We start from the raw sequence: 57,533 nt of genomic DNA, 5'->3' as shown, positions 1-57,533 counted from the left end.
CACCTCGTCGGCATCGAAGCCCGGCCAGAGGGTGCCGAACATGCGCCGGCTGACCTCGCCGTGCAGCTTCGACACGCCGTTCGCGTGCTGGGCCAGGCGCAGCCCCATGACGGCCATGTTGAACGCGCTCGTCGCGAGGTCGGCTCCGGGTTCGACGCCGAGCGCGAGCGCGTCGGCCGGGTCGACGCCGGGCAGCAGCATCGGGGTGAGGTAGCGCTCGACCAGGGCACGGTCGAACCGGTCGATTCCGGCCGGCACGGGCGTGTGGGTGGTGAACACGGTGCCGGCGCGCACGTACTGCAGCGCGACGTCGAACGGCGCGCCGTGCCCGATCAGCTCCGAGATCCGCTCGAGGCCGAGGAATCCGGCGTGGCCCTCGTTCATGTGGAAGACCTCGGGCGAGGGCTTGCCCGCGATCTCGGTCCAGGCCCGCACCGCGCGGACGCCGCCGATGCCGAGCAGCAGCTCCTGCAGCAATCGATGCTCGCCCCCGCCGCCGTAGAGCCGGTCGGTGACCGAGCGCAGATCGTCGTCGTTCGCCGGGACATCGGTGTCGAGCAGCAACAGCGGCACCCGCCCGACCTCGGCGCGCCAGACGCGTGCGGTGAGCGCCCGGTCGTCGGGCAATGCGAGCACGACGTCGACAGCCGTGCCGTCGGGTCGGCGCAGCACCGACAGCGGAAGTCCGTCGGGATCCTGCACGGGGTAGCGCTCCTGCTGCCACCCGTCGGCCGAGATCGACTGCGCGAAGTACCCGGCCTTGTAGAACAGCCCGACGCCGACGATCGGGACGCCGAGGTCGCTCGCGGCCTTGAGGTGGTCGCCCGCGAGGATGCCGAGGCCGCCCGAGTACTGCGGCAGCGCCTCGGTGATGCCGAACTCGGGCGAGAAGTATGCGATCGCCTTCGGGGCGTCCTCGCCGAGGCCCTGGTACCAGCGCGGTGCCGTGAGGTACTCGCGCAGGTCGCTGCGTTCGCGCTCGGCCCATGCGACGTACCCCTCGTCGGCCGCGAGTTCGTCGAGCCGGGTCGGGTCCACCTCGCCGAGGAACGCGACGGGGTCGCGCCCCGACCGCACCCAGGCCTCGGGGTCGATGTGCTCGAAGAGCCGACGGGTCGGCTCGTGCCATGACCAGCGCAGGTTGCCGGCGAGCTCCTCGAGTGCGGCGAGCGGGGCGGGGACGACCGCCCGGACGGTGAACTTGCGGATCGGCTTCACGGCTCCACCCTAGGAGTCGCTCGTGACGAGCGTGTGAACTGGCCGCCGCGTGCGCCGCACCATTCCGCGCTACGGTCGGAACTGTGACGACCCCGACCCCGCTCGCCGGGCGCATCCCGGTGACCCGGCTCACGCCGGCCCCCCTCGACGATCGCTGGCGCCCGAAGGCGTATGAGGGCGAGGTGGTGCCGTTCGGCGCGACCGTGTTCCGCGAGGGGCACGACCTCGTCGGAGCGATGCTCGTGCTCACGGCGCCGAGCGGCGAAGTGGTGCGCGAACGGATGCGGGCCGTGGCGCCGGGCACCGACCGGTGGGAAGCGCTTGCGCGGCTCGACGAGATCGGCGTGTGGCGCTGGCATGTCACGGGATTCGGCGACGAGATCGCGACCTGGCGGCACGACGCCGCCATCAAGATCGACGCCGGGGTCGACGTCGAGGTGATGTACGAGCTCGGCGCGAGCCTGCTCGACCGGGCCGCGGCCGAGAAGTCCCGGCCGATCGCGGCGCGACGGCGGCTCACCGCGCTCGCGAGCGCGCTGCGCGGCGACGCGGCATCCGCGAGATCGGATGCCTCCGAGGCATCCGCCCGACGCGCCCTGCTCGACGACCCGGTCTTCGGGGAGTTCCGCGACCGTCCGCTCGCGCGCCTCGTGACCGACTCCGCCGAACGCGAACTCGTCGTCGAGCGCCGCCGGGCCGGAGTCGGCAGCTGGTATGAGTTCTTCCCCCGATCCGAGGGCGCGAAGCGCCGAAAAGACGGGTCGTGGCAGTCGGGCACGTTCCGCACCGCGGCAAAGCGCCTCGACGGCGTCGCCGCGATGGGCTTCGATGTGGTGTACCTGCCGCCGATCCATCCGATCGGGGTGACGAATCGCAAAGGTCGCAACAACACGCTCGACCCGCAGCCCGGCGATCCGGGCTCGCCCTGGGCGATCGGCGGCCCGCTCGCCGACGGCACCGCGGGCGGCCATGACGCGATCCATCCCGACCTCGGTACGCTCGCCGACTTCCGCGCGTTCGTGCGCCGCGCGGCCGCGCTCGGCATCGATGTCGCGCTCGACCTCGCGCTGCAGGCCTCGCCCGACCATCCCTGGGTGACCGAGCACCCCGAGTGGTTCACCCGACTGCCCGACGGCACGATCGCCTACGCCGAGAACCCGCCGAAGAAGTACCAGGACATCTACCCGGTCAACTTCGACGACGACCCCGACGGCATCTTCGCCGAGGTGCTGCGCATCGTGCGGCACTGGATCGCCCAGGGTGTGCGCATCTTCCGCGTCGACAACCCGCACACGAAGCCGCTGTGGTTCTGGGAGCGGTTGATCGCGGAGGTCGAGGCCGAGACTCCCGGCGTGGTGTTCCTCGCCGAGGCGTTCACCCGGCCGGCGCCCATGCAGGCGCTCGCAGCGGTGGGGTTCCAGCAGTCGTACACCTACTTCACCTGGCGCAACACCAAGGAGGAGCTCGAAGAGTACCTCGTGTCGCTCAGCCGCGACACGGCCGACTTCCTGCGCCCGAACCTGTTCGTGAACACCCCCGACATCCTCACCGAGTACCTGCAGTTCGGCGGCCCGGCGGCATTCTCGGTACGCGCCACGATCGCCGCGACCGCGGCCCCGACCTGGGGCGTCTACGCGGGCTTCGAGCTGTTCGAATCCGTCGCCCGACCCGGCGCCGAAGAGGCCATCGACAACGAGAAGTACGAATACAAGCCGCGCGACTTCGCCGCCGCTGAGCGCGAGGGTCGGTCGCTCGCGCTCTACCTCGGCATCCTCAACCGCGTCCGAGCCGAGCATCCGGCGCTGCAGCAGCTGCGCAATCTGCACCTGCACGCCACCGACGACGCCGCGGTGCTCGCGTTCTCGAAGCACCTCGACGCTCGGTTCACCGGCACCGGGTCGGATGACACCATCATCGTCGTGGTGAACGTCGACCCGCACTCGGTGCGCGAGACGACCGTGCACCTCGAGCTCGAGGCGATCGGACTCGAGCCCGGCGCCTCGTTCGAGGTGGAGGACCTCGTCGACGGCGCCCGATGGAGCTGGGGGGCGTCGAACTACGTTCGACTCGACGCCTTCACCCGACCGGCCCACGTGCTGCGGGTCATCCGCGAACCGGCCGCGGCCCGCGGCCGCAACGCCCGCACCGAGGCATCCGCCCGCACCGCGCACCCCGACGCACCGCCCGCCCGCCGCACCCGCGCCGACGCAACGCCCGCCCGCCGCACCCGTTCCCGGAGGACCGCCAGTGACTGACCAGACCGCGCCCGCCGCTCCCCCGATCACCGGGGAGGTGCTCGCCGCGGTCGGCGAGGGCCGGCACTCCGACCCGCACTCCGTGCTCGGCCAGCACGGCTTCGAGGTGCCCGGCGACGGGCGCACGCACACCGTCATCCGCGTGCGCCGGCCGCTCGCCGCCTCGGTCGACGCACTGCTCGCCGACGGCACCGAGCTGCCGCTCGAGCACGTGGGGTGGGGTGTCTGGGTCGGCGCCGGGCGGTTCGGCCCGACCGACTACCGAGTGCGGTCGCGCTACGACGATGGACCCGAGTGGGTGAGCGATGACCCGTACCGGTTCATGCCGACGATCGGCGAACTCGACCTGCACCTCATCATCGAGGGCCGGCACGAACAGCTCTGGAAGGTACTCGGCGCGCACCACCGCGACCATTGGGGCGTCTCCGCGTCGGTCGCCGGCACTTCCTTCACCGTCTGGGCGCCGCGCGCGACCGCGGCGCGGGTGGTCGGCGACTTCAACGACTGGGACGGCACCGGCCACGCCATGCGCAGCATGGGCGCGAGCGGGGTGTGGGAGCTGTTCGTGCCTGCGCTCGCCCCCGGTGCGGTGTACAAGTTCCAGCTGCGCACCGCGTCAGGCGACTGGATCGAGAAGGCCGACCCCATGGCCCGCCGGGCCGAGGTCGCACCCGCGACCGCCTCCATCGTCGACGAGAGCGTCCACGACTGGAACGACGGCGAGTGGATGCGCCGGCGCTCCGAGACCAACCCGCACACGCGCCCGATGAGCATCTACGAACTCCACCTCGGATCGTGGCGGCCGGGCAGGGGCTACCGCGACGTCGCCGACGAACTCATCGAGTACCTGCACTGGCTCGGCTACACGCATGTCGAGTTCCTGCCGCTCGCCGAGCATCCGTTCGGCGGTTCGTGGGGCTACCAGGTCACCGGGTACTACGCGGCGACGAGCCGGTTCGGCTCCCCCGACGACCTGCGGTACCTCATCGACCGCCTGCACCAGGCGGGTATCGGCGTGATCATGGACTGGGTGCCCGGGCACTTCCCGAAGGACGCGTGGGCGCTCGCCCGGTTCGACGGCGAGGCCCTGTACGAGCACCCCGACCCCCGCCGAGGCGAGCAGAAAGACTGGGGCACCCACGTCTTCGACTTCGGCAACCCGCGGGTGCGCAACTTCCTCGTCGCGAACGCGCTGTTCTGGTTCGAGGAGTTCCACGTCGACGGGCTGCGGGTCGACGCCGTGGCATCCATGCTCTACCTCGACTACTCGCGCGAGCCGGGCGAATGGCTGCCCAACGTCTACGGCGGCCGCGAGCACCTCGAGGCGATCGGGTTCCTGCAGGAGGCGACCGCGACCGCGTACAAGCGCAACGCCGGCATCGTGATGATCGCCGAGGAGTCGACCTCGTGGCCGGGGGTCACGGCGCCGACCAGCTCGGGAGGCCTCGGCTTCGGCTACAAGTGGAACATGGGGTGGATGCACGACACCCTCGAGTACATCCAGAACGACCCGATGTACCGGTCGTACCACCACCACGACCTCACCTTCTCGTTCCTGTACGCGTTCAGTGAGCACTTCGTACTGCCGATCAGCCACGACGAGGTCGTGCACGGCAAGGGTTCGCTCGTGCACAAGATGCCCGGCGACCACTGGCAGCAGCTCGCGAACACCCGCGCCTACCTCGCGTACATGTGGGCGCACCCCGGCAAGCAGCTGCTGTTCATGGGGCAGGAGTTCGGCCAGCTCAGCGAGTGGAGCGAGGAGCGCGGGCTCGACTGGTGGATGCTCGACCAGCCCTCGCACCGCCAGCTCGCCGAGTTCGTGGGGGCACTCAACCGCACCTACCGCGACCTGCCCCAGCTCTGGGAGCTCGACGACGACTCCGACGGGTTCGAGTGGGTCGAGGGCGGCGCGGCGCAGGCGAACGTGATCGCGTTCCTGCGCTACGACCGGGCGCGCACGCCGCTGCTGTGCATCGTGAATTTCGCGGGCATGCCGCACGAGGGCTTCCGGCTGGGGGTTCCGGCGGCGGGTCGGTGGATCGAGATCCTGAACTCGGATGCCACGGAGTTCGGCGGCTCGGGCGTCGGCAACCTCGGCGCGGTCGAAGCGACGGATGCCCCGTGGGCCGGCCGGGCCGCATCGGCGACCTTCACGCTGCCGCCGCTGGGCGCGGTGTGGTTCCGCTTCGAAGGCTGAGCGGCCGCGTTCAGTACAGCAGGTTCGCGAGCCGGCGGCGCGCGGCGGCGACGCGCTCGTCGTCGGTGCCCACCACCTCGAACAGCTCGACGAGCCGCTCGCGCACCCGATCGCGACCGGGCTGGTCGAGGCTCGGGAACAGGTCGAGCAGGCGCGCGAACGCGTCGTCGACGTGCCCGCCCGACAGGTCGAGGTCGGCGACGTCGAGCTGCGCATCGAGGTCACCCGGGTTCGCCGCGGCGGTATTGCGGATCTCGTCGAGCGTCTTGCCCTGCAGGCGCCCGAGCAGGTTCGCCTGTGCGAGTCCGGCGACCGCGAGCGCATCGCGCGGGTCTTGCGCGATCGCGGTGCGGTACGCCTGCTGGGCTGCGGCGAAGTCGCCCCGCGAGATCGCATCGAACGCCTCTTGGTGCAGCGGCGGCAGCGGCGGCTCCTCGGGTTCGGGTACGGCGCCCGGCTCACCGTCGCCGTCGGCGACGCGCCCGGTCACGCCGTGCTGCGCGGCGAGCTGCAGCAGCTGATCGAACACCTGGTCGATGACGTCGTCGGGCTGCACGCCCTGGAACAGCGGCACCGGCTGACCGGCCACGAGCGCGACGACCGTGGGGATCGCCTGCACCTGCAGCGCCTGCACGAGTTGGGGGCTGCGGTCGGCGTCGGCGGCGGCCAGCACGAGCGCGCCGCCTCGGGCGCGCACGAGACCAGCGAGGGTGTCGACGAGCTGACCGGATGCCTCGCTCCACGACGCCCACAGGGCGACCACGACGGGCACGGTGCGAGACAGCTCGAGGATCGGCGCGAAGCCCGAGTCATCCGTCTCGCGCACGAGCGCGTCGGTGGCGACCTGCGGCGCAGCGGCCCCGTCAGCAGGAGCCGCCGCACGCGCGGCGAGCGAGGAGAGGTCGACGGCGCCACGCAGGGCCGCGGCGGGTTCGTTGGCGTTGGTCACGGGATCTCCGATGCTGCGATGACGCTCTCGGACCAGCCGAGCACTCGGATCTGGTCGCCCGATCCGACGCTGGGCACCGAGAACAGAATCTGTACGGCGCGGGTGGACTGCACGCCCTTCGCGCTCTGCGCGGTGAAGCCCGACAGCGCGCGAGCGGGTCCGCCCTCTTGGAAGCCGGTGGTGCCGCCGTCGTTCGGGCGACTCTGCTCCACGCGCAGGATGGTGGTCGACACCAGCGCACCCGCGTCGATGGTGCCGAGCGCGACGACCGGCTGATCGGCGATGCTCGTGGCGACGTCGAGCGTCACGGTCGGGTTCGCGCCCTGCACCTCGCTCTTGCGGGTCGCCGCATCGAGCAGATTGTCGAGCTCGGTGTCGTCGAGGTCGAACAGCTCGGCCTGCGCGCTCTCAGGGCCGTCTTGCACGACCGAAGCGAACGCGGCCCCGACCCCGCTCGGCGGCAGCACGAGGCCCTTGTAGTCGGGCGAGATGAGCGGGGCGCCCACCGATGCCGGCGCGACCTCGGGGAACCCGGGGTCGGGCGCGAGCGACATGGCGTAGACGACCTTGTAGTTCTCGCGCGGTGCGGCCTGGGTGAGCACCAGCACGTTCGGCGGCACGGTCTCGTCGTCGTCGTTCGTGGCGACCGTCATGACGGTGCGCGGCCACTGGTCGGCCTTCGCCTGCTGCGGCAGGATCAGCGTGAGCGGCTCGGCGAGGATCGCCGGCGGCGCCGCGTACTCGGGCAGCGCAGCGCGGATCGAGTAATTCGCACGGCGTGCCTCGAGGGCGGGGCCGGCGAAGCGTTCGGCGAGCAGGTCGCCGTCGCGGCTCAGATCGACATCGGCGGTGAATGTCGCGATCCGCGCCATGATGCGCTCCCATTGGGACACCGAGACGACGGGCTCGACCGGCTCCTCCTCGGGCGCCGAGGTCTCGGCCCCGGGGGTCGCCGCGGCGGTCTCGGTGGGTGCGGGCGCGTTCTCGAAGCTCGGCCAGTAGTCGGCCGAGCACGAGGTCAGGGCGAGGGCCGGCACGACGAGCAGGGTCGCGGCCATGGCACGGCGACCACCCGACTTGCGCCCGCCGCCGAGGGCGAGGCGGTTGGGCTTCGGGGCGCTGGGCAGCTTCTGCCGGCCCTTCGGCACGTTGCGTCGCGGCCCGCGCGAGCGGCGGTGCCCGATGATGCCCGACACGAGCAGCGCGGCGCCGACCAGGAAGAGCGCGGCGCCGCCGACGATGAGCGGCCCGGCCCACGGCGTCGAGTTGTCGAGCGGCCAGGCGATCGCCACCGTGTCGGGCAGGGGGTCTTCGCTTCCGGATGCAACGATGACCGACACCCCGGCGGGCAGGTCGACCGTCATCGAGGCACGCCGGTCGGCGCTCAGCTGGTCGAGCCAGAGGTCGCTGCCGGCGGGCGATACGACCGGCTCCGCCGCGGTCTCGCCCGGAGCGGGGGTTGCCGTCGGTGCGGCCGGATCGGCGGGCGCAGCGGGGTCGGCGGGCACTGCGGGCGTCGCGGTCGGAGCGGGGCGGGCGGTGCCGCCGGTGGTCGTGTCGTCGGACCCGGTCGCGTCGTCGGACTCCTCGTCAGGTTCACGCAGCTCGGTGACGAGCTCACCCGACTCGGGGTCGAACCCGACCGAGAGATAGGGGTCGTCGCCGATCCATGCGGTGACGTCGGCGCTGCGCCCGTACGCCGCGAAGACGGTGCCGCCCGTCGAGGACACCTGGATCGATTGGCCGCCGGTGTGCGCGGCGAGCGCGTCCGGCTGGATGACCGCGTACGACGCCGCACTGGGATCCAGCTCGGCGACCAGGGACACGCGGTCGGGCTCCAGGAACACGGTGCGCTGGGCGATGCCGAGCCCGATCATCACTGCCGCGGCGAAGAACGCCGCGATGGCGAGGACGAACCGCACGGATCAACTCCCTCCGGGGTCGCTGACGCGACCGGATGACATGAACACCCCACACTATCGGGCGGATCTGGGAGCGCGCTCACGGAACGCTGGACGTGGCGCGGAGCAGCCCGGCGCCCTCCGTTTCGAGACGCCGCCGGACTGGTGCGAATCCGGGCGCCTCAGCACGGCTTGCGCCCGTACAATCGGATGCGGATCCCGCACGCCCCCCACATCGCGGGACACGACCCGGAGGAAGCATGGCCGTCGAAGAGACCGAGTTCACCCAGGTGTTCCGCGGATACGACAAGGACGAGGTCGATCGCAGCATCAACGGGCTGCGTCGCGACGTCATCACCGCGAACAGCCAGATCGGCGATCTCACCAAGGAGAACAAGCGTCTCCTTGCACGCATCGAAGAACTCACCGCCGAGCTCGAAGAGGTCGGCAGCCCCACGTTCTCGGGCCTCGGCACGAAGCTCGAGAACACGCTCCGCGTCGCCGAGGAGCAATCGACCCGACTGATCGCCCAGGCCGACATCGACGCCGAGAAGCTGCGTCGTGCCGCCGAGGACGACGCGCACCTCATGAAGGCCGACGCGCAGGAGCTCGCCGACCGGACCCTGAGCGAAGCCCGCTCGCAGTCGGCGCGCATCCTCGAGAATGCGCGTTCCGAGGCCGACGACACGGTGTCGCGCGCGCAGGAGGCGAGCGAGCAGCTCCGCCAGGACGCCGCCCGCGACGCGGCCGCCATCCGCGGTGCCGCCGCCACCGAGGCCGCCGAGACCCGCTCGAGCGCCAAGCGCGAGGCGTCTGCGACGGTCGCCGAGGCCGAGCGCACGGCCAAGCAGCTGCTCGTCGAGGCGAACGCCGAGGCGACCGAGGCGCGCGCGACCGCGGCCGGGCTCCAGCAGGAGACCGAGCAGACCCGTGCCGAGGTGGCGATCGAGCTCGACCGCCAGCGCGCCGAGCTGGCCAAGGAGACCGAGCAGGCGCGCATCGACCTCGCCCGTGAGACCGAGCAGGCCCGCATCGATCTCGACCGGCAGACCGCCGAGGCGAAGGACGCCATCGAGGCCGAGATCGCCGAGCGTCGCGCGACCCTCGAGCACGAGCTCGAGCAGGCTCGCACCGACCTCGACCGCGAGCTCGCCGCAGCACGGGCGAAGCTCGACGAGGAACGCGAGCAGGTGAAGGTCGACCTCGGTCGCGAGACCGAGACCGCTCGGTTGAAGCTCACGCACGAGCTCGAGCGGATCCGCACCAAGCACGCCGCCGAGCTCGAGCAGATGCGCGCCGACCTCGCCCTCGAGCAAGAGCAGGCCCGCGCCGACTTCGAGGCCGAGGCGGAGCAGGCCCGCATCGACCTCGACAACCAGCTCACCGCGATGCGCAAGAAGACCACGCACGAGGTCAACCGCATGCGTCGCGAGGTCGAGCAGGCCCGTATGGACCTCGAGGCCGAGCTCGCCACCAAGCGCGACGAGGCCGAGCAGGAGCTGCTCGTCCGTCACCGCGAGGCCGTCGCCGAGACCCAGAAGTTCCTCGACGACGCGAACGCCGAGCTCGCCGAGGCGACCGCACGCACCGCCGAGGCGCGTGCCGAGGCCGAGCGACTCGAGGCCGAGATCCGCAGCGAGATCAACGGCCTCCGCGAGAAGGCCGAGGAGGAGGCGAGCAAGCGCGTCGCCGACGCTCACGCTCAGGCACGCAAGCTGATCGCCGACGCCGACGAGCGCACCCGCGCTCTGGTCGCCGACGCCGAGGACCGCCTCGCGCAGATCCGCATCGAGCGCGACGCGGTCGCCGGCTACTTCGAGAGCCTGCGCGGCGTGCTCACCCAGGCTGAGCAGGTCGCCGCCGGACAGCAGGCCTGAGTCGACGGGGGCCGGCCGTGCGCATCGATCACGCGTTCCGGGTCGGACTGATCGGCACGCTCGGTGTCGGGGTCGGCCTCCTCATCCTCTACTCGGTCGCGAGTCTCTCGACGATCCTCACCTACGTCGGAGCCGCGCTCTTCCTCGCCCTCGGCCTCGAGCCCGCGATCGCGTGGCTCGAGCGCCGGGGGCTTCCACGTTGGAGCGCGATCCTCGTGGTGCTCGCGGTGGTCGCCGCGGTCGCCACCGCGTTGCTGCTCGCGGTCATCCCGATCGTGGTCGACCAGGTCAGCCAGCTCGTCGAGCAGGCGCCGGCCGTCATCGCCCGCTTCAGCACCACCGAGTGGCTCGACCAGTTGCAGCAGCAGTTCCCGCAGCTGCGCGTGCGCGAGATCTACGAGAACCTCTCGAACGCGGTGCTCGACATCGTGAGCAACCCGATCCGCGTGAGCGAACTCGCGGGCGGCATCTGGCAGGTCGCCATCGCGATCGGCGGCGGCGTGTTCGGGGTCGTCGTGGTCACGATCCTCACGCTGTACTTCACCGCGTCGCTGAACCCGATGAAGCGGGGCCTCTTCCAGCTCGTGCCGGCCACTCAGCGCGCCCGGTTCGCCGACCTCACCGACCAGATCACCGACTCGGTCGGGCACTACGTCATCGGACAGGTCTCGCTGGCGGCGATCAACGGAGTGCTCAGCTTCGTGTTCCTATCGGTCATCGGGGCGCCGTTTCCCGCCGTGCTGGCGTTCATCGCGTTCATGTTCTCGCTCGTGCCGCTCGTCGGCACGCTGACCGGTTCGGTGCTGATCGTGCTGGTCTGCCTGCTGCCGGGGCTCGGCTCGCCGCTGACGGCGTTCGTCGCGGCGATCTACTACCTGTTGTACATGCAGGTCGAGGCATACGTGCTGTCGCCGCGCATCATGAACCGCGCCGTGAAGGTTCCCGCGGCGGTCGTCGTCATCGCCGCGCTGGCCGGCGGCACGCTGCTCGGTATCCTCGGCGCGCTCATCGCGATCCCTGTTGCCGCGGCCGCGCTGCTCATCATCAAGCAGGTCGTGATCCCCCGCCAGAACGAGCGCTGAGCTCAGCGAGCCGCGTCGGCGGGCCAAGTCGTCGGCAGCGGTGCCGAGCCGGGCAGCACGGTTTCGACGATCTCGTCGAGCACCCGACGGGTCTGGCTCTCGCCGACCCAGAGGTGCTTGCCGCCCTCGACCGGGACGACCCGCGCGTGAGGCACGGCGGCGAACTGCTCGGCCGCCTCGGCCGGCTGCAGGAAGTCGTCGTGCTCGGGAACGACCGCCACCACCGGCACGCTCGCGCCGTTCCACCGAGCGAGCTCGGCCGGCGTGGTACGCCGCAGCGGTGGCGAGAGCAGGATGACGCCCTCGATGTCGTGCTCGAGGCCGTACTTCAGCGCCAGCTCGGTGCCGAACGACCAGCCGACCAGCCACGGCTTGGGCAGCCCGCGCTCGCGCACGAACGCGACGGCGGCCGCGACATCGGCCCGTTCGGCGACACCGTCTCCGAACTCGCCCTGACTGCGTCCGCGCGGCGACGACGTGCCACGGGTGTTGAACCGCAGCACCGCGAACCCCACCATCGCGGGCAGCCGGGCGGCCGCCTTCCGCAGCACGTGCGAGTCCATGAACCCGCCGTGGGTCGGCAGCGGGTGCAGGGTGACCAGGGTGGCGACGGCCGGCCGCTCGACCGGCGTGGCGAGCTCGCCGACGAGGGTGAGGCCGTCGCTGGTGTGCAACTCGATGTCCTCGCGCACGGCGGGCAGTTCGACGGCGGAGCGGATCTCGATCGACTCGGTCACGGGTTGGTCGTCCTCCAGCAGTGGGTGTGCCAGTGGCGGCGGGCGGCGAGGTCGGCCTGGTCGCCCAGCACGCCGTCGGCACGCCAGACGACGAGATGCGCCGAGGCGGGCGGCACCTCACGCCCGCAACTCGGGCAGGTGTACGACTTGACGGCCTGACGCTCGGACACGGGCTGGACGTACCATTCGCGGCCGCCACGCACTTCGGTGCGCTTCCACCCGGATGTCAGGCGTTCGACGTCGAGTTCGGGATGCCCCTCCTTCGCTCGAGCCGCGCGACCGCGGTTCCGGCTGGTGGGGGGCATGCGTTCCAGTCTACGGCGGGTCGGCGCCGGTCGAGATCAGTACCAGCCGGAGTCTTGCGAGTGCGCCCAGGCGCCGCAGGGCGTGCCGTACCGGCCCTGCACGTAGCCGAGCCCCCATTCGACCTGGGTCGCCGCGTTCGTCTCCCAATCGGCACCGGCCGACGCCATCTTCGAGCCCGGCAGGGCCTGCGGGATGCCGTAGGCGCCGCTGCCCGCGTTGTACGCATTGACCCGCCAGCCCGACTCCTTGGCCCAGAGGGCGACCAGGCAGTCGAACTCGGTGCCGGGCCAACCGCGTGCCGCGACGGCCTCGGCCGCGTACGCCTGCGCCGAACCGGGATCGGGCGTGACGGCGGGCGGCGCCCACCCGCTCGAGGCGGCCGTGGACTCCTGCTGTTCGGGTTTGAGCTCGACGGAGTAGGACTCGTTCGAAACGGTGACCTGGTACTCGCCCGACGCGGTCATGCGCTGTGCGTCGGCGCCGAAGAGCGGGCCGCCGGTACGGAACCCGGCCGAGGCGCTCGCACCACCGTAGGGGTCGACCATATTGACGAACACGAGACCGAAGACGGCGAACGACGCGAACAGCACGACGGCCGTCTGCTTGGCCTGGGAACGGACCCCACCGCGGATCGGTTCGCGTGACGTCGGGGCGGTACCCACCGACTGCGATCCTGAATGCCTACCCACGATGGGTCGAGTGTAGCGAACCGAAGGGGCCGGGGTGCACCGCCGTCGTCATCGCACCGCGAGCATGACGTCGACGACCGCGTCGAGCACGAGATCGACCTGCGCCTCCCGGTATCCGCCACGCTGAGCGCGGAACGAGACCGACCGTACGTCGTCGACGCTGATCGGCCATCCGTCGCGGAAGTACCGAGCCAGGCGGTCGGCGAACTTGTCGACGTCGCGCACGTGGTAGCCGAGCACGAGCGGGCTCATCCGGTCGAATCGCTGACCCTCGGGGCGCGCGAGGCGGTTCGAGACCACCTGCGCGGTCGTCCGGGCCTCGACCAGCCATGACTCGTCGCCGTGCAGCCGTTCGGCGATGCGCTTCTCCTTCGCCGCGAACGCATCCTCGAGGCGCTCGAGCGCGGCGTCGACGTGCGCCGTCGAGTATCCGCCCTTCTGCACGGCGAAGGCGGTGAGCCGGATGCTCTCGGCGCTCAACTCGGGATCGTCGGGCAGCGGCTGGCCCTCGAACGCACGGCGTGCGACCGCGAGGAACTCCTCGACCTGGTCGACCCGATAGCCGAGCTGGGGCTTGCGGGCACGGGGGAACGTCGAATCCACCGCACCAGTATCGCGCACGCTCATCCGAAGAACCGGAACGCCACGAACGCGACCGCCGCGGAGGGCAGGATCGAGTCCAGCCGGTCGAGGAACCCGCCGTGGCCCGGAAGCCAGGAGCTCATGTCCTTGATGCCGAGATCGCGCTTGATGAGCGACTCCGCGAGGTCGCCGAGGGTCGCGGTCAACAGGATCGCGGCGCCGAACAGCAAGCCGAACCACCACGGCTCGCCGAGCATGAACACCGCGCACAGGGCGCCGGCGGCCAGGCTCACGCCGGCTGCGCCGGCGAAGCCCTCCCAGGTCTTCTTGGGGCTGATCACGGGCGCCATCGGGTGCTTGCCGAACGAGAGCCCGAACGCGTACGCGCCGGTGTCTGCGGCGACCGCGATGATGATGAACGCGAGCGTCCAGTACTGGCCCCCGTCGGCGGCGGTGAGCACGACCGCGAACGTCGCGAGGAACGTCACGTACCCCTGCACGAACGCCCCCGCGGCGAGATCGCCGACGAGACCGTTGCGGCTCGGGGCATCCGACCGCCGCTGGAACGCAGCCTCGACGAGCCGCCACAGCGTGACGACAGCGATGCCCGCGACCACCGCGACGAACTGACCGCCGGCCCCGAAATAGTACGCCACCGGCACCGTAAGCACCGCGACGGCGACCGTCGGCACCACGGGCACGCGGATCCTGGCGCGGCGGAACGCCTGCGTGAGCTCGAGGCTCGCGAAGCCGGCGACGACGACCGCGAACACCATGAAGAGCTCTTTGATGACGAGCAGGCTCAGCAGCAGCGCGCCGCCGAACGCCAGCCCGATCAGGATCGCCAGGATGAGGTTTCGGCCCGTCCGGGCCTTGATCTTCTCCTGCGCCTGATCGAACTGTGCGCGCCCCGCCTCGAACTGCCGCTCGAACTCGGCGCGTTTCGCATGCACCTGGGTGCGGAAGTCCTCACGCGAGACCGACGGGTCGTCCTCCTCGGCGCTCGGCCGCTCCCCCTCGGGGACGCCTGACATCTCGCCTCAGACCTCGAGGAGTTCGGATTCCTTGCGCTTGAGCGCATCGTCGATCTGGTCGACGTGGCCCTTCGTGACGTGCTCCAGCTCCTTCTCGGCGCGGGCCACCTCGTCGTCGCCGACCTCGCCCTTCAGTGCGTCGAGGTCGTCCTTCGCCTTGCGACGGATGTTGCGCACCGACACCCGCGCGTCCTCGGCCTTGGAGCGGACGATCTTCACGTACTCCTTGCGGCGCTCCTCGGTCAGCTCGGGCAGCGTGACGCGGATCAGGTTGCCGTCGTTGGTCGGGTTGGCACCGATGTTCGGCGTGTCACGGATCGCCTGCTCGATGTCGCGCAGTGCGCTCTTGTCGTACGGCGTCACGACCAACGTGCGCGCCTCGGTGTTGGTGAGCGAGGCCAGCTGCGCGAGCGGCGTGGGCGTGCCGTAGTAGCTCACCATGATCTTCTGGAAGAGCTGGGGGTTCGCCCGCCCGGTGCGCACCGTCGCGAAGTCGTCCTTCGCGACCTCGACGGCCTTCTGCATGCGTGCGGTGGCATCGGACAGTACATCCGCGATCACGGGAGCTCCTTCGTTCGCTACTCGGGACAGTCTATCGAGCGGCCGGTTCAGCGAACCGCCGCCGGGGCGCCGTTGCGCACGATCGTGCCGAGGCTGGCGCCGAGGATGGCGGCCGTCACGTTGCCCTCGGGCTCCATGCCGAACACCTGCATGGGCATGCCGTTGTCCATGCAGAGGCTGAACGCGGTCGAGTCGACCACCTTGAGGCCGCGCTGCAGCGCCTCTTGATACGAGATCTCGTCGATCTTCTCGGCCGCGGGGTTGATGCGCGGGTCATCGGAGTAGACGCCGTCGACGCCGTTCTTGGCGACCAGCACGACGTCGGCGCCGATCTCGAGCGCGCGCTGGGCGGCGACCGTGTCGGTCGAGAAGTACGGCAGCCCGGCGCCGGCGCCGAAGATCACCACGCGGCCCTTCTCGAGGTGCCGCTCGGCACGCCGCGGGATATACGGCTCGGCGACCTGCGTCATCTCGATCGCCGACTGCACGCGGGTCTCGGCGCCCGCCTGCTCGAGGAAGTCCTGCAGCGCGAGCGAGTTCATCACCGTGCCGAGCATGCCCATGTAGTCGGCGCGCCCGCGGTCCATGCCGCGCTGCGAGAGCTCGGCGCCGCGGAAGAAGTTGCCGCCGCCGACGACGATCGCCACCTCGACGTCCTGTGCGGCCTGCGCGATCTCACGTGCCAGCGCGCTCACCACGTCGGGGTTCACCCCGAGTGCACCGCCGCCGAACGCCTCCCCCGAGAGCTTCAGCATCACCCTGCGTCTGCGATCCGTCATCCCCTGCCGTCCCTTCAGGTCAGCCCTGTGTCAAAACTAGTGGTTCGTGTCTGCGCTCAGCAGATGCGATGCGACGGATGTCTCGGGCGAGGCATCCGGGCGCATGAAAAGGGGAGTCCGGATCGATGATCCGGACTCCCCTTGGCGAAACCTACGCGCCGACCTTGAAGCGGGCGAAGTCGCTGACCGTCAGGCCCGCGTCCTGGAGGACCTTGCTGATGGTGAGCTTGTTGTCCTTCGCGTAGTCCTGCTCGAGCAGCGCGACCTGCTTGAAGAAGGCACCGAGGCGACCCTCGATGATCTTCGGCAGCGCGGCCTCGGGCTTGCCCTCGTTGCGCGAGATCTCCTCGACGATGCGGCGCTCGTTGGCCACCGCCTCCTCGGGGACGTCCTCGCGGGTGAGGTACTCGGGGTTCGCGAACGAGATGTGCTGCGCGATCGAGCGAGCCGTGTCGGCGTCGGCGCCCGCGTAGCCGAGGACCACGCCGACCTGCGGGGGCAGGTCCTTCGAGGTCTTGTGCAGGTAGATCGAGAAGTGCTCGCCCTTGACGAGACGCACGCGGCGCAGCTCGACCTTCTCGCCGAGGATCGCGGCGTCCTGGTCGATGACCTCGGCGACGGTCTTGCCCTCGGCCGGCGCGGCCAGGGCGGCCTCGACGGTCTCGGCGCGCGACGCGGCGACGGCGGCGAGCACGCGGTCGGCGAGGCCGACGAACTTGTCGCCCTTGGCGACGAAGTCGGTCTCGCAGGCCAGCTCGATGAGGGTCGCGGTGCCGTCGCCGTTGTCGACGGCGGCCACGAGGCCCTCGGAGGTCGAGCGGTCGGCGCGCTTGGCGTTGCCCTTGGCACCCTTCAGGCGAAGGATCTCGGTCGCCTTCTCGATGTCGCCGTCGGCCTCGACGAGCGCGTTCTTGGTGTCGGTCATGCCGGTACCGAGCTGCTCGCGAAGCGCCTTGATGTCGGCGATGCTGACGTTGGCCATGTGGAATGGACTCCCTGTCGTTCGAAGTGTGGTGGGTGTCGACTACTCGGCGGCGGGCGCGTCGGCCTGCTCGGCCGCAGCCTCGCCGGCCTCGTCCGCGGCCGACTCGGTCGCGGCGATCTCGGTCGCGGCCTCGTCGACGACCTCGGCAGCCTCGGCCTTGGCCTCGGCCTCGGTCTCGGTCTCGGCGACCTTCTCGGTCTCGGCCGACGACTGCTCGGGGGTGGTCTCGGTCGACGCCTGGAGGAGCTCGGCCTCCCACTCGGCGAGCGGCTCGGCCTCTTCGCCCTCTTCGGGCTTCTGGTGGCGCTGGATAAGGCCCTCGGCGGCGGCGTCGGCGATGATGCGGGTGAGCAGGCTCACCGAGCGGATCGCGTCGTCGTTGCCCGGGATCGGGTACTGCACCTCGTCGGGGTCGCAGTTGGTGTCGAGGATGCCGATGACGGGGATGCCGAGCTTCTTCGCCTCGTCGATGGCGAGGTGCTCCTTCTTCGTGTCCACGACCCACAGCGCCGACGGCGTCTTGGTGAGGTTGCGGATGCCGCCGAGCGACTTGTGCAGCTTGTCGAGCTCGCGCTTCTTGAGGAGGAGCTCCTTCTTGGTGAAGCCGCTCGTGGTGCCCTCGAAGTCGAGCTCCTCGAGCTCCTTCATGCGGGCGAGACGCTTCGACACCGTCGAGAAGTTGGTGAGGAGGCCGCCGAGCCAGCGCTGGTTCACGAACGGCTGGCCGACGCGCTGCGCCTGCTCGGCGATCGACTCCTGCGCCTGCTTCTTCGTGCCGACGAAGAGGATGGTGCCGCCGTGGGCGACCGTCTCCTTGACGAAGTCGTACGCCTTGTCGATGTAGGCGAGCGACTGCTGCAGGTCGATGATGTAGATGCCCGAGCGCTCGGTGAAGATGAAGCGCTTCATCTTCGGGTTCCAGCGGCGGGTCTGGTGCCCGAAGTGCACGCCGCTGTCGAGCAGCTGGCGAATGGTGACGACGGCCATGAGCCGTTCTCCTTCTGTTCTCGGTTGTCTGCTGCCGGCCGGCGGCCGGAAGCCCTGGTGCCCGGCACGCTCCGCCGACTCCCCGCAGTGAGCGAGGAGGAGGACCGATGGAGTCGTCTGCCGAATGGGCACGCGTAGTCGCCCCGACACGCGGGGCGCTCCTGATATGCTACCACGGGAGCCCTCCTCCCCAGCCCGGTCGCGGGCAGTGCCGGCCCACAGGGCGGGCGGCATCGGGTCGCATGTCGCGCAGCGCCGAGGATGCTGACCGGATGACTCGTCGAATCCTCATCCTCTCGCTCGCGGCGATCGTCGGCATGGGCGCGGCCGCAGCGTCGGCCGCCGCGGTGACCCCGCCGGCCACGCCCCTGTCGACCGGATCCCTCGGCCCGAGCATCGACCCCGGTTGGGTCTGGCCGGTCGAGCCGCCGATCTTCGTCGCGCAGGCGTTCCGGGCTCCGGCGACGCCGTACTCCTCGGGCCATCGCGGCATCGATCTCACGGTGGCACCCGGCGCCGTGGTCGCCGCGCCCGCCGACGGCGTCGTCGTGTTCGCGGGCATGGTCGCCGGACGCGAGGTCGTCACGATCGACCACGGTCACGGGGTACTGAGCTCGTACGAACCGATCGAGGCGAGCGTCGAGGTCGGCCTGGCGGTGCACGCGGGCGACCCGATCGGATCGGTCGCGACCGGCGGACACTGCGACGACGAGTGCCTGCACCTCGGCGTCCGCATCGACGGCGAGTACGTGTCGCCGTTCCGGTTCCTCGGCGGCGTGCCGTCGGCGGTGCTGCTGCCGTGGCGCGACTGACCGCGCGCTACGCGCGCGGGTGCGCGAGCCGGTAGCTCTCCTTCAGCCGTTCGGTCGAGACGTGCGTGTAGATCTGGGTCGTGCCGAGGCTCGCGTGGCCGAGGAACTCCTGCACGGCACGCAGGTCGGCCCCGCCGTCGAGCAGATGGGTCGCGGCGGTGTGCCGCAGCGCGTGCGGACCCGACGGCCCGCTGCCCGGCAGGTCGGCGAGCAGCGACGCGACGAGCCGGTGCACGGCTCTGACCCCGAGCCGGCCGCCGCGTGCGCCAACGAAGACCGCGGGCGTGGCCGGCGCGGTCGGGCCGGCGGCGGTGAGCAGTGCCGCCCGGGCGCCGTCGAGGTACCGCTCGATCGCGCGCGCCGCCGGCGCCCCGTAGGGCACCACGCGCTCTCTGTCGCCCTTGCCGATGACACGTACGGTTCGGGCGCGCCGATCGAGGCGATCGAGGTCGAGGCCGACCAACTCGGAGACGCGCAGCGCCGAGGCGTAGAGCAGTTCGAGAATCGCCGAGTCGCGTGCAGCGATCGAGTCGCCGTCGGCGGCGCGGGCGTCGAGGCCCGCCAGCAGGTCGGTGATCGCCGGCTGCGTGAGCACGCGCGGCAGCGCGCGATGGGGCTTGGGCGCACGCAGCCGCGCGCCCGGATCGGCGGCGAGCGCACCGACTCTCGTCAGCCAGGCGCACCACCCGCGAGCCGACGCCGCACGACGCGCCACCGAGCTGCGCGCGAGTCCGCGTTCGGTCGCCAGCCACAGCCAATCGCGCAGCAGGGCGAGATCGATGCCGGTGACGACGTCGACACCGCGCTCGCGCGCGAACGCCGCCAGTTCGGCGAGGTCGCGCGAATAGGCGGTGACGGTGTTCGCCGCGACGCCGCGCTCGAGCCTGAGATGCTCGAGGTACTCGTCGACGAGCACGCTCAGCCCGTCGGTCACGGGCGCGGGTGCCTCGGCCGAGGCGCGGGCAGCACGGGTCATCCGCTCGCCTTGCGGCCGAAGCGCTCGAGCCGCCCAGCCTCGTCGAGCGCTTCGAGCTCGGAGAGGAACTCGGCGCCGAAGCTCGTCACGACCGGGAACTCGCCGACCGGCACCACCGAGGTGATCGCCCCGCCGTCGTACAGGTGAACGACCGAGCACGACTGGCCGCCGTCGAGGCCGACGAGTTCGCGCGGCGGCGCCGAGAGGTCCATGGTGTACGCGAGCGCGCCCGCCACTGACACCGGGATGCCCGCGAACACGCCGTTCGTCGGGTAATGCAGGTGCCCGCCCAGGATGAGGCGCACGTCGGTGCCGGCGAGCGCCTCGGCGAGCAGCTCCTGCCCGCGCAGCTCGAGCACGTCCATGATCGCGAGCGGTGTCGCGATCGGAGCATGGTGCAGAGCCAGCACCGTGCCGTGGGCGGCAGGTCGGGCCAACTCTGCCGAGAGCCATTCGACGACCGCCGCGTCGATGCGGCCGTGGTGGTACCCCGGCACGCTCACGTCGAGCGCGACGATGCGCAGCCCGTCGACCGTGACCGATCGGTGCACGGGCGTCTCGCTCGGCGCCTCGTCGAGCAGCCCGGCGCGGAATGCGGTGCGCTCGTCGTGGTTGCCCATCACCCACACGAGCTCGGCCCCCGTGGCAGCCACGAGGGGTGCGACCGCCGCCTTGGCGCGGCGATACGCATCGACTTCACCCAGGTCGGCGACGTCGCCGGTCACCACGATCGCGTCGATCGACGTGCCGAGCCGCGTCAGTTGGCCGACGGCGCGATCGAGTCGAGCGACGGTGTCGACCCGGCCGCCGAGCCGGGCGCCGCCCGCGAGCAGGTGCGTGTCGGACAGGTGGGCGATCACGTGGCGCGCAGCAGGGTACCTGCCGAGCCGCGGCCGGTCGCTCTGGTCGTCGATGGCGTGCACGGCGCCAGCCTACGGCGACCCGACGACCCGGTGGCGGGCACGCGCCGCCGCGACCCGCGTTACCCGGCCAGGCGCCGAGCCACCCATCCCGACGGATGCCTCGCCACGCGCCCCTCGGCCTCGAGCGCGCCGAGCACGGCCATCACGCGTCGTGGTTCGACGCCGGCCCGTCGCGCCACGTCATCGAGCGTTCGCGGGGCCCGCGAACTCAGCGCGTCGAGCACGCGCACGGTGTCGGGGTGGACGCCCCTCGCGCGCGGTGCCGCTTCGGTCGGGTCGTCGAACAGCGCGACCGCCCCGAACCCGCCGGCGCCCCCGGCCAACTCCGCCATCTGGTCGGCGTCGACGACGCAGACCGCGTCGCTCTCGCGCAGGAGTCGATGGCATCCGGCCGAGGCGGGACTCGTGACCGGCCCGGGCACCGCGCCGACCGGCCGCCCGAGCTCGGCCGCGTGGTTCGCGGTGTTGAGCGATCCCGATCGACGTCCGGCCTCGATCACCACCGTCGCGCCCGAAGCCGCGGCAATCAACCGATTCCGCTGGAGGAACCGCCATTTCGTCGGCGCCGAGCCGCACGGCACCTCCGAGAGCACGGCGCCGGTCTGCACGATGCGCGTGAGCAGGTCTTCGTGCCCGAGCGGGTAGAACCGGTCGATGCCGCCGGCGAGGAACGCGACCGTGTCGCCGTCGCTGCGCAGCGCCGATCGGTGCGCCATGCCGTCGATGCCGTAGGCACCACCCGACACGATCGTGAACCCGCGATCGACGAGCCCCGCCGCGGCCTCGATCGCCATGTGCTCGCCGTACCCGGTGGCGGCCCGCGCACCGACGAGCGCGATCGACGGCGTCATGGGTGCGACCGCCGAGGTGCGCCCGCGCACCCACAGCGCGATCGGGACGTGCACGCCGAGGTCGTCGACGCCGACCGGCCAGTGGCGGTCGTCGGGCAGCAGGAGTCGCGCACCGACCCGGGTCGCCTGTGCGAGGGAGCGCAGGTACGCGTCGGGATCGAGGCGCGGCATCCACCGCTCGAGGGCGTCGGCGACGGTCTTCGGCGCCGCGGCCGCCTCGGGCGGGAGGATCGCGGCGAGCGCGGCCGGGTCGGGGCGACCGAGCAGGGTTTGGGCGGTCGCGACCGCCCCGACGTGCGCGATCGCGCGCCCCATCACCCCGTCGCCGGGCTCGGCGAGCGTGCCGAGCAGGGTGCGGGCGAACCCCTCGGGATCGTCGGACGAGCGCCCGACCGCGACGAGCGCGTCGCCCGCGCGGGCGAACAGCGCGTCGAAGCCGTTCACTGCGCTACCGCCTTGCGCAGGAAGAGCGCCTCGCCGACGTGGTCGGCGCCGGGCCGCCCAGCGCCCTCGAGGTCGGCCAAAGTCCATGCCGCTTTGATCACGCGGTCGTAGCCGCGCATGGTGACCGAGCCGCGCTCGAGCGCCCGGTCGAGCGCGGCGGTCGCGGTGCCGCCGGGGTGCAGCCCGCCGGCGCCTCGGATCCACGGGCCGGGCATGTCGGCGTTCACGCGCCACGGCGTTCCGATGAGGCGTTCGGCGGCGGCGGCGCGTGCCCGCAGCACCGCTGCACGCGCCTCGGCGGTGGTCATGGTGCGCCGCTCCCCCGCCATTCTGAGTTCGGCGGCCGTGATGCGCGGCACCCAGAGCCGCAGGTCGACGCGGTCGAGCAGCGGGCCCGAGATGCGGCCGAGGTACCGCCGGCGCACCGAGGGCGCACACGTGCAGTCGGCGTCGCGGACGCCGTGCTGACCGCACGGGCAGGGGTTGGCCGCGAGCACGAGCTGGAATCGGGCCGGGAAGGTGGCGACCGCGTTCGCGCGGTGGATGCTGATCGTGCCCGACTCGAGCGGTTGACGCAGCACGTCGAGTACCGAGGAGGGGAACTCGGGCGCCTCGTCGAGGAACAGCACGCCGTGCGAGGCGCGGGGTGCGGCGCCCGGGCGGATGACTCGACTGCCGCCGCCCACCATGGCCGCCGCCGAGGACGTGTGGTGCGGGGCCTCGAACGGCGGACGGCGGCTGAGCCCCTTCGGAGCGCGCCCCGAGAGCGAGTTGAGCGACGCGACCTCGAGTGCGGCGTCGGTGTCGAGGTCGGGCAGCAACCCGGGCAGCCGGGACGCGAGCATGGTCTTGCCGGCGCCGGGCGGCCCCTCGAGGAACAGGTGGTGTCCGCCGGCCGCGGCGACGAGCAGCGCACGCACCGCGGCCTCGTTGCCCGCGACGTCGGCCAGGTCGGGCACTGTGAGCCCCGCGTCGTCGTCGGCCTCGGCGGCCGCGACCGAGGGCGGGTCGCCGCCGAGCAGGCCCTCGGGCACCTCGTACCGTCCGCCGTGCCAGACGGCCGCCTCGGTGAGCGTGGCCACCCCGATCACCCGCACGTCGGGCACGAGCGACGCCTCGTCGGCGTTGGCGGCCGGCACCATGACGGTGCGATGCCCCGCCCGGGCGGCGGCGAGCACCGCGGGGAGCACGCCGTCGATCGGGCGGACCCGCCCGTCGAGCCCGAGCTCGCCGAGGTGCACGACCGACTCGACGGAGGCCCGGTCGACGCCGCCGCTCGCGGCGAGGCACGCGATGGCGATGGCCAGGTCGAAGCCCGAGCCGTGCTTCGGCAAGGACGCCGGCGAGAGGTTGACGGTGAGCCGGCGGTTCGGCAGCGGGCATCCTGCGTTCGTCGCGGCCGAGCGCACCCGGTCGCGCGCCTCGGCGAGCGCGGCGTCGGGCAGCCCGATGATGACGACGTTCGGCAGCTGGCTCGACAGGTCGGCTTCGACGTCGACTATCGACCCCGCGAGCCCGAGGAGGGCGACCGACCTGGTGCGTGCGACAGGCATCAGCCGAGCCCTTCCAGGTGCTCGATGAGCGCGGGGGCCTCGCTCGGCGCGAGCACGGCGACCGCGTCGAGCCGGATACGCCCGACCATGCCCTCAGCCGCTTCGCACCAGGCGACGGCGAGCCGGCGCATGCGTGCGAGCTTCAGGGCCGTGATCGCCTCGAACGGGTGCCCGTAGCCGGCGCCCGTACGGGTCTTCACCTCGATGAAGACCGTGTCGTCGCCGTCGCGCGCGACGATGTCGATCTCGCCGAGCCGGCATCGCCAGTTGCGGTCGAGCACGACCATGCCGCGCGCTTGCAGATGGTCGACGGCGAGCTGTTCGCCGCGCCGACCGAGTTCCGTGTTGTGGGCCATCCGCACCACCTCCGCGACCAGCGTCGCGGAGGCAACGATACGACGACCTCGCCGGGGCGCCGGCTGTCGAAGCCGGTCGCCGATGACCGACCTGTCGAGGAGGACTCGAGCGCGTGCGGCGACCTATTCGTCGAGCGCGAGTTCCTTCGGCAGTTCGAACTCGCGCGTCGCGAGCTCTTCGATGTTCACGTCCTTGAAGGTGAGCACCCGCACCGCCTTCACGAACCGGTCGGCACGGTAGACGTCCCACACCCAGACGTCTTTCATCGCCAGTTCGAAGTAGAAGTCGTGCTCGGTGTCGCGGCGCACGAGTTCGACCTCGTTCGCGAGGTAGAAGCGACGCTCGGTCTCGACCACGTACTTGAACTGCGACACGATGTCGCGATACTCGCGGTACAGGGCCAGCTCGACCTCGCGGTCGTAGTCGTCGAATTCGTCCTCGTCCATCGGACTCATCGTACGCTGAGGTCGAACAGCGACGGCTCCTGCGCCGGGGCCGTCGAGCGGTCGTGCAGCCAGGTGTGGCGATGCATCGCACTCGGTCCGTGCTCGGCCAGCGCGGCGAAGTGCCCCCGCGTGGAGTAGCCCTTGTTCTCGTCCCAGCCGTAGAGCGGCAGGTCGTCGTGCGCGCGGCGCATCCCGCGGTCGCGGTGCACCTTGGCGATGACGGATGCCGCGGACACCGACGCGCAGTCGCGGTCGGCCTTGATGCGCGTGATCACCTGCGCGCGATGCTCGATCGACTGGCTCAGCCAGTCGTAGTTGCCGTCGAGAACGAGCGGCAGGCCCGACTCGAGCGCAACCTGGTCGGCCAGCCGCGCCCACGCGCGCGCACCGGCGAGGCCGAGGCAGGCCATGATGCCGAGCTCGTCGATCTCATCGGCGGATGCCTCGCCGACCGCCGAGGCGTGCACCCACGCCGCGGCGCGCGGCGCGAGCAGCTCGCGCTTCGGCTCGGGCAGCAGCTTCGAATCGCGCAGGCCCGCGGGCATGCGCCGAATGTCGGGGGCGATCACGACCAGCCCCACGGTCACGGGGCCGGCCAGGGCCCCGCGGCCGACCTCGTCGCAGGCGAGCACGAACGGCACGCCCTCGGCGAACATCGCGCGTTCGATGCGCAGGTCGGGGGCGTTGCGAGGTGCCATTCAGCCCCGCCCCTTGTCGACGCCGTCGAAGACCTCGGGATAGTTGCCGAGCCAGGCCCAGTGCGACACGGGCCAACTCACCACGAACGCGCGACCGACGACATTGTCGACCGGCACGAACCCCTTGAGCGGAGTGTCGCCGTTGTACCGCGAGTCTTGCGAGTCGTACCGGTTGTCGCCCATCATCCAGAGCCGATCGGCCGGCACGGTGACGTCGAAGTCGTCGCGCGAGGCCTTCTCTTCGCCGGGCGGCAGGGTGATGTACGGCTCGTCGAGCGGAACGCCGTTCACGCTCATCTGGCCGAGCGCGTTGCAGCACGTGACGTGGTCGCCGGGCAGGCCGATGAGCCGCTTCACCAGATGGTCGTTCGAGTCGGGGGCGCTGAGCCCCACCAGTGCGAGGAACCAGTCGACCGCCGCGACGAGCGGCGGCTGCTCGGGTTCGACGCGCGCCGGAAGCCACCCGCCCGGGTCGCGGAACACGACGACGTCGCCGCGCTCGAGCGGCACCACCTCGGGCACGAGCTGGTTCACGATGATGCGATCGTCGACCTCGAGGGTGACCTCCATCGAGCCCGAGGGGATGAAGAACGACCGGATCAGGAACGTCTTGATCAGGAACGAGACGAGCACCGCGACCACGAAGATCACGAGCACGTCGCGAAGGAACAGCAGGGCCCCGCGCCTGCGCCGTGTCGCTGCCGTCGTCATCGTTCCGCCATCGCCGTCTGCGCGCATGGTGCGAGTGTGTTCGTCTGTCATTTAACCGCCCGAGCTCCCCACCCAGTCTAGGGGTGGGGAGCTCGGTGAAATCGCCGGAGCGGCGAGGGACTCGCCGCGCGAGATCAGTTCTCGCGCTTCTCCTTGATCTTGGCCTTCTTGCCGCGCAGTTCGCGCAGGTAGTACAGCTTCGCGCGACGCACGTCGCCGCGGGTGACGACCTCGATCTTGTCGATGATCGGCGAGTGCACCGGGAACTTGCGCTCGACGCCGACCTGGAAGCTGATCTTGCGGACCGTGAAGGTCTCGCGCACGCCCTGGCCCGAACGGCCGATGACGACGCCCTGGAAGACCTGGACGCGCGAGCGGGTGCCTTCCACGATGTTGACGTGCACCTTGACGGTGTCGCCGGGGCGGAAGTCGGGGATGTCGCTCTTGAGGCTCGCGGCGTCGACGCTGTCGAGGATGTGCATGATGGTTCGCTCTCTGCGCCCGCCACCGGTCGAACGCGGATCATGGATGGAAGTGTCTGGTGCCGCCCGCGCGGGATTCGCGCTGTGCGTGCTCCCCGGAGGCAGAGACCTGCGGCGGCACAAACAACCATTCTGCCAGATCGGGGCGATGGCCGCCAAAACGAGCGGACCGGCGGTCGCCGCGGGTCGCGGCATCCGTCAGTCGCGCACCTCGTTGACGATGATCACGTCGCCGTCTCCGTCGTCGAACGGCGGCCGCTTCGAGGCATCCGGCCGCCCCTGGCCCGCGAGGCGCTCGAACTCGGCCATGCTCGCCTGCATGCGCCGCGCCCCGTCGCTCACCAGCTGCCAGATCGAGACCCAGAACGCCGCGACCGCGGCGATCAGGGCGAGCACGCCGAACAGCAGCGCGGTACTGCCGTAGCAGCCGGCCGCGATGAGCAGCACGTGCCAGGCGCCGAGCACACCGACGTCGGTCCACGAGACCGCGCGCTCGGCGCGCACGCTCGGCCGCGCGTTCACGAGCAGTGCGATCACCAGTAACGCCAGGAACGCCGCCGGGAGCGTGATGACCAGCCCGAGCGTGCTCCACCCGCCCGCGCCGAAGATCGCCCAGCCGACGACCATCCAGAGCGGCAGCACGACGGGAGCGATGAACAGCCACCGCAGGAACGGGCGCCGGAGAAGCATGCATTCAGGCTAACGCCGCACTCCATATGCGGCACGGGGTGTTCACTCAGGGCGGAGCCGACAGAATAGGAAGCGTGATCGAACTGAGGACCCCCGCCGAGATCGACGAGATGCGCCCCGCCGGCCGCTTCGTCGCGAGCGTGCTCGAGGCCACCGCTGCCGCCGCGAAGGTGGGCGTGAACCTGCTCGAGCTCGACGCCATCGCGCACGAGCTGATCCGCAAGGCCGGCGCCGAGAGCTGCTACATCGACTACCACCCGTCGTTCGGCGCGAGCCCGTTCGGCAAGGTCATCTGCACGTCGGTGAACGACGCGGTGCTGCACGGCCTGCCCTTCGACTACACGCTGAAGGACGGCGACCTGCTGAGCCTCGACTTCGCAGCGAGCGTGAACGGCTGGGTGTCGGACTCGGCGATCTCGCTCGTCGTCGGCACCCCGCGCGATGCCGACCTGCGGCTCATCGAGACCACCGAGCGCGCACTGGCGGCCGGCATCGCGGCCGCCACCGTCGGCAACCGTATCGGCGACATCTCGCGGGCGATCGCCGACGTGGCGCGCGCTCAGGGCTACTCGATCAACACCGACTTCGGCGGGCACGGCGTCGGGCGCACCATGCACGGCGACCCGCACGTGCCGAACAACGGCCGGCCCGGGCGCGGCATGCCGCTGAAGCCGGGTCTCGTGATCGCGATCGAGCCGTGGTTCCTCGAGACGACCGATCGCATCTTCACCGACCCCGACGGGTGGACGCTGCGCAGCGCCGACGGCTCGCGCGGCGCGCACTCCGAGCACACGGTCGCGATCACCGAGCAGGGGCCGGTCGTGCTCACTCAGCGATCGAGTTGAGCGCGTCGCGGTCGCTCGATACGGGCGGATGCGGCGTCAGGCAGCCGCACGCGACCGCAGCGCCTCGGCGTGCCGATCGAGTACGACGTCGACCAGCCGCGCGTCGGCCGGTCGGTCGTCGAGCAACGGCGCGGTGACGACATCGCCGCCCTGCGCGCACGCCAGGTCGTGGAAGTACCCGGGCGCGAGCAGGTAGGCCGCGACGACCACCCGGGCACCCGGCCGTGCGGCGCGCTCGCGGCGCACCGCGTCGGCGACGCTCGGCTCGGCGGCCGAGAGGAAACCGATGCGCACCGGCCGGCCGAGCCGGTCGGCGAGCAGCGCAGCCGTTCGGCGACAGTCGACGACCGCTGCTGCGTCGCTCGAGCCGGCCGCCGCGAGCACGAGGCCGTCGTCGGGGCCAAGGCCGACCTCGGCGAGCCGTTCGGCGAGCACGTCGGCCAGCCGCGGGTCGGGCCCGAGGGCGCCGGCGAGCCTCGCGGCGGGATGCTCCGCAGTGGCCTCGGCGAGGTCGACGTGCACGTGATAGCCCGCCGACAGCAGCAGCGGCACGACGACGGTCGGGGCGGTCGAGAGCGCAGACTCGCCCAGCGCGTCGAGCGCCGTGGGCACGTCGGGCTGCTCGACGTCGACGAAGGCCGCTGCGACGTGGCACGGCGCGACCGCTCGCACGGCGTCGACGAGCCCCGCGACGGCGCGCTGCCCTGCCGGCGAGGACGTGCCGTGCGAGGCGGCGACGAGCACCCCCGTCACGACGCGAGCTCCACCTCGATCGAGCCGCCGACCACGCGCGTGCGGTAGGTCCGCAGCACGAGCGACGGATCGGTGAAGCACTCTCCCGTGCCGAGGTCGTAGACCTCCTTGTGCAGCGGCGAGGCGATGGTCGGTCGGTCGCCGCGCGAGCCGACGATGCCCCTCGCCATCACGGGCGCGCCCGAGTGCGGGTCGTGGTGGTCGATGGCGTAGACCTCGTCCTCCGAGACGAGCACGATCGCCACCTGCCGGTCGCCGAGCAGTGCCGCCTCGCCCCAGTTCGGCTCCAGGTCGTCGACGGCGCAGACCGTGCGCCAGGTCGTGTCGAGCAGGATCGTCATCGTGCACCCTCCGCAGTCGGCGCCGACGGGTCGTCGGCTCTCGAGCGCCACGCTATGGCGGCCATGTTTCGCGGGGTGACAGCCGCTGTTTCGCACGGGTGAATCCCGCCTCACGTGCGCGGGAGCACGGTGTGCGCATGTCGAGCGCCTCGGTTACCGCTGCGAAACACCTCCGAAACGGCGCCGCCGTACGCTCACGGCGAGTTCACCGATCCACCGGATGCCGCGACCGCGGCGAGCCGGTCCGCGAGGTCGCACGGGGGCGGCGCCGCGCCGCTGCCGGCATTTCGCCGTCGAGAGGAGTCGCATGTCCGATCCCGCCACCGCGCCCGATTCCCGCGTCCGCGACGTCCTGGTCGTGGGTGCCGGGCCGGCTGCGCACCGGCTCGCCGACAGCCTGCACGCGCGTGACACCGACCGGTCGCTCCGGGTCACCGTGGTCGGCGAGGAGCCCTGGCATCCATACGATCGGGTCGCGCTCAGCACGCGCCTGGCCGGCGAGGTCGACCTCACGCTCCAGCCCACGACGATGTGGGACGACGAGCATGTGCGCCTCGTCGTCGGCGAGCGGATCGAAGCCGTCGACCCCGCCGCCCGCACCGCGACGACCGACGCCGGCCGGGTCCTGCACTGGGACGAGCTGGTGCTGGCGACCGGCTCGTCGGCACCGGTGCCCGACTTGCCGGGTGCCGAGCACGCCCGCGTCTACCGCACGATCGACGACGTCGACGCGCTCGTCGCCGAGATCGCCGAGATCGCCCATGACCGGGGCCGGCCGGCGCGCGTCGTGGTGGCGGGCGGCGGCCTGCTCGGCCTCGAGGCCGCCGGCGGGCTCGCCCGGCTCGGCGCGGAGGCCGCGATCGTGCACTCGGGGCGCTGGCTGATGTCGGCCCAGCTCGACGAGGGCGCAGGGCGCGCCCTCGGTCGGCTCATCTCGGCGCAGGGACTCGCGCTGCACCTGGGCACCCGGCCCGCCGCGATCGAGGTCGAGGGCGGGCGGGCCACGGGCGTGCTGCTCGGCGACGGCAACCTCGTCGACGCCGATGTCGTCGTGTTCGCGATCGGCATCCGCCCGCGCGACGAGCTGGGTCGCGCGCTCGGCCTCGAGCTCGGCGAACGCGGCGGCGTCGCGATCGACCGCACGTGCCGCTCCTCGGCTGCGAACATCTGGGCGATCGGCGAGGTCGCCAGCTTCGAGGGCCGTTGTACGGGCCTTGTCGCACCCGCGAACGCCATGGCCGAGGTGGTCGCCGACCGGCTGCTCGGCGGCAGCGCCGAGTTCTCGGACGTCGACGACGCCACCAAGCTGAAGCTGTCGGGGGTGGATGTCGCGAGCTTCGGCGACGCGCTCGCGGCCACCGTCGGCGCACTCGAGGTGGTCTACGCCGACCCGGCCCGCGGGCTCTACCAGAAGCTCGTCGTCACCGACGACGCGAAGACCCTGCTCGGCGGCATCTTCGTCGGCGACGCCGAACCCTACGCGTCGCTGCGCCCGCTGCTCGGCACGACGCTCTCGGCCGAGCCGGCGGCCTACCTCTCGGCGGCGGGCGCCGAACCTCCCGCGGGCGACGAGCTGCCCGACGCGGCGCTGGTGTGCGCGTGCAACAACGTGACCGCGGGGACGATCCGCGGGGCCGTGCACGGACCCGACGGGTGCACCGAGCTCGGTGCGCTGAAGACCTGCACCCGTGCCGGCACCCAGTGCGGCTCGTGCGTGCCGCTCGTGAAGAAGCTCCTCGAGGGCGAGCTGCGCAAGACCGGCGTCGCCATCTCGCGGGCGCTCTGCGAGCACATCCCGATCTCGCGTCAGGAGCTGTTCGACTCGGTTCGGGTGCTGGGCCTCACGAGCTTCGACGACATCATGGCTCGGCTCGGCACCGGGCGCGGCTGCGATGTCTGCAAGCCCGCGATCGCCTCGATCCTGGCCGCCGAGCACGGCAGCTACATCCTCGACGCCGGTCGCGGCACCCTGCAGGACACCAACGACCGCGCGATGGCGAACATGCAGAAGGACGGCACCTACTCGGTGGTGCCGCGCATCCCGGCCGGCGAGATCACGCCGGACAAGCTCGCGGTGATCGCCGAGGTCGCGATGGAGTTCGGCCTGTACACGAAGATCACCGGCGGCCAGCGCATCGATCTGTTCGGCGCCCGACTCGACCAACTCCCCGACATCTGGAAGCGGCTCGTCGACGCGGGCTTCGAGTCGGGGCAGGCGTACGGCAAGGCGCTGCGCAACGTGAAGAGCTGCGTGGGGTCGACGTGGTGCCGGTACGGCGTGCAGGACTCGGTCGGGATGGCGATCCGGCTCGAGCTGCGGTACCGCGGACTGCGATCGCCGCACAAGCTGAAGTTCGGCGTTTCCGGCTGCGCCCGGGAGTGCGCCGAGGCGCGGGGCAAGGACGTGGGCGTCATCGCGACCGAGACGGGGTGGAACCTCTACGTGGGCGGCAACGGCGGGTTCCAGCCCGCGCACGCCCAGCTGCTCGCGAGCGACCTCGACGACGAGACACTGATCCGGTACATCGACCGCTACCTGATGTACTACATCCGCACCGCCGACCGGTTGCAGCGCACCGCGCGGTGGATTGAAGACCTCGATGGCGGCCTCGATCACGTGCGCGAGGTCGTCGTCGAGGACTCGCTCGGCCTCGCCGAGGAGCTCGAGGCGGCGGTCGCGCGGCATGTCGGCGGATACGAGGACGAGTGGGCCGCGACGCTGGCCGACCCCGAGCGGCTGCGGCGGTTCCGCGCGTTCGTGAACGAGCCGAGCGCTGCTCCGCAGCTCGCGCGGGTGCGCGAACGCGGTCAACTGCGTCCCGCCACGCCCGAGGAGCAGGCACGCGGCGAGGCGGTGCTCGTCGCCGGGCCCACCATCCCCGTGCGCGGGAGCGACGCGTGAGCGCCGCCGCGCCGGCCGGCCGCGTCACCCTCGTCGGCGGCGGCCCGGGCGACCCCGACCTGCTCACCGTGCGCGCCGTGCGAGCGCTCGCCGACGCCGACGTGGTGCTCTACGACCGCCTGGCCCCGCACACGACGCTCGCCGAGCTCGCGCCCCGCGCCACGCTCATCGATGTCGGCAAGCGCCCCGGACACCACGCGGTGCCGCAGCACGAGATCGACGCGCTGCTCGTCGAACACGCCCGCACCGGCGCGCACGTGGTGCGACTGAAGGGCGGCGACCCCTACGTGTTCGGCCGTGGCGGCGAGGAGGTGCTCGCCTGCCGCGCCGCGGGCATCCCCGTGACGGTCGTACCCGGTGTGTCCAGCGCGGTCGCCGTGCCGTCGGCCGCGGGGATCCCCCTCACCCACCGCGGCGTCAGCCACCTGTTCACGGTCGTCTCGGGGCACGCGCCCCTCACCGACGACGAGCTCGACCGGCTCGCCGGCCTCGGCGGCACCATCGTCGTGCTGATGGGCGTGAACACGCTGCCCTCGCTGGCCGCAGGGCTTCTTCGCCACGGGCTCGACCGCACGACGCCGGTCGCGATCGTCGAGCGCGGTACGCGCCCCGACCAGCGCACCACGATCGCTCCGCTCGACGGCATCGTCGTGGCCGCCGGCATCGCGCACGCGGCATCCCCCGCCGTCATCGTGATCGGCGAGGTCGTCGGCCTCGCGTCTGCCGGTGAAGCCCACGCGCTCGCGACCATCGATCGCGCCGGCGCACTGGGAGTCGAGCCGTGAGCGACCTCGGCGAACCGGTGCTGGGCTTCCGCCCCGACCAGCTCGAGGGGTTCCGCATCGGCGTCACCAGCGACCGACGCTCGGCCGATCTGATCGACGCGTTCGAGCGTCGGGGCGCGCAAGTGCTGCACGCTCCGACACTGCGCATCGCCAACGCGCAGAACGACGGGTCGGTCATCGCCGACACCCGCGCGATCATCGAGGACCCGCCCGACGTGCTGCTGGCGACCACCGCGTACGGCATCCGACGGTGGTTCGAGGTCGCCGACGCCGCGGGCCTCGGCCACGAACTCGTCGATGTGCTCGGGCGCGCGGACATCCTCGTCCGCGGGCCGAAGGCCCGCGGAAGCATCCGTGCCACCGGCCTCGACGACGCCGGGATGAGCGAGCGCGAGACGACCGAGTCGCTCGTCGACCTCGTCCTCGCGCACCGCCCCGAGGCATCCGTGATCGCCGTGCAGCTGCATGGCGAGCTGCGACCCGCTGAGCTCGACCGGCTGCGCACCGCTCACCGTCGCGTGCTCACCGTGGAGCCCTACCGGTGGGCCGCACCCGATGACACCGACGAGCGCGTCGGCCGCATGATCGAGGCGATCTGCGCCCACCGGCTCGACTGCGTGACCTTCACGAGCGCACCGGCGGTGCACGCGTTGCTCGCGGCAGCCGACGATCGTGGCCGCACGGTCGAACTGCTCGACGCGCTGCACGGGCCCGTCCTCGCCGCCGCGGTCGGCCCGGTGACGGCCGCGCCGCTCGCGGAGCTCGGCGTCGAGACCATCCAGCCCGAGCGGTTCCGCATGGGGGCCCTCGTGCGCCTGGTCTGCGAACACCTCGAGCAGAGCCGGGTGATGCGCCTCGACACCCGGCATGGCCGGCTCGAGCTGCGCGGCGGCGTGGTCGAGGTCGACGGCCGGCGGGTCGCACTCGCGCCCGCCGGGCTCGGCATCCTGCGCTCGCTCGTCGCGGCCGGCGGCTCGGTGGTGCCCCGCGAGCGCCTCGCCACCGCGCTGCCCGGCTCGAACGACCCGCACGCGCTCGAGATGGCGATGAGCCGGCTCCGGCAGTCGCTCGGCACCCCCGGCGTGATCGCGACCGTGGTCAAGCGCGGGTACCGGGTCGACGTGTGACCGCACGCTCACAACGCCCGACCGCATCGGTGAGCATCCCGAGACCCAGGGTTTACGACCGACACGACGCGGGGAAACACGGCCTGCATAGCGTCGGGCGTACCGACCCGCGACCGACTCGACCGGAGGCATCGTGACCGACACCGCTCCCCCGAACCTCGCACCCGCCGCACCCGCCGAGACCGCATCGGCGGCCCCCGCACTCACTTCCCGCCCCGGGCGGTGGATCGATGGCTGGGACCCCGAGCACCCCGCGCAGTGGCAGCAGCAGGGCCGTGCGATCGCGCGACGCAACCTGCGCTGGTCGATCTTCGCCGAGTTCCTCGGGTTCGTCGTGTGGCAGCTCTGGAGCATCGTCGCGGTCATGCTGCCGGCGGCGGGCTTCGACCTCGACACCGGGCAGCTCTTCTGGCTCATCTCGATCCCGAGCCTCGTCGGGGCGACCCTGCGCATTCCCTACTCGTTCCTCGTGCCGAAGTTCGGCGGCCGCAACTGGACGATCATCTCGGCGGCGCTGCTGCTCGCGCCGACCATCGCGCTCGCGGTGTGCGTGTCGAACCCCGAGACGCCGTTCGGCGTGCTGCTCGCGGCCGCCGCGCTCGCGGGCTTCGGCGGTGGCAACTTCGCGAGTTCGATGTCGAACATCACGTACTTCTTCCCCCAGCGCGAGAAGGGGTGGGCACTCGGCCTCAACGCCGCGGGCGGCAACCTCGGCGCCTCGGTCGCGCAGTTCGTGGTGCCGATCGTGGTGACGATCGGAGCGGGAGCGACGCTGAACCTGCCGCTCGCCGGCTGGATCTGGGTGCCGTTCATCCTGCTGGCGATGTTCGGCGCGGCCCGGTCGATGGACAACCTCTCGAACGCGAAGGCCGACTTCGCGGGTTCGGCGGCGGCGCTGCGCGAACCGCACCTGTGGCTGCTCTCGCTGCTGTACATCGGCACGTTCGGGTCGTTCATCGGGTTCGCGAGCGTGTTCCCGAAGCTCATCGCCGATCAGTTCCCCGAGTTCTCGGCCATCGCCGTCGGCGGCGCCTCGGTCTCGCTGGCCTTCCTGGGCGCGCTCGTCGGCTCACTCGCCCGGCCGTACGGCGGCCGGCTCGCCGACCGTTTCGGCGGAGCGCGCATCACGATGCTCGCGTTCGCGACCATGGGCGCGATCGCGCTCGGTGTGCTGGTCACGCTGCCGCTCGGCGACTTCTGGCTGTTCCTCGGATGCTTCCTGCTGCTGTTCGCCGCAGCGGGCATCGGCAACGGCTCGACGTACCGGATGGTGCCGGTGGTGTTCGCGCTGCGCGGCGGCGGCACGGGCGACGTGTCGGCGCAGCGCAAGTCGGCCGCGGCGCTCGGCCTGATCTCGGCGATCGGCGCCTTCGGCGGGTTCCTCATCCCCCAAGCGCTGAACCTCTCATTCCAGGCGACGGGCGGATACGCGGGCGCGTTCCTCGGCTTCGTCGCGAGCTACGCGGTGCTGCTCGTGCTGACCTGGGTCGTCTACGTGCGCTCGGGCCGGCTCGGCGCGCACCGGATCTGAGAGCGAGCACGGATGCCTCGAACCGCCGCCGCCACGCACTGCCCGTACTGCGCGCTCCAGTGCGCGATGACCCTCACGCCCGTTGCGCCGGTCGCGGGCGTCGCGTCGGACGCCTCGGCCGCACCGGTGACCGTGGCCGGCCGCGACTTCCCGACCAACCGCGGCGGCCTCTGCCGCAAGGGGTGGACGTCGGCCGAGCTGCTGCGCTCGCCCGGCCGGCTCACCGCTCCGCTCGTCCGCGGCGACGACGGCGAGTTGCACGAGGCGAGTTGGGACGACGCGCTCGACCTCGTCGCGACGCGGCTGCGCGGCATCCGGTCATCGCACGGCGCGGACGCGGTCGGCGTGTTCGGCGGCGGCGGGCTCACGAACGAGAAGGCCTACCTGCTCGGCAAGTTCGCGAGGCTCGCGCTCGGCACGAGCCGGATCGACTACAACGGGCGGTACTGCATGTCGTCGGCGGCCGCGGCGGGCAATCGCGCGTTCGGGGTCGACCGCGGGCTGCCGTTCCCGCTCGAGGACCTCGATGACGCCGACACCATCCTGCTGCTCGGCACCAACGTCGGCGAAACGATGCCGCCGTTCATCGGTCACCTCGCCGGCGCGCAGGCAGCGGGCGGGCTCGTAGTGGTCGACCCGCGGCGCACCGCGACCGCCAAGCTCACCGACGAGGGCCGCGGCCTGCACATCCAGCCGGTTCCCGGCACCGACCTGCCGCTGCTGCTCGGCCTCATCCACCTCGTGATCGCCGAGCGCCTCATCGACGTCGACTACGTGGAGCAGCGCACCGTGGGGTTCGACGCCGTGCGGCGCAGCGTCGCCCAGTGGTGGCCCGAGCGCGTGCAGTCGGTGACCGGGGTCGCGGCCCTGACCCTGCGCCGGCTCGCCCGAAGGCTCGCCGCGGGCGGCGGCACCTACATTCTCACCGGGCGCGGCGTCGAGCAGCACGTCGACGGCACCGACACGGCGACGGCCGCCATCAACCTGGCGCTGCTGCTGGGCCTGCCCGGTCGCGCAGGCAGCGGCTACGGTACGCTCACCGGCCAGGGCAACGGGCAGGGCGGGCGGGAGCACGGCCAGAAGTGCGACCAGTTGCCCGGGTATCGCAAGATCACCGACCCGGCCGCGCGCGCGCATGTCGCCGGCGTGTGGGGCGTCGACCCCGACGTGATTCCCGGCCCCGGCGTGCCCGCCGTCGAGCTGCTGCACTCCCTCGGCCGGCCCGACGGCGTGCGCGCGCTCATGGTGCACGGGTCGAACCTCGTGGTCTCGTCGCCGAACGTCGCCGCAGTGCGGGAAGGACTCGCTCGGCTCGACCTGCTCGTCGTGTGCGACTTCTTCCTGTCGGAGACCGGCGCACTCGCCGACGTCGTGCTGCCGATCACGCAGTGGGCCGAGGAGGAAGGCACCATGACCTCGCTCGAAGGGCGGGTCATCCGCCGTCGCCGCGCCCTGACGCCGCCCGACGGCGTGCGCGACGAGCTCTGGGTCCTCGCCGAGCTCGCCCGCCGGCTCGACTGCACGGCCACGTTCGACACCGACCCCGAGCAGGTCTTCGACGAGCTGCGCCGCGCCTCCGAGGGCGGCATCGCCGACTACTCGGGCATCGACTACGCCATGCTCGACCGCGGCGAGGCCGCCTACTGGCCGTACCCGCGCGGCGGGTCGGGCACGCCGCGGCTCTTCGCCGACCGATTCGCGCACGACGACGGGCTGGCGCGCCTCGTCGCCGTGTCGGTGCGCGGGTCCGCCCGGCCACGGCCCGGCTCCGGCGAGCTCGAGCTCATCACCGGCCGACTGCTCGAGCACTACCAGAGCGGCGCGCAGACCCGGCGGGTGCCCGAGCTGCTGGAGGCCCGCCCCGAGGCGCTCGCCACGATGCATCCCGCGACCGCCCTGCGCCTCGGCATCGCCGACGGGGCGCTCGTCGAGCTCGCGAACCGCAACGGCACCGTGCGCTGCCGGGCCCGGCTCAGCACCGATGTGCGCCCCGACGCGGTGTTCCTGCCGTTCCACTACGGCGACGTGCAGGCAGCCAACCTGTTGATCGGCGACGCTGTGGACCCCATCTCGTCGATGCCCGAGTTCAAGACGGGCGTGGTGCGGGTCACCCCGCTCGACCCGATCGCACTCGACCCGCATCCCGAACTCGACGTCCTCAGCGAGGTGACCGCATGACCGCCGCTCCGCTCCGAGTCGTCCTCATCGGGTACGGCCCCGTCGGGGCCCGCTTCGTCGACGAACTGCTCCCACTCGTCCGCACCGGCGACATCCGGCTGACCGTCGTGGCCGGCGAAGACATCGAGGCCTACAACCGCGTGCTCGTCGCCGAGTACGCGGTCGGCGGCACCGACCTCGAGTCGATGCTGCTCGGCGACCGGCAGAGCGCCGAAGAAGCCGGCGCACGCGTGCTGCTGGGCGTCGCGGCGACCTCGATCGACCGGGCGGCGCAGCTCGTGCAGCTCAGCACGGGCGAGCAGGTCGGCTACGACCGCCTCGTGCTCGCCACCGGCTCACGGGCGAACGTGCCCACCCTCGACGGCGTCGAGCGCAACCGACGCGACCTCGACTCGCTGCAGAAGTACGGTGCGAAGCTCGTCGCACGCGACGACGAGCTGCCCGACGGCGTCACCACGCTGCGCGACCTCGCCGATGCCGAGCGGGTGCTCGAGGCGGTGCGGGCACGCCGGCGCATCGTCGTGCTCGGCGCCGGAGTGCTGGGGCTCGAACTCGCGCTCGCCGCCGCGCACGCGGGAGCCGAGGTGTGCGTCGTGCACCACGGCCCGCATCCGATGCCGCGCAACCTCGACCGCGGCGGAGGGCAGGTGCTGCGACAGGCGCTGCGCCGCACGGGCATCGCCGTCATCGCGCACAGCCGTGCCGAGGCGATCGCGTTCCGCACCGACGAGCACGGCCGACGGCGGTTCGACCAGCTGGTCACCGCCGACGGCAAGCAGGTGCGAGGCGACCTGCTCGTGCTCTCGTGCGGAGTGAGTCCGCGCAACGAACTCGCGACGCTCGCCGGCCTCCGCACCGCGGTCGGGGTCGTCGTGCACCCGAGCCTGCAGAGCTGGTCGGACCCGAACGTCTACGCGATCGGCGACTGCGCCCAGGTCGTCGAGCGCACCGACGAACTCGCCGGCCAGCGCGTGCTGCCCGGCGCGCCGTCGGGGCTCATCGGCCCCGGCTGGCGTCAGGCGTCGCACCTCGCCGCCGCCTTCGCCGACGAGATCGCGGGCCGGTCGACGGATGCCGCCGCGCCCGCCGAACGCGAACCGATCGTGATGCTGAAGGCCGAGCACATCGACGTCGTCGCCGTCGGCGACATCGCCGCCGACCCGTGGGACGACGACGCCGGGCACCCGCGTCGGCGGGTCTCGCAGTGGGCCGACCCCGAGCACCTGCGTTACGTGAAGATGGTCACCGAGGAGGGCGTGCTCACGGGCTTCGTGAGCGTCGGGATGCCGCGAACCTCGGCCGAGCTCACGCTGCTGTTCGAGCGCGGCGGCGAACTGCCTGCCGACCGCTCGCTGCTGCTGCGCTTCGACGGACCCGACTACGACCCGAGTACCGACGCCGACGCGTTCGCGCCGACGGCGACGGTGTGCTGGTGCAACGGCGTGACCGTCGAGCGCATCGAGGAGGCCGCCGCGTGCGGCAGCACGACCGTCGAGTGCGTCGGCCGCGACACGCGGGCCGGAACCGGCTGCGGCGGCTGCAAAGGCCGCATCGCCGAGGTGCTCGCGCGTGCCGCCGAGACCGGCGGGGCGCCGACGCTCACCGCGTGAGCGGACGCGCGGGATGCGCGGTTGCAGCGCGCGCATGCGCGGAGCGCGCACGCGCGGAGCGCACACGCGCGAGCGCTCGAGCCGCCGAGCCTTACGCCTCGGCGAGCAGTTCGCGCTCGGCGACCTCGTCGTACCGGTCGAGCACGAGCGCGACGAGCTCATCCGCGGCGGGCTCGTCGGGCAGCAGCAGCGGAGCCGACATCGCGTCGGCCCCCGCCTGTGCGGCCTGGTCGTAGAAGACGCCCGGGGCGAGCAGGTACGGCGCCACGACGATGCGGCTGCCCGGATGCACGGCCCGGATCATCTCGACCGCATCGGGAAGCCGCGGGTTGGCGGCCGCGATGAACCCGACCGTCACGCCGCGCCCGAGCCTCGCGCCGAGCAGTCTCGCGGTCTCGAAGCACTCGCGCACCCCGCGCGGGTCGTTCGAGCCGGCTGCAGCGAGCACGACCGCGTCGGTCTCGGCCAGCCCCATTCGTTCGAGGCGTTCGGCGAGCACGGCGACGATGCGCTCGTCGGGCCCGAGGCCGTCGGCCAGGGACGCACCGCGGCGGGCGAGCCGGTCGAGCCCCTGCGAGAGGCCGGTGCGAACGTGGTAGCCCGCCGACAGCACGAGCGGCACGATGATCGACGCGGGGTCGTCGATGCCCTCGACGAGGGCCGACGCGACGTCGGTGTGCGCGGCGTCGACGAACGCGATCGAGACGTCGAGTTCGGGCCGGGCGGACGCCACGCCATCGACGAGCCGGATCACCGCGGTGCGGTTCTGGCTCGTGGGAACACCATGCGTCACCGCGAGCAGCCGCAGCGGGCGTTCCCGCGGATCCGTGTCGATCCGCCTCGCCTCGTCGACCACCGCATCCGCCTCTCACCCGGGACCGTCCCTGCGGTTTCGACGCTATGCACGGCGTGTTTCGCGGATCACTCCCCGATGTTTCGGCGAGGTGAAGAAGCGCGCACGCCCGGCTCAGCCGGCGGCGTGCGGCTCGTCGCCGAGCAATTCGGGCCGAACCCGGCGGGTGCGCTCGACCTGCTGCTCGTGCCGCCATTCGGCGACCTTGCCGTGGTGCCCGCTCAGCAGCACGGGCGGCACCTCGAGCCCGCGCCAGACGGCGGGCTTGGTGTAGACGGGGTATTCGAGCAGACCGTTCTCGTGCGACTCCTCGATGAGCGACTCGGGATTGCCCACCACGCCGGGCACCAGTCGCCCGGCGGCCTCGATCATCGCCATCACGGCGACCTCGCCGCCGTTGAGCACGTAGTCGCCGAGCGAGATGAGTCGCACCCGCATGCGGGTCGCGTAGTGGTCGACGACTCGCTGGTCGATGCCCTCGTAGCGCCCGCAGGCGAACACCAGGTGCTGCTCGGCGGCGAGTTCGCGTGCGAGCGCCTGGGTGAACGGCTCGCCGGCGGGCGAGGGCACGACGAGCAGGGCGTCGGATGCCCCGTCGCCCACGATCGAGTCGACCGCCTCGCCCCACGGCTCGGGCTTCATGACCATGCCTGCGCCTCCGCCGTACGGCGTGTCGTCGACGGTGCGGTGGCGGTCGTGGGTGAAGTCGCGCAGGTCGTGCGCGGTGACTTCGAGCAGGCCGGATTCGCGCGCCTTGCCGAGCAGAGACAGGTCGAGCACGTCGAAGAACGACGGGAAGATCGTGACGATGTCGATCCGCACGGCGGACTACTCCTGTCGGTCGGCCGCCTCGGCCGCTGCGGCGTCGTCGGATGCCTCAGCGGCGACCTCGGGCTCACCGGCGACGGCCTCGTCGGATGCCTCGTCGGCGAGTTCTTCGAAGAGCCCCGCCGGCGGCGTCACCGTGAGGGTGCCGGCCTCGACATCGACCTCGGGCACGATCGCCGAGACGAACGGCACCATGACCTCGCCCGACGCAGCCTTGACGATGAGCAGGTCCTGGGCGGGGAAGTGGTCGACGCGCACGACGCTGCCCACCTCGACGCCGTCGCGCAGCACGGTGAGCCCGACGAGCTGATGGTCGTACCAGGCGTCGGGTTCGCCGGTCTCGTCGGACTCGTCGACGTCGACCCAGAGGATCGCCTTCACGAGGGTCTCAGCCGCGGTGCGGTCGTCGACGCCATCGAAGAATCCGACGGGGTGCCCGTTGTACCAGCGCAGCTCACGCATGACGAGGTGCCGGCCGTGCCACGGCGAGGTCTCGGGCACCTGCAGCGAGAAGTTCGCACCGGGCGTGAACCGCCGCTCGGGGTCGTCGGTGTACAGCTCGAGTTTGATCGCGCCCTTCAGCCCGTGGGCCTTGGTCAGCCGCCCGACGCGGAGCTGCTGGGGACGTGGAGAGCGCGCCACGTCAGTCGTCGGTGTCGACGACGTCGACCCGCACCCGACGGCCGTCGGCGAGCGCGGTGACGAGCGTGCGCAGCGCCTTGGCGGTGCGGCCCGCGCGACCGATGACGCGGCCGAGGTCCTCGGGGTTCACGTGAACCTCGAGGACCTCACCGCGTGCGCTCGACGCGGAGACGACCCGCACCTCGTCGGGGTGATCGACGATCCCCTTGACGAGGTGTTCGAGCGCGGACTGGAGCAAGGCTTACGCCTCGTCCGAGGTCTCGGCCTCGGCGGCCTCGGCGACCTCGGCCTTGGCCGGCTTCTCGGCCTTGGGCTTGAGGACGGGCTTCTTGGCGCTGTCGGCCTCGAAGGCGGCCTTCGGCTCGGCGGTCTTGACGGTGCTCTTGGCACCCTTCTCGCCCTTGAAGGTGCCCCAGTCGCCGGTCAGCTTGAGGATGGCGAGCACCTGCTCGGTCGGCTGCGCGCCGACGGAGAGCCAGTACTGCGCGCGGTCGGAGTCGACCTCGATGAGCGAGGGCTCTTCGGTCGGGTGGTACTTGCCGATCTCCTCGATGACACGACCATCGCGCTTGGTGCGCGAGTCGGCGACGACGATGCGGTAGTACGGGGCACGGATCTTGCCGAGCCGCTTGAGACGGATCTTGACAGCCACGATTCTCCTGAATGGGTCTGGTGAGGTGGGCGAACTGACAGCCGTGAGCGTGGGGTGCACACTCGGCGGAAGCTCAATGGTGTTCCACAGGCCGGATAGAGGGTCGGGCGATGCGGAACTCGACTGACCATTCTTGCAGATTTCGCCCGAGAGGGACAATCGAGCGGATGCCTCGCAGCGTGCGGCGGCGGGCGATATGTGACATACCACTCTAGGATGGGCGCATGACGGGCAGCCTCGACTCGATCCGACTCATCGACCGCGACGCGGTGGCCGAGCACATGACGCCGATCCGAGCCATCCGAGCGCTGCAGACGGCGCTCCGTTCGGGATTCGATCCCGAACTCGACCCGCCGCGATCGATCGTCGACGTGACGAACGGTCAACTGCTGCTCATGCCCGCCGAGATCGGCCGCTGGGGCGGCCAGAAGTTCGCGACGGTCGCACCGGGCAACCCCGCACGCGGCCTCGACCGCATCCAGGCGATCTACACCCTGATCGACGCCGAGACCCTCTCCCCCGTCGCGCTCCTCGACGGCACCGAGCTCACCAACCTGCGCACCCCGGCAGTGTCGGCGGCGGTTGCCGATGTCGCCGCGGTGGCCGAGGCATCCGAGCTCGTGGTCTTCGGAACCGGGCCGCAGGGCGTTCGGCACGTGGACGCGATGGCCGCGATCCGCGACCTGCGCCGGGTGCGGTTCGTCGGGCGCGACGGCACGCGTGCCGAGCGGGCGGTGGCCGCCGCCACCGCGACGCATCCCGGGCTCGACATCGCGATCGGCTCGGTCGACGACGTCGCGAGTGCCGACCTCGTCGTGTGCGCGACCACCGCGAGCGAGCCGCTGTTCGACGGCGGACTCGTGGCCGACCACGCGTTCGTCGTCGCGCTCGGCTCGCACGATCGCGATCGGCGCGAACTGCCCGGCGCCCTGCTCGGCCGGTCGCAGGTCATCGTCGAGGCCGAGCGGGTCGCGCGCACCGAGGCGGGAGACGTGATCATGGCGGTCGATGACGGATGCCTCGCCTGGGACGACCTCGTACCCATGCGCCGCATCATCGACGGATCCGAGGCCGTCGCGGCCGACCGGCCACGAGTGCTGAAGACCTGCGGCATGGGCTGGCAGGATCTCGCGGTCGCGAGCGCACTCGTGGACGCGCTCGACGACGCCGAGCGGAACGGAGCGCGCTGATGCGCTGGAGCGTCGAGGACTGGCACACGGCCGGCGAGCCATTCCGCATCGTCGAGGACGTGCCGACGCACGGTGCCACGGTCGCCGAGCGTCGCGTCGAGGCGATCACGGGCGAGGCCGACGCGGTGCGGCGGTTCCTCTGCTTGGAACCGCGCGGGCACGACGACATGTACGGCGGGTTCCTCACGCCGCCCGACGACGACGGCGCCGACTTCGGCGTGCTGTTCTGGCACAAGGACGGCTTCTCGACCGCGTGCGGCCATGGCACCATGGCGCTGGGCGCGTGGGCGGTCGCGACCGGCCGCGTGCCCGCACCCGACGACGGCGAGGCGGTCGTCGTCATCGACGTCCCGAGCGGCCGGGTGCAGGCACGCGTGCAAAGGTCGGGCGGGCGCACCATCGCCGTGGTGTTCCGCAACGTCGCCTCACGGGTGCTGGCGACCGGCATCCCCCTCGACACCAGGGCCGGCCGGGTCGAGGTCGACCTGGTGTTCGGCGGAGCCGTGTACGCGACGCTCGCCGCGGCATCCGTGGGGCTCGAGGTGACCGCCTCGCACACCGCCGCCCTGACCGCGATCGGACGCGAGATCAAGTGGGCGCTGAACGACCACCCCGCGGCCAGGCTGGCCGACCACCGTCTCTCGGGCGTGTACGGCACGATCTTCGTCGACGACCTCGGCCGCACCGATACCGGGCAGCACCAGCGCAACGTCACGGTCTTCGCCGACGGAGAGGTCGACCGCAGCCCCTGCGGGTCCGGCACCGCCGCCCGGGTTGCGCTGCTCGATCACCTCGACGTGCTCGGCGAGGGCGAGACGCTCACGCACGACTCGATCATCGGCACCCGGTTCACCGCGCGGGTCGCCGAGCGCACCGCCGACGGCGTCGTGCCCGAGGTGACGGGTCAGGCGTACCGGGTCGGCACCGCGGCCTTCGAGCTCGACGCCGACGACCCCCTCGCCGCGGGCTTCAGCCTGCGCTGACCCCGATGCGCTTTTCAGGAGAAATCACGCCGGAGCGGCACGACACGCCGCTGAATCGGGCGCACACGGCCCGAAACTCCTGAAAAAGGCATCAGTGGTGGCCGGTGAGGGTGCCCCAGCCGGCCGAGCGACCCGCGGTGCTGCGCCGCTGCGGCACACCCCACGGGTTGTCGTCGCGCAGGGGCGCCGGCAGCAGTGACTGCGGAGCGCTCTGGTAGGCGACGCCGCGCAGGAACCGGGTGATCGCGGCAGTGCCGACGCTCGTGGCGTCGGTCGTGGTCGCCGGGTACGGGCCGCCGTGCTGCATGGCGCCGGTGACCGACACCCCCGTCGGCCATCCGCCGAAGAGCACGCGGCCGCTGGTCTCGGCGAGAGCGTCGACGAGGTCGGCGAGCCGACCGTCGGCGAGCTCGGCCTCGCTCGCGTGCAAGGTGGAGGTGAGGTTGCCGGGGAAGAGGTCGCGCTGCACGGCGGGCAGCTCGTCGGCATCGGCGTAGCGCACGATGATCGACAGCGGCCCGAACGACTCCTCGAGCAGGTCGTCGCGGTGCTCGCGCAGCGTTGCGAGGTCGACCTCGACGACGGTGGGCGTCGCGAACCGCTGCTGCGCGTCGTCGACCCGCACCTCGCCCTCGGCGAGGACGGTCACGCCGGGGGCGGCGAGCACGGCGCCCCGCCGCTCTTCGAAGGCGCGGCCGATGCCGGGGTTGAGCAGGCGATGCTCGGGCACCGTCGCCGCGGCCTCCCCCACCGGGCCGAGCTCGGCGCCCTGGGGCACGAAGAGGAATCCCGGCTTCGTGCAGAGCTGACCGGCCGACCCTGCGACCGAGCCGAGGAAGCCCTGCAGCAGGTCAGGCTCGGCGGCGATCGCACCGGCGGTCGCGTACGCGGGGTTCACGCTGCCGAGTTCGCCGAAGAACGGGATGGGCCGCGGCCGCGACGCGGCGATGTCGGCCAGGAGTCGGCCCACGTGCGTCGACCCGGTGAACGCGCCGGCGCGGATGCGGTCGTCCTTCAGGAGTTCCACACCCGCCTGCTGGCCGGCGACGACCTGGAAGACGCCGTCCGGCATGCCCGCACCCGCGAGCGCTGCGGCGACGATCTCGCCCGTGCGGCGCGACAGCTCGGGGTGCCCCGAGTGCGTCTTCACGATGAGAGGGCAGCCGGCCGCGAGCGCCGCGGCCGAGTCGCCGCCGGCGACCGAGAACGCGAACGGGAAGTTCGACGCCGCGAAGTTCAGCACCGGCCCCACCGGCTCGAGCACGCGTCGCACGTCGGGGCGCGGGCCGATCACGTACTCGGGGTCGGCGTCGTCGATGCGCGCATCGAGGTACGCACCGTCGACGATGACCTCGGCGAACAGGCGCAGCTGATTGCTGGTGCGGCGCACCTCGCCGGTGAGCCGCGGTTCGGTGAGGCCGGTCTCGCGAATCGCGATCGCGATGAGCTCGGCGGCGTTCTGGTCGAGCGCGTCGGCGACCGCGACGAGAGCGGCGGCCCGGGCGCGCGGCGTGGTCTGGGCGAAGGGTCGCGCTGCCGCGGCGGCGCGGGCGGCGATCTGGTCGAGGGCGGCGTCCATGGCTTCTCCTGTGGATGTCTCGTCAGACGGATGATTCGCGGGGGATGCCGCAAGCACCGGCGGATGTGCGGCGAACGGCGGATGCCGCTAGAAGACGAAGCCCTCGGGGAACGGATCGTCGTCGTCGAGGAAGTACTGCCCCAGCCCCGTCACCCAGGCCCGGCCGGTGATGGTCGGCACGACGGCGGGCACCCCGCCGACGGTCGTCTCGCGCAGCAGGCGCCCGGTGAACTCCGTGCCGATGAACGACTCGTTCACGAAGTCGGTCTCGAGCGCCAGCTCGCCGCGGGCGTGCAACTCGGCCATGCGGGCGCTCGTGCCGGTGCCGCAGGGCGAACGGTCGAACCATCCGGGGTGGATCGCCATCGCATGGCGCGACCTGACCGCGTCGGAGCCGGGTGCGATGAACTCCACGTGGTGCACGTGGTTCGCGCCGTCGAGCTCGGGGTGCCGCGGCGGGCGCTGGGTGTTGATCGCGTCCATGATCGCGAGGCCCGCGCGGATGATGTCGTCCTTGCGGGCCCGGTCGAAGGGCAGCCCCACGTCGTCGAGGTCGACGAGCGCGTAGAAGTTGCCGCCGAACGCGACCGAGTACGGCACCTCGCCGTATCCGGGCACCTCGATCACCTCGTCGAGGCGCTCGACGAAGCTCGGCACGTTCTCGATCGTGACGTGCTTCGCGCGGCCCCCGTCCACGGCGACACGGGCGACGACGAGGCCCGCGGGCACGTCGAGGCGGATCTCGGTGACCGGCTCGGTCACCTCGACCATGCCGGTCTCGACGAGCACGGTGGCCACGCCGATGGTGCCGTGGCCGCACATCGGCAGGAACCCGCTGGCCTCGATGAACACCACGCCCCAGTCTGCGCCGGGGAGAGTCGGCGCCTGCAGCAGCGCGCCCGACATCGACGCGTGACCGCGGGGCTCGTTCATGAGCAGGCCCCGCAGCCCGTCGAGGTGCTCGATCGCCCAGAGCCGCTTGTCGTTCATGGTCGCCCCGGGGATCGGGCCGACGCCGCCGGTCACGACCCGGGTCGGCATGCCCTCGGTGTGGCTGTCGACCGCAGAGATCACCCGGCGCGCACGCATCAGGCGACCGCCACCCGGCGCGCCGCGAGTGCCGCGAGGGCCCGCTCGGTGTCGGCGGTGACCTGGGCGCGCTGCTCGTCGCTGAGCGGGCCGCGCGGCGGACGCGTCGGGCCGCCGTAGGAGTTGCCGCAGATGTCCATCGAGAGCTTGATCGCCTGCACGAACTCGGTGCGCGAGTCCCAGCGGAACACCGCGACGAGCTGCTCGTACAGCGCCTTCGCCTCGTGCCAGTCGCCCCGGATGCAGAGGTCGTAGAGCTCCACGGCCTCGCGCGGGAACGCGTTCGGGTACCCGGCGAACCATCCGACCGCGCCGTTGACCATGAGCTCGAAGAGCACGTCGTCGGCGCCGGCGATGACGTCGATGTCGCACAGCTCCTTGATCTCGTAGACCCGGCGCACGTCGCCCGAGAACTCCTTGATCGCGACCACCTCGGGAATCTCGGCGAGCTTCGCGACGAGCTTCGGGGTGAGGTCGACCTTGGTGTCGAACGGGTTGTTGTAGGCCATGATCGGCAGGCCCGCTTTGGCGACCTCGGCGTAGTGCGCGATGACCTCGCCCTCGTTGGCGCGGTAGAGGGTGGGCGGCAGCAGCAGCACGCCGTCGGCGCCGTCCTCGCGGGCGAGCTCAGCCCAGTGGCGCGCCTGGTGGCTGCCGACGCCGTGCACGCCGGCGACGACGATGCCCCGGCCGTCGACCGCGTCGACCGCGACCTGGATGACCTTGCGCCGCTCGTCGTCGGTGAGCGACGAGTACTCGCCGAGCGACCCGTTCGGGCCGACGCCCCGGCAGCCGTTCGACATCAGGAAGTCGACGTGCTCGCCGAAGCGGTCGTAGTCGACCGCGAGGCCCGCTGGCGCCGACGGGTCTTCCGTGAACGCGAGGGTCGTCGCGACGACGACACCGCCGAGGTCCATGGTCGGTTCGGTCATTTCGATTCCATTCTGGTCGCGTGCGCCGGTGACGGCGACGTCTGGCTGCTCGATTCGAAAGCGGTGGGTCGCGCGCGTCGGTGGTGGAGTCCTGGGCGGCTCCGTCGGCGCGTGACGTTTAGTAATATATCACACACTACCGGATGGCTCGGGTCCGACGGAAGGGGTGGAAGCGCCCCCGTTCGGGGCGAGCGCGGCGAGTTCGCCGATCCGCACCGACGAGAGCACCGGACGCGCGTCGAAGTCGACGGGCGCCGCGACCAGTTGCTCGACCGTGCGCCCGCACGTGCGACCCTGGCAGGCGCCGAGCCCGGCACGCGTGGCGAGCCGCAAGCCCCGACTCGAGGCATCCGCGTACTCGGCGATGCGCGCCCTCGTGACCGACTCGCAGCGGCAGATGATCGTGTCGTCGTCGAGCCAGGCGGTCCAGCCGCGTCGTACCTCGTGGGTGGCGAGCCGATCGGCGAACGCGTGCAGACGACGGCGCGCGCGCAGCACCGCGGCGATGCGCGCATCGTCGAGGGTTCCGCCAGCAGCCGCGAACCCCGCGACCTCGCCCTCGGCGAGCGCCGCGTCGGCCCCGGCGATGCCGGTGACCTCGCCAGCGGCGAAGATCCCGGCGACACTCGTCGCCTGACGCTCGTCGACCTCGACGAACCGGGCCGAGGAGATCCGGCACCCGGCCTGGATGGCCGCCTCGAGTCGCGGCGTGAAGCCGTGCCCGAGCGCGACCGAGTCGCACGCGACGGTGCGCTCGGTTCCCGCGATCGGGCGCCAGTGGGCGTCGACGCGCTGCACGGTGACCGCCTCGACGGCGCGCTCGCCGTGGATACGCGTCACGGCGCTGCCGAGACGGTACGGTGTGCGGCGACGCACGAGCCCGCCGACGTACTCGGCGAGCTCGCCGGCCTTGCCGGCCGCTCCCGCGAGCTGCCACGGCGACCGCCCCCAGCCGCGCACGAGCCTGCGCAGGCCGACGGCCTCGACGACCTCGGCCACTTCGCCGCCCGCGATCGCGATGCTCGCGGCGACCGGCAGCAGGAACGGCCCGGCGCCGGCCACGACCGTGCGCCCGCCGGGCGTCACGCCGTCGCGCTTGGCGAGCGCCTGCGCGGCGCCGGCGGTGACGACGCCGGGCAGTGTCCACCCGGGAACCGGCAGGGCGCGGTCGTGGGCGCCGGTCGCGATGACGAGCGCATCGGCCTCGACGGTGAGCCCAGTGCGTGCCGCCGCGTCGGCGGGGCCGACGAGCGCGTGCACGCGAATGCCGCCCTCGGTCTCGATGCGCCAAACGCTGGCCTGTCGGTGCACGGTCGCGTGGTCGCCTGCGCGCTCGAGCGCGGCATGCAGTCGCTCGAACCGTGCCCACTGGTGCTGCATGCGCCGGTCGGTGAGCTCGTCATGATGGCGCCAGAACTGACCCCCGGCCCGTTCGCCCTCGTCGAGCAGCGTCACGTGGGCCCCGTGCGCGAGCGCGGCCTGAGCGGCGGCGAGGCCGGCCGGCCCCGCTCCGACGATCACGACCCGACGGCTCATCGCGACTCCCGTTCGACGGTGTCGCCGTCGCGCGCGGTGCGCTGGCAGGCGCGCACGCCCTCGACGCCGTTCACGGTGAGCACGCAGTCCTGGCAGACGCCGATGCCGCAGAACACTCCGCGCTCGGCGCCCGCCGCGGTGCGCCAGCTGCGCCGGCCGGCGCCGATGAGCACGCCGGCGATGGTCTGGCCGTCGCGACCGACCACCTCGGCTCCGTCGACCCGGATGCGCACGCTCACGCCGCCTCCGTCAAGCTCGCGCGGGTGGGCAGGAACGGCTCGGGATCGGTCGGCGCCACGGCGCCGAGCACGGCGTGCGCGACGAGTTCGCCCGTCGTCGGCGCGAGCCCGATGCCGGCGCCCTCATGGCCGGCCGCGTGGAACAGCCCGGGCACGTCGCCGTCGGCGCCGATCGCCGGCAGGTGATCGGGGGCGTACGGGCGGAACCCGACGTAGCTGCGAAGCAGCATCGTGTCGGCGAGGAACGGGAACAGCCGCGTCGCCTTCCCGGCGATCTCGGCGATCGGCGCGAGCGTGCCTTCGCGCGAGAAGCCGACGCGTTCGCGGCTCGAGCCGATGAGCACCGTGCCGGCCGGCGTGGACTCCACGACGGTCGACGTCTGCAGCGCGGCATTCGAGGATCCGACAGCGCTCACGTAGTCGGCGTCGTAGACCTTGTGGAACACCCGCTGGGGCATGGGCGTCGTGACGAGAATCGCACCGCGGCGCGGGCGGATGTCGAGGCGCGCTCCGAGCAGCGCCGCGACCTCCCCGGCCCACGGCCCCGCGCAGTTCACGACCGCGTCTGCGGTGATCGCCCCCTCGGGCGTGACGATCCCGGCGAGCCGGCGCCCGGAGCGGACGGGCCCGATCACCTCGGCGATGCGCAGCTCGGCCCCGAGTCGCCGGGCACGGGCGAGCATGGCCTGGGTGGCGAGGCTCGGCTGCACCTGCGCGTCGTCAGGGTAGTGGATGCCGCGAGCCACCGCCGGGCTCAGGTGCGGCTCGAGGGTGCGCAGTTCGTCGGCCTCGAGCGCGTCGGCCCGGATGCCGATGCGGCGCTGAGATTCGGCGAAGGCGTCGAGCGCCTCGGCTCCGCCGTCGAACGCGACGACGACTCCGCCCTTCGCCTCGAACTCGGTGGCCGGCTGGCCCGGCCCGCGGTCGGCGTCGAGCCGGGCCGAGAGGTCTCGCCAGGCGCGGTTCGCGACGATCGCGAGTTCGGCCTCGGCGCCAGGTCCCTTGTCGGAGACGAGGATGTTGCCCTCGCAGCGGCTCGAGGTCTCGGCCGCGACGCCCGTTCGGTCGACGACGACCACTTCGGCTCCGGCCTCGGCGAGCGCGAGGGCGCTCGCGGCACCGATGGCACCGGCTCCGATGACGATGACGCGCACGTGGCTCCCTCCTTGGTGGTGCGTGACATATTACACACGCCGGAGGCGCGGAGAGCCACTCTCCGACCTCAGGTCTCGTCGTGCCCGCTCCACACGCCCGACACGTGACCGATGTGCCGGCGCATGAGCGCCTCGGCGCCATCGCCGTCGCCCGCGACGAGCAACCGCACGAGCTCGGCGTGCTCGAGCGCCGACTCGGTGAGGCCGTCGTGGTCGGACACGTGCACGAGGCCGATCAGCCGGGTCTGCTGGCGCAGGTCGCGCACCACGTCGACGAGGAACGCGTTGCCCGTCTGCGCGAGCAATGCGAGGTGGAACTCGGTGTCGGCCTCGAGGTAGTCCTGGAACCGCCGCTCGCGTCCGGCGACCACGATGGCGTCGGCGAGGGCGAGCAGCCGCTCGGCGAGCGCGTCGGGGATGCGCCCGGCCAGCGCGCGCATCGGCGGGGCCTCGAGCAGCGTCCGCACCTCGCCGAGCTGGCGCAGTTCGTCGTCGGAGACCTCGGTGACCCGGAACCCGCGGTTGCGGATCGGGCTCAGGAACCCGCGCCGAGCGAGGTTCAACATGGCCTCTCGCACGGGGGTCGCGCTCACCCCGAACTCCGTCGCCAGCGTCGGCACGGTGAGCACGGTACCCGGATGGAACTCCCCCGACACGATGCGCGAGCTCAGCGCGCGCTCGACCTGCTCGCGCAGGCTCACGCTCTCGACGACCTGCATCGGTGCGCTCAACCGCTGCTCCTTCCGTGCCCGGGTCCGCCCGCCGTCTGCGGAAGATCCTGCGGCACAGCGTAGCCGCCGCGCCGCCGCGTGTCATGATGGCCCGAGGGGCGCGGGAGGGGGCTGCGGATGATCGAATTCGCGCGGTCGGATCGGTCGACGCTCGGCATCGAATGGGAGCTCGCGATCGTCGACCGGACGACGGGCGACCTCGCGTCGATCGCCGACGTCGTGCTCGCCGAGCTCGCCGGCGACGACGGCACCCCGCACCCGCACGTGACCGGTGAGCTGCTCACCAACACCGTCGAGCTCGTCTCGGGCGTGCACCGCCGGGTCGCCGACGCCGTCGACGACCTGCTCGGGCAGGTCGATGAGGTGCGCGCCGTGCTCGACCGGCTCGGCGAGTACGAGCTCGTCTGCAGCGGCTCGCACCCGTTCGGGCAGTGGTTCGACCAGCACCTCACCGACAAGCCCAGGTACCACGAGCTCATCGAGCGCACCCGGTGGTGGGGGCGCAACATGATGATCTGGGGCATCCACGTGCACGTCGGCATCGAGGATCGCGACAAGGCGCTGCCGATCCTCGGCGGGCTGCTCGCGTTCATCCCGCATCTGCAGGCGCTCAGCGCCTCGAGCCCGTTCTGGGCGGGCGTCGAGACCGGGTACGCCTCGAACCGCGCGCTGATGTTCCAGCAGCTGCCCACCGCGGGCCTGCCGTACCCGCTCGCCGACTGGCCGGCGTTCGAGCGGTACGTCGACGACCTCATGCGCACGGGCGTGATCGTCGACCACACCGAGGTGAGGTGGGATATCCGGCCCTCGCCGCAGTGGGGCACGATCGAGGTGCGCGTGTGCGACGGGGTGTCGACCGCCGTCGAGATCGGGGCGATCGCCGCGCTCGTGCAGTGCCTCGTCGAGTGGCTCAGTGAGCGGATCGACGCCGGCGAGGAGCTGCCGGTGCTGCAGCCGTGGTTCGTGCGCGAGAACAAGTGGCGTGCGGCCCGGTACGGACTCGATGCCGAGATCATCACGGATGTCGCGGGCTCCGAGCGCCTCGTCACCGACGACCTGTCCGACCTGGTGACGCAGCTCGTCCCGGTCGCCGAACGCCTCGGCTGCCCGGTGGAGCTGCAGCAGGTGCGTCGGATGCTGGAGGCGGGTGCGAGCTACCGTCGCCAGCTGCGAGTGGCCGAGGCATCCGACGGCGACCTCTCGCAGGTGGTCGCGCACCTGGCCCGCGAGTTCCGCTCGGGCGCGCCCGAGGCGGGCTGAGCGGCCGAGCCCGGCTGCGCGCCCGGCCAACCGGGCGCGGTGCCGGGCCGACCGGTCAGGCGATCACGCCGGGATGCGGCGGTCGCGGATGAGGTCGGCATACCAGCGGGCGCTCGCCTTGGGCAGCCGCTCGAGCGTGTCGTAGTCGACGCGCACGATGCCGAAGCGCTTGGAGTAGCCGTAGCCCCACTCGAAGTTGTCGAGGAACGACCACACCTGGTACCCGCGCAGGTCGACCCCGCGTGCGATCGCGCGGTGGGCGGCCGTGAAGTGCCGGCGCAGGTAGTCGACGCGGTCGTCGTCCTGCACGACGGGCCGGCCGTCGGGGCCCTCGGTGACGACGTCGTCGTACGCCGCGCCGTTCTCGGTGACCATGAGCGGCAGGTTCGGGTACGCCTCGTGCAGTGCGACGAGCAGGTCTTCGAGCCCCGACGGGTCGATGTTCCACCCCATGGCGGTGTACGGGCCGGGCTGCTCGAGGAACTCGACGTCGTCGGCGCCGGGCCAGGCGGTGCCGCCCATGTCCTTGTGGCCGTCGGCGTTGACGCGCGGGGTCGCGCCGTCCCACATGCGCACGGTGACCGTCGAGTAGTAGTTCACGCCGAGCAGGTCGATGGGCTGATTGATGAGCTCGGTGTCGCCGGGCTTCACGAACGACCAGTCGGTGACGGCTCGCGTGTCGTCGATGACGTCGGCGGGGTACTCGCCGTCGAGCAGCGGCCCGAGGAACACCCGGTTGGCCAGGCCGTCGATGCGGCGGGCCGCTTCGTGGCCGGTGTCGCCCGAGGGGCGGATGACATGCAGATTCAGCGTGATCGAGAATTTCGGGTCACCGGGCACCACCTCGCGGAGGGCCGCGACCGCGAGTCCGTGGGCGAGGTTCAGGTGGTGCACGGCGGCGAGCGCCTTGGCGCCGTCCATCAGGCCGGGCGCGTGCGCGCCCGAGCCGTACCCGAGGTACGCGCTGCACCAGGGCTCGTTGAGCGTGGTCCACACGTCGATGCGGTCGCCGAGCCGTTCGCCGACGAGACGCGCGTAGTCGGCGAACGCGTACGCGGTCTCGCGGTTGGTCCAGCCGCCCTCGTCCTCGAGGGCCTGCGGCAGATCCCAGTGGTAGAGCGTCGCGATGGGCCGGATGCCTCGGGCGATGAGCCCGTCGACGAGGCGCTCGTAGAACGCGAGGCCCGCCTCGTTCGCGGGGCCGCGCCCGGTCGGCTGGATACGCGGCCACGCGATCGAGAAGCGGTACGCCTCGAGCCCGAGCTCGACCATCAGGTCGAGGTCGGCCTCCCAGCGGTGGTAGTGGTCGTCGGCCACGTCGCCGGTGTCGCCGTTCCACACCTTGCCGGGCGTGTGGCTGAAGGTGTCCCAGATGCTCGGGCCCCGGCCGTCCTCGGTCGCGGCGCCCTCGATCTGGTACGACGCGGTCGCCGTGCCGAACAGGAAGTCGGGGCCGAACTCGAGGCCCGAGTCGCGGTAGTCGGGGGAACCCGTGGTCATGGGAGTGCTCCAGTCATCGTGTCTCGGCGGAGTCGCCGCTGCTCACCCTACCGGCTCGCCGGCGCGGTTTGCTTACAGCGCTGTAAGCAAAGGGTCAGTACCAGTAGTCCCCGGTTCGACGCCGATGCGCCTCGATGAACGCGCTCTCGCCGCGGCGGAACTCCTCGGCGCGCGCGTCGTGCGCGAGCAGCAGCGCCGGCATGTACACGAGCACCTCGCGCGCGAACGCGCTCTTGAACGTCAGCACGCCCTGACCGGGCGCATCGGGCTCGTCGGGCGGGGGCACATGACCGAGGTCGTACCGGCGCACCCCCGCGGCCGCCAGCTCGCGGATCACATCCCACTGCAGGTACCGCGAGGCCATCAACTGGGGCCGGTCGCGCAGCGACCCGCCATCCTTGTACCACGCGTTCGGCCCGTACGCGACGACGAATGCGCCGGCGACCACGCGCCCGTCGTGCCACGCGAAGTGCAGCCAGCCACGACCGTCGGCGGCGAACTCCGTCCACACGCGCTCGAGGTAGTCGGAGGAACGGAAGAACGCGCCGGAGCGATCGGCTGTTTCGGCGACGAGCGCGAGCATGTGCTCGCGGTTCTCGCGAGTCATCCGCGCCCGACCGGCGATCACCCCGTTGCGCTCGGCCACCCGGATCTCGCTGCGGGCCCGCTTCTTCATGCGCCCGAGGATCTCGGCCTCGCTCATGCCGGTCTCCACGACCACCGCGTGCCGGTACTGCGAGGCCCGCGACGGCTGCCAACCGTGCTCCTCGAACGCGGCCACGAGCGCGTGGTCGTAGGGCTGATGCACCTCGAGCTTCGTCGCGAACGCGGAGCCGCGATGCGCGCGCACGCGTTCGCTGAACCGCGCCACGCCCTCGGAGTCGATGCCGCTCACCCGCGGCAGATGCTGCAGCGTGCCGTACCCGGGCACCTCGCGCTCGTACGCGAGCACCGGCAGGCCGTGTCCGTCGACCTCGGGCAACCGCCGCGAGCGCCACGGGCCATCGGACCGCAGCCGCTCCCACGTGCTCGACTGCATGAAATGCGGTTCGGATTGCTCGGCGAGCACGCGCTCGTCCCACCCGACCGCCACTGGTGTACTCGTCGCCGGCATGCGGTGCATCCCCTCGCCGCTCGCTCTGGCGGCCATTGTACGCACCGACCCCACCTCGCGGACGTTCTTTCGCGGGCGCGCCCTCTGGCCGCGGCTCCCGCGCCGACCTAGGGTGGACGCCATGGCGGAACCGAGCCTCGAACTCCACGGACGCGACGTGCGGGCGACGCTCCTTCCCGGGCGCGGCACGAACGGCGGATACTCGCTCGTCATCGACGGCACGACCCAGTCGCACGTGAACCCGCTCGACCCGCTCGACCTGCAGCTCGAGTACGTGCGCCTCGCGGCCGGCATCGTCGACGGATGCGTCGCCCCGCGTCGTCCGCTGCGGGTGCTGCATCTCGGGGGCGGCGCGCTGAGCCTGCCCCGCTACGTGGGCGTGATGCGCCCCGGCTCGACGCAGCACGTCGTCGAACTGCACCAGGACCTGCTCGACTTCGTGCTCGACGCGTTGCCACTCCCCCAGGGGGTCGAGCTCACCGTCGAATTCGGCGACGCCCGCGAAGCGGTCGAGCGCGCCGCACGCGCCGACGGCGGCTACGACGTCGCCATCATCGACGTCTTCTCGGGCGCCCTCGCGCCGCGGCACCTGTCGACGCTCGAGTTCCTGCAGCAGCTCGACCTGCTGCTCGCGCCCGACGCGATCGTCATCGCCAACACACTCGCCACGCGCGACCTCGCGTTCAGCCGCGAGGTCGCGGCCACGCTCGCCGAGTTCCGGCCGAACGTGATCGCGCTCGCCTTTCCAGGGGTGATCGAGGGCGCGAGCCTCGGCAACGTCGTGCTGGCCGCGTCCGCGGCGCCGCTCGACGGCGAGCGGGCCCGGGCGGCCGCCGACCACGGGCCGCGTCCCATCGCCCTGCTCGACGGGGCCGCACTCGACGCGTTCATCGCCGACGCGTCGGCCCGGCACGACGCCGACCCGACGGGGTGACCGTGCGGCGGCGTGCCCGAGGCATCCGCGCGTTCGCTGCGGCCCTGATCGCCATCGCCGCCCTGCTGATCCCCCCGCTGCCCGCCCAGGCGACGGGCGACGACCGCGCACCCTCGATCGGGCCCGGCCTGGAGTGGGTCGCGCATCGCGACAACCCGTTCCGGCAGGGCGATGACGCGAACTTCATCAACTCCGATCTCGCGTTCACCGGCGACCACCTCGTCCAGGGCAACTTCGACGGCTTCTCGATGTGGGACATCTCGAACCCGGCCGACCCGCAGCTGCGCAGCGTCACGCACTGCGCGGGCGGTCAGGGCGATGTGAGCGCGGTCGGGCACCTCGTGATCGTGTCGATCGACGAGACTATGTCGAGCGAGGCATGCGATGCGGTACGGGTGCCCGAGACCGTCGAGAACTGGGAGGGGATCCGCGTCTTCGACGTGAGCGATCCGGCCGCACCGAGGTACGCGGCCGCCGTGCGCACCCGCTGCGGCTCGCACACCCACACCGTCGTGCCCGACCCTGCCGACCCGAGCCGGGTGCTCGTCTACGTCAACGCGTACAGCCGCGGAGCATCCCTGAACTGCACCGGCCGCAACCCGCTGCAGATCGTCGGCGTGCCGCTCGACGCGCCCGAGCAGGCCGCGATCGTCGGCGAGCTCGACCTGTTCGCCGACATCCCCGCATTCGGACCCGACGACCGCGTGCCGGGCGGCGCCGAGACGCGCTCGACGACCGGATGCCACGAGATCAGCGTGTACCCCGCGAAGGCGCTCGCACTCGCCGCGTGCCGCGGCGACGGGCTGCTGCTGTCGATCGCCGACCCGCTGCACCCCACCGTGCTGCAGCAGGTGCGCGACGCGAACGTCGCGTTCTGGCACTCGGGCATCTTCGCGAACGACGCGTCGGGGGTGGTGTTCCAGGACGAACTGGGCGACGGGTTCATCAACACCTGTTCCCCCGCGTTCGGAGGCGACCGCGGCGCCGACGCGTACTGGTCGCTGGTCGAGGGCCAGCTCGCGCAGGTGTCGTACTTCACGATCCCCCGCGAGCAGAGCGACCTCGAGAAGTGCGTCGCGCACTCGGGCGGGCTCATCCCGGTGCCCGACCGGTTCATCGTCGCGCAGGCGTGGCTCGAGGGCGGGGTCTCGGTGATCGAC

55 protein-coding genes (2 of these 55 cut by a window edge) are annotated in these 57,533 nt (G+C 72.0%); 17 read left to right on the top strand and 38 right to left on the bottom strand.

Translation table 11 applies throughout. The features are described 5' to 3' along the window. A protein-coding gene (gene glgP / locus FLP10_RS16060) for an alpha-glucan family phosphorylase (protein ID WP_149161778.1) crosses the window boundary here: on the bottom strand, nt 1-1,218 show its start. Its footprint begins 1,347 nt before the window's first position; 1,218 of the gene's 2,565 nt are visible here — the first part of the coding sequence; the start codon lies at nt 1,216-1,218; its stop codon lies beyond the left edge, outside the window. A gap of 83 nt (nt 1,219-1,301) precedes the next feature. Here glgP and FLP10_RS16055 point away from each other — a divergent pair, with 83 nt between their 5' ends. Beyond that, a complete protein-coding gene (locus FLP10_RS16055; RefSeq protein WP_210418428.1) occupies nt 1,302-3,473 on the top strand; it encodes a maltotransferase domain-containing protein in 2,172 nt (723 codons plus the stop codon). Continuing rightward, complete coding sequence (gene glgB / locus FLP10_RS16050) at nt 3,466-5,673, top strand: 1,4-alpha-glucan branching protein GlgB (RefSeq protein WP_149161777.1); 2,208 nt, start codon at nt 3,466-3,468, stop codon at nt 5,671-5,673. The genes FLP10_RS16055 and glgB overlap by 8 nt, the downstream gene beginning before the upstream one ends. Nucleotides 5,674-5,683: 10 nt before the next feature. On the opposite strand, the gene FLP10_RS16045 is transcribed toward glgB, so the two are convergent. Then, nucleotides 5,684-6,622 carry a co-chaperone YbbN gene (locus FLP10_RS16045; RefSeq protein WP_149161776.1) on the bottom strand — a complete coding sequence of 313 codons (939 nt, stop codon included), beginning with the start codon at nt 6,620-6,622 and terminating at the stop codon, nt 5,684-5,686. After that, nucleotides 6,619-8,544: a DUF8094 domain-containing protein gene (locus tag FLP10_RS16040; protein ID WP_149161775.1), complete on the bottom strand. Its 1,926-nt coding sequence runs from the start codon at nt 8,542-8,544 to the stop codon at nt 6,619-6,621. The genes FLP10_RS16045 and FLP10_RS16040 overlap by 4 nt, the downstream gene beginning before the upstream one ends. Nucleotides 8,545-8,783: 239 nt before the next feature. Between FLP10_RS16040 and FLP10_RS16035 the strand changes: the two genes are divergently transcribed. After that, on the top strand, nt 8,784-10,400 hold the full coding sequence (locus tag FLP10_RS16035) for a DivIVA domain-containing protein (RefSeq protein WP_149161774.1): 1,617 nt from the start codon (nt 8,784-8,786) through the stop codon (nt 10,398-10,400). Between the two features lie 17 nt (nt 10,401-10,417). After that, entirely contained in the window at nt 10,418-11,482 is a 1,065-nt protein-coding gene (locus tag FLP10_RS16030) for an AI-2E family transporter (RefSeq protein WP_149161773.1), read from the top strand. Nucleotides 11,483-11,484: 2 nt separating this feature from the next. On the opposite strand, the gene FLP10_RS16025 is transcribed toward FLP10_RS16030, so the two are convergent. The 9 genes from FLP10_RS16025 to rpsB all read right to left on the bottom strand — a co-directional run bounded on the left by FLP10_RS16025 (nt 11,485) and on the right by rpsB (nt 18,142). Continuing rightward, a complete protein-coding gene (locus FLP10_RS16025; RefSeq protein ID WP_425457620.1) occupies nt 11,485-12,219 on the bottom strand; it encodes an alpha/beta hydrolase in 735 nt (244 codons plus the stop codon). Then, nucleotides 12,216-12,524, bottom strand: coding sequence for a hypothetical protein (locus FLP10_RS16020; protein ID WP_246150060.1), 309 nt, complete (start codon nt 12,522-12,524; stop codon nt 12,216-12,218). Before FLP10_RS16020 ends, FLP10_RS16025 begins: the two co-directional genes overlap by 4 nt. A gap of 36 nt (nt 12,525-12,560) precedes the next feature. After that, entirely contained in the window at nt 12,561-13,187 is a 627-nt protein-coding gene (locus FLP10_RS17790) for an aggregation-promoting factor C-terminal-like domain-containing protein (RefSeq protein ID WP_246150059.1), read from the bottom strand. Between the two features lie 75 nt (nt 13,188-13,262). Beyond that, nucleotides 13,263-13,817, bottom strand: coding sequence for a DivIVA domain-containing protein (locus FLP10_RS16010; RefSeq protein ID WP_246150058.1), 555 nt, complete (start codon nt 13,815-13,817; stop codon nt 13,263-13,265). A 20-nt stretch (nt 13,818-13,837) separates the two neighbouring features. Then, nucleotides 13,838-14,830: a phosphatidate cytidylyltransferase gene (locus FLP10_RS16005; RefSeq protein WP_149161771.1), complete on the bottom strand. Its 993-nt coding sequence runs from the start codon at nt 14,828-14,830 to the stop codon at nt 13,838-13,840. 6 nt (nt 14,831-14,836) lie between these two features. Further along, nucleotides 14,837-15,391, bottom strand: a complete 555-nt coding sequence (gene frr / locus FLP10_RS16000; protein WP_149161770.1) for a ribosome recycling factor — start codon at nt 15,389-15,391, stop codon at nt 14,837-14,839. A 47-nt stretch (nt 15,392-15,438) separates the two neighbouring features. Continuing rightward, nucleotides 15,439-16,170 carry a UMP kinase gene (pyrH, locus tag FLP10_RS15995; RefSeq protein WP_149161769.1) on the bottom strand — a complete coding sequence of 244 codons (732 nt, stop codon included), beginning with the start codon at nt 16,168-16,170 and terminating at the stop codon, nt 15,439-15,441. 151 nt (nt 16,171-16,321) lie between these two features. Next, nucleotides 16,322-17,152 carry a translation elongation factor Ts gene (tsf, locus tag FLP10_RS15990; protein ID WP_149161768.1) on the bottom strand — a complete coding sequence of 277 codons (831 nt, stop codon included), beginning with the start codon at nt 17,150-17,152 and terminating at the stop codon, nt 16,322-16,324. A 42-nt stretch (nt 17,153-17,194) separates the two neighbouring features. Then, nucleotides 17,195-18,142: a 30S ribosomal protein S2 gene (gene rpsB / locus FLP10_RS15985; RefSeq protein ID WP_149161767.1), complete on the bottom strand. Its 948-nt coding sequence runs from the start codon at nt 18,140-18,142 to the stop codon at nt 17,195-17,197. A gap of 272 nt (nt 18,143-18,414) precedes the next feature. On the opposite strand from rpsB, the gene FLP10_RS15980 reads away from it, so the two are divergent. After that, nucleotides 18,415-18,954 carry a M23 family metallopeptidase gene (locus FLP10_RS15980; protein WP_246150057.1) on the top strand — a complete coding sequence of 180 codons (540 nt, stop codon included), beginning with the start codon at nt 18,415-18,417 and terminating at the stop codon, nt 18,952-18,954. A gap of 7 nt (nt 18,955-18,961) precedes the next feature. Here the strand turns inward: FLP10_RS15980 and FLP10_RS15975 are convergent, their stop codons facing one another. The 10 genes from FLP10_RS15975 to FLP10_RS15930 all read right to left on the bottom strand — a co-directional run bounded on the left by FLP10_RS15975 (nt 18,962) and on the right by FLP10_RS15930 (nt 27,085). Beyond that, nucleotides 18,962-19,930 (bottom strand): tyrosine recombinase XerC, encoded by a 969-nt coding sequence (locus tag FLP10_RS15975; RefSeq protein ID WP_149161766.1) that lies wholly within the window; start codon nt 19,928-19,930, stop codon nt 18,962-18,964. Then, complete coding sequence (locus tag FLP10_RS15970) at nt 19,927-20,853, bottom strand: metallophosphoesterase (RefSeq protein WP_246150056.1); 927 nt, start codon at nt 20,851-20,853, stop codon at nt 19,927-19,929. The genes FLP10_RS15975 and FLP10_RS15970 overlap by 4 nt, the downstream gene beginning before the upstream one ends. Nucleotides 20,854-20,912: 59 nt before the next feature. Beyond that, entirely contained in the window at nt 20,913-22,148 is a 1,236-nt protein-coding gene (gene dprA / locus FLP10_RS15965) for a DNA-processing protein DprA (RefSeq protein ID WP_210418427.1), read from the bottom strand. Further along, nucleotides 22,145-23,701, bottom strand: a complete 1,557-nt coding sequence (locus FLP10_RS15960; protein ID WP_149161764.1) for a YifB family Mg chelatase-like AAA ATPase — start codon at nt 23,699-23,701, stop codon at nt 22,145-22,147. The genes dprA and FLP10_RS15960 overlap by 4 nt, the downstream gene beginning before the upstream one ends. Continuing rightward, nucleotides 23,701-24,057, bottom strand: coding sequence for a YraN family protein (locus FLP10_RS15955; protein WP_149161763.1), 357 nt, complete (start codon nt 24,055-24,057; stop codon nt 23,701-23,703). Before FLP10_RS15955 ends, FLP10_RS15960 begins: the two co-directional genes overlap by 1 nt. A 123-nt stretch (nt 24,058-24,180) precedes the next feature. Further along, nucleotides 24,181-24,504, bottom strand: a complete 324-nt coding sequence (locus tag FLP10_RS15950) for a DUF2469 family protein (protein WP_149161762.1) — start codon at nt 24,502-24,504, stop codon at nt 24,181-24,183. A gap of 5 nt (nt 24,505-24,509) precedes the next feature. Further along, nucleotides 24,510-25,202, bottom strand: coding sequence for a ribonuclease HII (locus tag FLP10_RS15945; RefSeq protein ID WP_149161761.1), 693 nt, complete (start codon nt 25,200-25,202; stop codon nt 24,510-24,512). Beyond that, nucleotides 25,203-25,940, bottom strand: a complete 738-nt coding sequence (lepB, locus tag FLP10_RS15940) for a signal peptidase I (protein ID WP_149161760.1) — start codon at nt 25,938-25,940, stop codon at nt 25,203-25,205. A 107-nt stretch (nt 25,941-26,047) separates the two neighbouring features. Beyond that, nucleotides 26,048-26,395 carry a 50S ribosomal protein L19 gene (gene rplS / locus FLP10_RS15935; RefSeq protein WP_149161759.1) on the bottom strand — a complete coding sequence of 116 codons (348 nt, stop codon included), beginning with the start codon at nt 26,393-26,395 and terminating at the stop codon, nt 26,048-26,050. A gap of 198 nt (nt 26,396-26,593) precedes the next feature. Further along, nucleotides 26,594-27,085 carry a hypothetical protein gene (locus FLP10_RS15930; protein WP_149161758.1) on the bottom strand — a complete coding sequence of 164 codons (492 nt, stop codon included), beginning with the start codon at nt 27,083-27,085 and terminating at the stop codon, nt 26,594-26,596. A gap of 74 nt (nt 27,086-27,159) precedes the next feature. Here FLP10_RS15930 and map point away from each other — a divergent pair, with 74 nt between their 5' ends. Then, nucleotides 27,160-27,930: a type I methionyl aminopeptidase gene (map, locus tag FLP10_RS15925; protein ID WP_149161757.1), complete on the top strand. Its 771-nt coding sequence runs from the start codon at nt 27,160-27,162 to the stop codon at nt 27,928-27,930. Between the two features lie 36 nt (nt 27,931-27,966). Here map and FLP10_RS15920 read toward each other — a convergent pair whose 3' ends face one another. Beyond that, the gene (locus FLP10_RS15920) at nt 27,967-28,683 is read right to left on the bottom strand and encodes a sirohydrochlorin chelatase (protein ID WP_210418426.1); all 717 of its coding nucleotides are present in this window, start codon (nt 28,681-28,683) and stop codon (nt 27,967-27,969) included. Beyond that, a complete protein-coding gene (nirD, locus tag FLP10_RS15915) occupies nt 28,680-29,024 on the bottom strand; it encodes a nitrite reductase small subunit NirD (protein WP_149161756.1) in 345 nt (114 codons plus the stop codon). Before nirD ends, FLP10_RS15920 begins: the two co-directional genes overlap by 4 nt. A gap of 307 nt (nt 29,025-29,331) precedes the next feature. Here nirD and nirB point away from each other — a divergent pair, with 307 nt between their 5' ends. The 6 genes from nirB to FLP10_RS15885 all read left to right on the top strand — a co-directional run bounded on the left by nirB (nt 29,332) and on the right by FLP10_RS15885 (nt 39,157). After that, entirely contained in the window at nt 29,332-31,926 is a 2,595-nt protein-coding gene (gene nirB, locus FLP10_RS15910) for a nitrite reductase large subunit NirB (protein WP_149161755.1), read from the top strand. After that, nucleotides 31,923-32,711: a uroporphyrinogen-III C-methyltransferase gene (cobA, locus tag FLP10_RS15905; RefSeq protein ID WP_149161754.1), complete on the top strand. Its 789-nt coding sequence runs from the start codon at nt 31,923-31,925 to the stop codon at nt 32,709-32,711. Before nirB ends, cobA begins: the two co-directional genes overlap by 4 nt. Then, entirely contained in the window at nt 32,708-33,838 is a 1,131-nt protein-coding gene (locus tag FLP10_RS15900; RefSeq protein WP_149161753.1) for a uroporphyrinogen-III synthase, read from the top strand. The genes cobA and FLP10_RS15900 overlap by 4 nt, the downstream gene beginning before the upstream one ends. Nucleotides 33,839-33,968: 130 nt before the next feature. After that, nucleotides 33,969-35,369, top strand: a complete 1,401-nt coding sequence (locus FLP10_RS15895) for an MFS transporter (RefSeq protein ID WP_425457647.1) — start codon at nt 33,969-33,971, stop codon at nt 35,367-35,369. 12 nt (nt 35,370-35,381) lie between these two features. Then, on the top strand, nt 35,382-37,547 hold the full coding sequence (locus FLP10_RS15890; RefSeq protein ID WP_149161751.1) for a molybdopterin oxidoreductase family protein: 2,166 nt from the start codon (nt 35,382-35,384) through the stop codon (nt 37,545-37,547). After that, a complete protein-coding gene (locus FLP10_RS15885; protein ID WP_149161750.1) occupies nt 37,544-39,157 on the top strand; it encodes an FAD-dependent oxidoreductase in 1,614 nt (537 codons plus the stop codon). Before FLP10_RS15890 ends, FLP10_RS15885 begins: the two co-directional genes overlap by 4 nt. A 91-nt stretch (nt 39,158-39,248) precedes the next feature. Here FLP10_RS15885 and FLP10_RS15880 read toward each other — a convergent pair whose 3' ends face one another. The 5 genes from FLP10_RS15880 to rpsP all read right to left on the bottom strand — a co-directional run bounded on the left by FLP10_RS15880 (nt 39,249) and on the right by rpsP (nt 42,132). Next, nucleotides 39,249-40,013 (bottom strand): sirohydrochlorin chelatase, encoded by a 765-nt coding sequence (locus FLP10_RS15880; RefSeq protein WP_246150055.1) that lies wholly within the window; start codon nt 40,011-40,013, stop codon nt 39,249-39,251. A 111-nt stretch (nt 40,014-40,124) separates the two neighbouring features. Continuing rightward, a complete protein-coding gene (gene trmD, locus FLP10_RS15875) occupies nt 40,125-40,832 on the bottom strand; it encodes a tRNA (guanosine(37)-N1)-methyltransferase TrmD (protein ID WP_149161749.1) in 708 nt (235 codons plus the stop codon). Between the two features lie 6 nt (nt 40,833-40,838). Beyond that, nucleotides 40,839-41,480 carry a ribosome maturation factor RimM gene (rimM, locus tag FLP10_RS15870; RefSeq protein WP_149161748.1) on the bottom strand — a complete coding sequence of 214 codons (642 nt, stop codon included), beginning with the start codon at nt 41,478-41,480 and terminating at the stop codon, nt 40,839-40,841. A gap of 1 nt (nt 41,481) precedes the next feature. Continuing rightward, nucleotides 41,482-41,718, bottom strand: a complete 237-nt coding sequence (locus FLP10_RS15865; protein ID WP_149161747.1) for an RNA-binding protein — start codon at nt 41,716-41,718, stop codon at nt 41,482-41,484. A gap of 3 nt (nt 41,719-41,721) precedes the next feature. Beyond that, a complete protein-coding gene (gene rpsP / locus FLP10_RS15860) occupies nt 41,722-42,132 on the bottom strand; it encodes a 30S ribosomal protein S16 (RefSeq protein WP_149161746.1) in 411 nt (136 codons plus the stop codon). Between the two features lie 224 nt (nt 42,133-42,356). Here rpsP and FLP10_RS15855 point away from each other — a divergent pair, with 224 nt between their 5' ends. Together FLP10_RS15855 and FLP10_RS15850 are read left to right on the top strand one after the other, a co-directional pair. Beyond that, on the top strand, nt 42,357-43,322 hold the full coding sequence (locus tag FLP10_RS15855; RefSeq protein WP_149161745.1) for an ornithine cyclodeaminase family protein: 966 nt from the start codon (nt 42,357-42,359) through the stop codon (nt 43,320-43,322). Beyond that, the gene (locus tag FLP10_RS15850; protein WP_149161744.1) at nt 43,322-44,305 is read left to right on the top strand and encodes a proline racemase family protein; all 984 of its coding nucleotides are present in this window, start codon (nt 43,322-43,324) and stop codon (nt 44,303-44,305) included. Before FLP10_RS15855 ends, FLP10_RS15850 begins: the two co-directional genes overlap by 1 nt. 91 nt (nt 44,306-44,396) lie before the next feature. Here the strand turns inward: FLP10_RS15850 and FLP10_RS15845 are convergent, their stop codons facing one another. From FLP10_RS15845 to FLP10_RS15815, 7 genes are all read right to left on the bottom strand, one after another. Further along, on the bottom strand, nt 44,397-45,884 hold the full coding sequence (locus FLP10_RS15845; RefSeq protein WP_149161743.1) for an aldehyde dehydrogenase family protein: 1,488 nt from the start codon (nt 45,882-45,884) through the stop codon (nt 44,397-44,399). Between the two features lie 87 nt (nt 45,885-45,971). Continuing rightward, a complete protein-coding gene (locus FLP10_RS15840) occupies nt 45,972-46,973 on the bottom strand; it encodes a proline racemase family protein (RefSeq protein WP_149161742.1) in 1,002 nt (333 codons plus the stop codon). Beyond that, nucleotides 46,973-47,905, bottom strand: coding sequence for a dihydrodipicolinate synthase family protein (locus FLP10_RS15835; protein WP_149161741.1), 933 nt, complete (start codon nt 47,903-47,905; stop codon nt 46,973-46,975). Before FLP10_RS15835 ends, FLP10_RS15840 begins: the two co-directional genes overlap by 1 nt. A gap of 129 nt (nt 47,906-48,034) precedes the next feature. Beyond that, entirely contained in the window at nt 48,035-49,441 is a 1,407-nt protein-coding gene (locus tag FLP10_RS15830; protein ID WP_149161740.1) for an FAD-dependent oxidoreductase, read from the bottom strand. Further along, nucleotides 49,438-49,680 carry a (2Fe-2S)-binding protein gene (locus FLP10_RS15825; RefSeq protein ID WP_149161739.1) on the bottom strand — a complete coding sequence of 81 codons (243 nt, stop codon included), beginning with the start codon at nt 49,678-49,680 and terminating at the stop codon, nt 49,438-49,440. The genes FLP10_RS15830 and FLP10_RS15825 overlap by 4 nt, the downstream gene beginning before the upstream one ends. Further along, complete coding sequence (locus FLP10_RS15820; RefSeq protein WP_149161738.1) at nt 49,677-50,834, bottom strand: NAD(P)/FAD-dependent oxidoreductase; 1,158 nt, start codon at nt 50,832-50,834, stop codon at nt 49,677-49,679. The genes FLP10_RS15825 and FLP10_RS15820 overlap by 4 nt, the downstream gene beginning before the upstream one ends. A gap of 68 nt (nt 50,835-50,902) precedes the next feature. Further along, entirely contained in the window at nt 50,903-51,565 is a 663-nt protein-coding gene (locus FLP10_RS15815) for a GntR family transcriptional regulator (protein WP_246150054.1), read from the bottom strand. A gap of 117 nt (nt 51,566-51,682) precedes the next feature. Between FLP10_RS15815 and FLP10_RS15810 the strand changes: the two genes are divergently transcribed. After that, entirely contained in the window at nt 51,683-52,825 is a 1,143-nt protein-coding gene (locus tag FLP10_RS15810; protein WP_149161737.1) for a glutamate--cysteine ligase, read from the top strand. A gap of 63 nt (nt 52,826-52,888) precedes the next feature. On the opposite strand, the gene FLP10_RS15805 is transcribed toward FLP10_RS15810, so the two are convergent. Continuing rightward, nucleotides 52,889-54,325: a GH1 family beta-glucosidase gene (locus tag FLP10_RS15805; RefSeq protein WP_149161736.1), complete on the bottom strand. Its 1,437-nt coding sequence runs from the start codon at nt 54,323-54,325 to the stop codon at nt 52,889-52,891. A gap of 94 nt (nt 54,326-54,419) precedes the next feature. Further along, nucleotides 54,420-55,439: a lipid II:glycine glycyltransferase FemX gene (locus tag FLP10_RS15800; RefSeq protein WP_168209218.1), complete on the bottom strand. Its 1,020-nt coding sequence runs from the start codon at nt 55,437-55,439 to the stop codon at nt 54,420-54,422. Between the two features lie 121 nt (nt 55,440-55,560). Between FLP10_RS15800 and FLP10_RS15795 the strand changes: the two genes are divergently transcribed. After that, entirely contained in the window at nt 55,561-56,373 is an 813-nt protein-coding gene (locus FLP10_RS15795; protein WP_168209217.1) for a spermidine synthase, read from the top strand. A gap of 2 nt (nt 56,374-56,375) precedes the next feature. Continuing rightward, nucleotides 56,376-57,533, top strand: partial view of an LVIVD repeat-containing protein gene (locus FLP10_RS15790; protein WP_149161733.1) — the 5' portion only. The gene runs 765 nt beyond the window's last position; 1,158 of the gene's 1,923 nt are visible here — the first part of the coding sequence; it begins with the start codon at nt 56,376-56,378; its stop codon lies off the right edge, out of view.

Source organism: Agromyces intestinalis, from assembly GCF_008365295.1.
Classification (GTDB): domain Bacteria; phylum Actinomycetota; class Actinomycetes; order Actinomycetales; family Microbacteriaceae; genus Agromyces; species Agromyces intestinalis.
This window is presented reverse-complemented; position numbering and strand designations above follow the sequence as displayed.

Coding starts and splice junctions, on each gene's coding strand:
- FLP10_RS16035 (WP_149161774.1), top strand. CDS start 8,784: ATGGCCGTCGAAGAGACCGAGTTCACCCAGGTGTTCCGCGGATACGAC.
- FLP10_RS16020 (WP_246150060.1), bottom strand. CDS start 12,524: ATGCCCCCCACCAGCCGGAACCGCGGTCGCGCGGCTCGAGCGAAGGAG.
- FLP10_RS16005 (WP_149161771.1), bottom strand. CDS start 14,830: ATGTCAGGCGTCCCCGAGGGGGAGCGGCCGAGCGCCGAGGAGGACGAC.
- pyrH (WP_149161769.1), bottom strand. CDS start 16,170: ATGACGGATCGCAGACGCAGGGTGATGCTGAAGCTCTCGGGGGAGGCG.
- tsf (WP_149161768.1), bottom strand. CDS start 17,152: ATGGCCAACGTCAGCATCGCCGACATCAAGGCGCTTCGCGAGCAGCTC.
- rpsB (WP_149161767.1), bottom strand. CDS start 18,142: ATGGCCGTCGTCACCATTCGCCAGCTGCTCGACAGCGGCGTGCACTTC.
- FLP10_RS15980 (WP_246150057.1), top strand. CDS start 18,415: ATGACTCGTCGAATCCTCATCCTCTCGCTCGCGGCGATCGTCGGCATG.
- FLP10_RS15975 (WP_149161766.1), bottom strand. CDS start 19,930: ATGACCCGTGCTGCCCGCGCCTCGGCCGAGGCACCCGCGCCCGTGACC.
- FLP10_RS15960 (WP_149161764.1), bottom strand. CDS start 23,701: ATGCCTGTCGCACGCACCAGGTCGGTCGCCCTCCTCGGGCTCGCGGGG.
- FLP10_RS15955 (WP_149161763.1), bottom strand. CDS start 24,057: ATGGCCCACAACACGGAACTCGGTCGGCGCGGCGAACAGCTCGCCGTC.
- FLP10_RS15950 (WP_149161762.1), bottom strand. CDS start 24,504: ATGGACGAGGACGAATTCGACGACTACGACCGCGAGGTCGAGCTGGCC.
- FLP10_RS15945 (WP_149161761.1), bottom strand. CDS start 25,202: ATGGCACCTCGCAACGCCCCCGACCTGCGCATCGAACGCGCGATGTTC.
- lepB (WP_149161760.1), bottom strand. CDS start 25,940: ATGCGCGCAGACGGCGATGGCGGAACGATGACGACGGCAGCGACACGG.
- rplS (WP_149161759.1), bottom strand. CDS start 26,395: ATGCACATCCTCGACAGCGTCGACGCCGCGAGCCTCAAGAGCGACATC.
- FLP10_RS15930 (WP_149161758.1), bottom strand. CDS start 27,085: ATGCTTCTCCGGCGCCCGTTCCTGCGGTGGCTGTTCATCGCTCCCGTC.
- nirD (WP_149161756.1), bottom strand. CDS start 29,024: ATGACGATCCTGCTCGACACGACCTGGCGCACGGTCTGCGCCGTCGAC.
- nirB (WP_149161755.1), top strand. CDS start 29,332: ATGTCCGATCCCGCCACCGCGCCCGATTCCCGCGTCCGCGACGTCCTG.
- FLP10_RS15890 (WP_149161751.1), top strand. CDS start 35,382: ATGCCTCGAACCGCCGCCGCCACGCACTGCCCGTACTGCGCGCTCCAG.
- FLP10_RS15885 (WP_149161750.1), top strand. CDS start 37,544: ATGACCGCCGCTCCGCTCCGAGTCGTCCTCATCGGGTACGGCCCCGTC.
- FLP10_RS15855 (WP_149161745.1), top strand. CDS start 42,357: ATGACGGGCAGCCTCGACTCGATCCGACTCATCGACCGCGACGCGGTG.
- FLP10_RS15850 (WP_149161744.1), top strand. CDS start 43,322: ATGCGCTGGAGCGTCGAGGACTGGCACACGGCCGGCGAGCCATTCCGC.
- FLP10_RS15845 (WP_149161743.1), bottom strand. CDS start 45,884: ATGGACGCCGCCCTCGACCAGATCGCCGCCCGCGCCGCCGCGGCAGCG.
- FLP10_RS15840 (WP_149161742.1), bottom strand. CDS start 46,973: ATGCGTGCGCGCCGGGTGATCTCTGCGGTCGACAGCCACACCGAGGGC.
- FLP10_RS15835 (WP_149161741.1), bottom strand. CDS start 47,905: ATGACCGAACCGACCATGGACCTCGGCGGTGTCGTCGTCGCGACGACC.
- FLP10_RS15830 (WP_149161740.1), bottom strand. CDS start 49,441: ATGAGCCGTCGGGTCGTGATCGTCGGAGCGGGGCCGGCCGGCCTCGCC.
- FLP10_RS15810 (WP_149161737.1), top strand. CDS start 51,683: ATGATCGAATTCGCGCGGTCGGATCGGTCGACGCTCGGCATCGAATGG.
- FLP10_RS15805 (WP_149161736.1), bottom strand. CDS start 54,325: ATGACCACGGGTTCCCCCGACTACCGCGACTCGGGCCTCGAGTTCGGC.
- FLP10_RS15800 (WP_168209218.1), bottom strand. CDS start 55,439: ATGCCGGCGACGAGTACACCAGTGGCGGTCGGGTGGGACGAGCGCGTG.
- FLP10_RS15795 (WP_168209217.1), top strand. CDS start 55,561: ATGGCGGAACCGAGCCTCGAACTCCACGGACGCGACGTGCGGGCGACG.